Origin of the sequence: Actinoplanes sp. NPDC049316, from assembly GCF_040677315.1 — a bacterium.
Lineage (GTDB): Bacteria > Actinomycetota > Actinomycetes > Mycobacteriales > Micromonosporaceae > Actinoplanes.
The window spans coordinates 1-54,797 of record NZ_JBFAQM010000021.1 but is presented as its reverse complement, the minus strand read 5'-3'; the positions used below and the strand labels follow the sequence as shown (position 1 = coordinate 54,797).

Here is a 54,797-nt window from a genome sequence, read left to right as displayed (position 1 = left end):
GTCCCGAAGGTCGCGGCGTTCGATTTGCTGCCGAGCGCGCCGTTGCCCATGTCGGTACAGGGCGTCGTGCTGGCGGCGGTCACCTCGCCGTACCACTGGACCAGGGTGGACTTGGTGTAGGCGCCGTCCCACAGGCTGTCGGGGAAGTAACCCAGCCACTCCGAGTCGTACGCGACCCACCACACGCCGTCGAAGTGCTGGATGCCGAAGCGCTTCGTCGTGCCCGTCGGGAGCGTGTCACCCGGCTTGACGTTGTCGCTCTTCGAGACGAAACCGCACTTGTTGTAGCAGGTGCGGTTGTGGTCCTTCCAGTAGTAGACGAACAGGTGCGGGTCGTCGTCCTTGTTGGTCTTGCGGTCGACGGTCCAGCCGACCTCGACGGTGTTGCCGGCTTCGTAGTCCTGCACCGCGATCTCGGCGAGCGTGTGGGCGTCGTTGGTGCTCAGCCACGGCTTGCGGATGTCGAGGTTCGCCCACGAGCCGTCGGACGTGCCGAACTGCCGGGCGCCGGCGTAGAAGTAGGTCCATTCCGCGGCGGCCTTGGGGGTGGCGGTGCCGGCGGCCGTGACCGCCGCCGGCGCCGGGGCGGCCACCTTCGTGCCGAGGATGCGTTCCCGCTTGAGGGAACCGGAGGGGCCGGTGCGGCCCTTCGGCCCGTACCCGGCGACGGTGGTGTGCGATGCGTTCTCCGGCGCGGCGTCCGCGCCGGCCGCGGCGACCTCGGCGCTGTCGGCGCCGACGGGGGCCTGCTTGGCGGGGGAGGGCGCCTCGCCCCACGGCAGCAGCGGCGGTGCGCTCGGCTCGTCGGCCGGGGCCGGCGCCTCGTCGGCGGCCTGCACGGCCGGCGCGGTGTCGTCGGCCTCCGCGGCTGACGCGGCGGCGGGCGCGCTCGGGTCCGGGGTCTCGGCGGCATCCGCGCCGAGCGTCCAGACGACTCCCATCGAGCCGACCACTGCGGCGGCCAGGCCGGCCGCCAGCAGACCACGGTGTGCTTTCGACACGTGTCCGTCCTCGTTCGTCGGGCGCTCGGGAGGGGGAGCTCCCGGCACCGGCTGTCGCAGGCGTCGCCGACCATACAACGCGCTCGATGGCGTCGGCTGCGGCCGAGCGACCAGGGATTTCATCCGAACGGCCGAGGTCGATGAGTAAGGCTGCGGTTTGCTCTTCATATGTGTCGATTCGCGCGCGGTCCGCCGGCGGCCCGCATTCACCCGTACGGGGTCAGGCGGCGGCGGACAGGTCCGTGACCGTGGTGGCGGGGTCACCGTCCGTCGCGTTGCGCAGCTGCGGCACGAGCACGTCGAGCGCATAGAGCAACGCGTTCGGCCCGCTGTACGCCAGCGCCCCGCCCAGCGGTGTGGAGAAGGAGGTGTAGAGGACGCGATCCTCCTTGACGACCTTGAGGCGGCTGAACGCCGGGGAGGCCGCCATGTCCTTCTTGGTCGCTCCGTTGACGAACAGCACGTCCCGGTCGAGCAGGTCGAGGCGTTCCTCGCTGACGTCCTCCGACTCGGACTGCGCCGCGAAGCCGAGGGCGTCGAAGAGCGCCCGGCGCGGGTCCTTGGCCGGGATCAGCCAGTGCTGGCCCTTCTCCGGGCCGAAGTCGACCACGAGCGTCTTGCCGGCGAACTGCGGGTTGGCCCGCTTCGCCTCGTCGATCCGCGCGTTGACCTTGGCGACCAGCGCCTCCGCCTCGGCGTCCTTGCCCAGCGCCTTGCCGACCGTACGGGTCTGTACGTCCCACGGCGTCTGCTCGTCGGCGTACGCGGAGGACTGGATGACCGTCGGCGCGATCTGCGAGAGCTTCTCGTACGTCTCCTTGGTGATCGTCTCGTAGATCGCCAGGATCAGGTCCGGCTGCTGCTTGATGATCGCCTCGAAGTTCAGCTCGGCGGAGAACGTGCTGAGCTGCTTGCCGCCGAGCGCAGCCTGCACCCACGGGTACGCCGGGTACTCGGTGAACCACTCGCGGGTGCTGACCGGCACGACGCCGAGCGCGAGCACCGGGTCCTGGTCGTTCCAGCCGACGGTGACCACCCGCTCGGGCCGCTTCTCGATGGTGGTCGAGCCGAACTTGTGCTCGATGCTCACGGGGAAGGCGCCGGCCGCGGAGCCGGAGGCGGCCGGTGCGGGGCCGCTGTCCGTATCGGACCCGCACGCGGTCGCGGTGGCGGCTGTCAGCAGGCCGGCGGCGGCGACGGTGAGGACCCGTCGCCAGCCGTGGACGCGGGAAGTCATGGTCTCTCCAGGGGTCGGTGATCCGTTGGCTGAGCCGCCAGATTAGGTTAGGCTAACTTTGCTTCGCCGCCCGGGGGTCCCGCCCCGGCCCGACCCCTGAGGACCACAGACATGCAGCGCACCCTGCTCGGTGGCAAGATCCACCGCGCCACCGTGACCCAGGCGGACCTGCACTACGTCGGCTCCATCACCGTCGACCGGCTCCTGATGGACGCCGCGGACCTGGTCGAGGGCGAGCAGGTGCACGTGGTCGACATCGACAACGGGGCGCGGCTGGTCACGTACGTGATCGAGGGCCCCGCCGGCTCCGGCGTGATCGGCGTCAACGGCGCCGCCGCGCGGCTCGTCTCGGTCGGGGACCTGGTCATCATCATGTCGTTCAAGCAGGTCGACGAGGCGGAGCGGGCCGCGTACCGGCCGCGGGTCGCGCACGTCGACGAGCGCAACGAGCTCGTCGAGATCGGCTCCGATGCGTCCGAACCCGTTCCCGGCGCCGCCGATCAGATCTCCGGCAAGGTCCTGGTGCGCTGACGCCGTGGGCGCGGTGACGGTCTGCCGGGACTGCTGCTGCGGCAGCAGCGACAAACACCCCGGGTTCGATCACGACGCGCAGCTCGCCGCCCTCCGCGGCGCGGTGGGGGAGCGTCACCGGGTACGCGTGAGCGAATGCCTGCGCGTCTGCGAGCGGTCCAATGTGGTCGTGGTGCACCCGGCCCCCGCCGCTCGCCGGGGCGGCGCCCGCGTGGTCCACCTCGGCGACGTCCTCGACGAACGGCTGGTCGGCGCGGTGGCGGACTGGCTCGACGCCGGCGGCCCGGGGCTGGCCCGCGTGCCCGCCGTGCTGATGGATCGAATCTTCGACCCCGCGGATCACGCGGACTGACAGCGGTTCGGGTCTATGCTTTGCGCGCGACGATCGAGGACTTCGCAGCCGAAACGTTAGGACCGCGCACGTGCAGATGACCGCCTCGCTGCCGCATTCCGGGAGCGCCGTTGTCGCCCGTCACCCGTAACCAGTCGCCCGTCAGCCGTAATCAGAGGAGTCTGCCGGTGAGCGCCCCGGAGCAGAACGGCGGGCCGACGGTCCGCCGGCTCCAGCTGGGCGCACGCCTGCGCAGCCTGCGGCTCGCCGCGGGCATCAGCCGCGACAAGGCGGGCTACGAGATCCGCGGCTCCGAGTCGAAGATCAGCCGGATGGAGCTGGGCCGGGTCGCGTTCAAGGAGCGTGACGTCACCGACCTGCTCAAGCTGTACGGCGTCACCGATCCGCGGGAGCACGAGCGGCTGCTCGCGCTGGCCCGGGAGGCCAACTCGCCCGGCTGGTGGCACTCGTACGGCGACGTGCTGACGACGTGGTTCCAGAACTACCTCGACCTCGAGCAGGCCGCCGAGCTGATCCGCACGTACGAGATCCAGTTCGTGCCCGGGCTGCTGCAGACCGACGCGTACGCCCGGGCCGTCATCATGCTGGGCCACGGCACCGCGTCGGCCGACGAGATCGACCGCCGCGCCGACCTGCGGATGGCCCGCAAGCAGCTGCTGGCCCGCGAGGACCCGCCGCGGCTGTGGGCGGTGATCGACGAGGCGGTGCTGCGGCGCCCGATCGGCGGCAAGGCGGTGCTGCGCGAGCAGATCGAGCACCTGATCGAGGCGTGCCGGCACCGCTACATCCGGCTGCAGGTGATCCCGTTCCGCTCCGGCGGCCACGCGGCGGCCGGCGGCGCCTTCACGATCCTGCGCTTCCCGCACCAGAACCTGCCGGACGTCGTCTACATCGAACACCTCACCAGCGGGCTCTACCTCGACAAGCGCGAGGACGTCGACCACTACGCGGCGGCGATGGGCCGGCTGTTCATCGAGGCGGAGCCCCCGGACCGCACGCCGGACCTGCTCCGCGAGGCCCTGCGCGCGCTCGACGACTGATCCTCAGCGGGGGAAACTCGTCAGGTAGCCGCCCATCGTCGTGAAGTAGTCGTGGGCGGCCAGCTCGGTGCCGTCGTCCGTGCGTACCTTCTTGACGAGCAGGGCCTTGTTGCGTCCCCGCCGCGCTTCCGCCCCGGCGACCACCGCCACGCCGTCGCCCTCGCGGTAGAAGATGCGGCCGGGGGTGCCGCCGTACACGGCCTGGGACACGCCCGCCTGGACGATCTCGAGGCGGCGGCCCCGGTGGAAGCAGAACGCCTGCGGGTACGGCGCCGACTGGGCCCGGACGAGGCGGGAGAGTTCCTCGGCGGTCCACGTCCAGTCGATGCGGATGTCCTCCTCGGAGCGCTTGTGGAAGAAGCTGGCCCGGGAACGGTCCTGCGGCGTGAAGTCGCGGCGGCCGGTGGCGATCTCGGCGAGCCCGTCGACCGTGATCGGGCCGAACAGCGCGAGCGTCCGGTGGAACAGATCGGTCGCCGAGTCCTCGGGGCCGACCGGGACGGCGCGCTGCAGCACGATCGGGCCCGCGTCCAGAGTCTCGTCCATCAGGTGCGCGGTCACGCCGACCTCCTTCTCGTCGTTGAGCAGGGCCCAGATCAACGGCGAGAAGCCCGCGTACGCCGGCAGCAGCGCGTCGTGCACGTTGAGCGTTCCGAAGGCGGGCAGGCCGAAGACGCGCGGCGGGATCCAGGTGCGCCAGTTGGTGGCCACGATGACGTCGGGGGCGGCCTGCTTGAGGGCGTCGTACAGCTCGTCGTCGTCCGGCCGGTCGCGGATCAGCACCGGCACGCCCGCCGACACCGCGAGCTCCTCGACCGAGTCCGGCCAGACCTTCTCGTACGCCCCTTCGCCGCGCGGATGGGTGACCACCATGACGACGTCGTGCTCGGACTCCAGCAGAGCCTGCAGCGTGCGATGCCCCCACGTCTGGAACCCGAACATGACGACTCGCATGGATTTCTCTCCCTCACCAGGCTCTGCGAACGACGGCGTTGCTTAGGTTAGGCTAACCAACACCTCGGGGTCAGGTCGGCCCCGCCGCCGGAGGGGACGGTCATGTCTGAACCTGAGCTCGATGTCGTGGGGATCGGCTTCGGCCCGTCGAATCTCGCCCTGGCCGTCGCCGTGTCCGAGCACAACGACGGCGCCGGGCCGGGCGGAGCCGTCACCGCGCGCTTCCTCGAGCGGCAGGCCGCGTTCGGCTGGCACCGGGGCATGCTGCTGGACGACGCGACCATGCAGGTGTCGTTCCTCAAGGACCTGGTGACGCTGCGAAACCCCACGAGCGAGTTCAGCTTCCTGCGCTACCTGCACAGCCGGGGCCGGCTCGTCGACTTCATCAACCACAAGAGCCTGTTCCCGCTGCGGGTGGAGTTCCACGACTACTTCGCCTGGGCCGCCGAGCAGGTCGCCGACCAGGTCACGTACGACGCCGAGGTGCTGTCGGTGACCCCGGTCCAGGACGCGGCCGGCGACGTCACCGCGGTCGACGTGCTCTCCCGCCGGGACGGCCGGCTCGTCACCCACCGGGCCCGCAACCTCGTCGTCGGCACCGGCCTGCGGCCCCGGCTACCCGACGGGGTCACCGCGTCGCCGCGGATCTGGCACACCAGCGACCTGCTGCACCACCTGCCCGGCGTACGGGACGCGCGGCCGCGCCGCTTCGTCGTGGTCGGCGCCGGGCAGAGCGCGGCCGAGGCCGTCGCGACGCTGCACACGGAATTCCCCGACGCCGAGGTGTACGCCGTGTTCTCCCGCTACGGCTACTCACCGGCCGACGACAGCTCCTTCGCCAACCGCATCTTCGACCCGGACGCCGTCGACGAGTTCTACCGCGCGCCCGAGGACGTCAAGCAGCTGCTGATGGACTACCACGGCAACACGAACTACTCCGTGGTGGACATCGACCTCATCAACGACCTCTACCGGCGGGCTTACCAGGAGAAGGTTCTGGGCCGGGAACGCCTGCGGATCCTGAACGTCTCCCGGCTCACCCAGGTGACGGACGGGCCCGGCGGCGTGACCGCCACCGTCCAGTCGCTGCTCACCGGGGACGTCACGACGCTGGAGGCCGACGTGGTGGTGTGCGCGACCGGATACCACCAGGCCGACCCGTACGCGGTCCTCGGCGACCTCGGAGGTCTGTGCCTGCGCGACGCCCAGGGCCGGCCCCAGGTGGGACGCGACTACCGCGCTGCCACCGACCCGCGCGTACGGGTCGGCGTCTACCTCCAGGGCGGTACGGAGCACAGCCACGGCATCACGTCGGCGCTGCTGTCCAACACGGCCGTACGAGTGGGGGAGATCCTCGAGTCGGTTCTCGCCCGTCGTGCCGCCCCGGCCGCGCTGGTGCCCGCCTGACCGTCCGCGCCCGGAAAAATCTTGGGGGGTCGATTAGCACTGTTTACCAATGTCGACTCATCCGTTCGGCCAGTTCGTGGCTTGATCGTTGTCCTGGTTCGTTACGCGGAGGAAACTTCGTCCGCGCGTTGATCCCTCCCCCTCGACGCCTAGGACGTGTTCATGACGCAGCCCCGCCATCCCGCCACCGCACCGACCCGCAAGCGAAGTCCGCTGCCGTGGGTGCTTCTCGCCGTCTTCCTGGTCGCCCTCGGGGTCGTCCTGGTCCCGAAGCTCATCGGGGGCGACGACGAGAGCCCCGCCCCGGTCGCCGCCTCCGAGGCCGACCCGCTGCTGACGGCCGCCGACAAGTGCGACCCGGCCAAGGAGGGTCTCAGGCTCTCCGACAAGAACCGCAAGCTGACCGTCAACGGTGCCGGGGAGAAGTTCCCGGTCGGGCTCAGCGACGCGGCGATGACCTGCGTGTTCGACACGCTCGGCATCCCCGGCGCGCTGAGCTCCCGGATGACCTCCACGGTCGGCGCCGACGGCCAGCTCGAGGGCGAATGGCCCGGCTACACGGTGGTCTGGACCAACGACAACGCCAAGGGTCTCGACCTCGTCGTCACCCGCGACGAGAGCTGACGCGGGTCAGCCCTCGTCACCTGCGACGAGGGCTGACACCCTTCACAGCTCCAGCGAGGCGGTCAGACGCGGGTCGTCGAGCGCGTGCGCGGCGGTGACCGCGTACGCCCCCGGGATGGTCCGCCAGCCGCCGTCCCACACCTGCCAGGTGCGCTCCGGCAGCGGGATGCGTACCGTCACGGTCTCCCCGGGATGCGCCTCGACCGGCGCGAAGCCGGCCAGCCAGCGGGCCGGCCGCTCCGGGGACACCCCGGTCGCGCCGATGCCCTCCGGCGTGACGCCCGCGGGGCCCGCGTACATCTGCACCACCTCGCGCCCCACCCGGGCGCCGGTGTTCGTCAGGCTGACGACCGCCTCCGCAGGCGACACCTCGAGCGTCTCGTACCGCCAGGTGGTGTAGCCGAGACCGTGGCCGAAGGCGTACAGCGGCGGGGTGCCGGCGCGGTCCCACGCCCGGTATCCGATGAAGACGCCCTCGTCGTACTCCACGACGCCGTCGCGGGGCGTCACCTGCAGCACCGGGCAGTCCTGCTCGCGGCGCGGCCACGTGGTCGGCAGCCGCCCACCCGGTTCCGCGACGCCCAGCAGCACGTCGGCCAGCGCCGCCCCCGCCTCCTGGCCCGGGAACCACGTCAGCAGCACGGCCGCCACGTCCTCCACCCACGGCAGCAGCACCGGCGAGCCGGCGTTGACCACCACGATCGTGCGCGGGTTCGCGGCGGCGACCCGGACCACCAGCTCGTCCTGGTCGCCCGGCAGCTCCAGCGACGCCCGGTCGAAGCCCTCCGACTCCACCTGCTCGGTCGTGCCGACCACGACGATCGCGACGTCGGACTCGCGGGCCAGCTCCACCGCCTCGGCGAGCAGGCCCTCGGCCGAGACGCCCGGCGCCTGGTGGCCCAGCGTCGCGGAGACCGTGTGCGCCATCCCCGGCTGGATGCTCTGCCGCAGCGTCACCTCCACGGGTACGCCCGCAGCCAGCGTGACGCCGGCCCGCTGCTCCTTCGGCGAGAGCAGGAGGTCCGCGCGTCCCGTGCCCGGCGGGTGCAGCGTGCCGGAGTAGATCGTCTCCCCGCCGACGATCAGCTCGAACGTGCCGAAGCCGGAGACCGCGAAGACGTGCTCGCCGTCCTCCCCGGGCGTGAACGTGGTCCGCAGCTCCAGCCCCGTGACCGCCTCCGGCGCGATGCCGCCCGGCAGGTCACCGATCCAGCGCACCGCCGCGACCGGCACCGTGAACGCGTGGTCCGCCCCGAGCAGCGTCACCGACGTCTCCTGCGGGAGCGCCGGCAGGAACGGCCGCGGGTCCGCGCCCACCGCGTGGGCCACGTCGATGCCCGGCAGCGCGCGGGTGAGCCCCTCGAGGGGCGAGATCACATGCGGCGGGGTCACCTGGGCGCTGCCGCCGCCGAGCACCCGCGCGTCGGTTGCCAGCGCGCCGATCACCGCCACCCGGGTCAGGCCCGCCGGCTCCAGCGGAAGCGCGAAGTGCTCGTTGCGGGCCAGCACGAAGGACCGGGCCGCGACCTCGTGCGCCACGGCGTCCCCGTCCAGGTCCGCGGGGGGCGTCCGCACCGCCGGGGGTACGCCGTCCAGCACGCCGACGCGAGCCGCGAGCCGCAGCACCCGGCGTACCTTGTCGTCGATCAGCTCCTCCGCCACCTCGCCGGAGCGCACCGCCGCGACCAGCTTCGGCCCCCAGGGGTTCTCCATCGCCGGCATGGCGATGTCGAGGCCGCCCAGCGCCGCGCCGACGGTCTCCCGGGCGGCGCGCCAGTCGGAGACCACGACGCCGTCGAAGCCCCACTCGTCCTTGAGCACGTCCGACTGCAGCGGCCCGTTCGAGGCCATCGGCAGGCCGTTCACCCCGTTGTACGCGCTCATCAGGCCCCAGCCGCCCGCGGCGACGACGCGCTCGAACGGGGCCAGGTAGACCTCGCGCAGCGCGCGCTCGCCGATGCGGACGTCGACGGTCATCCGGTCGGTCTCGAAGTCGTTGCCCACCAGGTGCTTGACCGTCGTGCCGACGCCGTGCTCCTGCACGCCCTCGACGAAGCCGGCGCCGATCTCGCCGCTGAGCAGCGGATCCTCGGAGTAGCACTCGAAGTGCCGGCCGCCCAGCGGCGTGCGCTGCAGGTTCACGGTCGGGCCGAGCAGCACGTGCACACCCTTGCGGCGCGACTCCTGACCGAGCAGCCGCCCGGCGGTGCGGGCCAGCGCGGGATCCCAGGTCGCGGCCAGCGCGGTGGGGCTCGGCAGGGCGATCGACGGGTCCTCCGGGGCCCAGCCGGTGCCGCGGACGCCGATCGGGCCGTCCGACATGATCAATGAGCGCAGGCCGATGCGGGGGATCGCCGGCAGCGACCAGAAGTCCTGGCCGCCGAGCAGCGACACCTTCTCCTCCAGTGTCAGCTGCTTGATCAGATCGGTCAGGTCGTCCATGGAAGCGCTCCCATCGCATTGGCTGGGGATGATCTTACGTACGCAGGTACGAGGCCCCGTTCAGGTCGATGATCGATCCCGAGGCCCACTCCGCCTCCGGCGATGCCAGCCAGTGCACCGCGCTCGCGATCTCCTCGGGCCGCGCCACCCGGCCGAACGGGCTCTGCGCCCGGATCTCCGCGCCCCGCTCGGCCTTCAGGTGCTCGTTGGTCATGTCCGTCTCCACGAAGCCGGGCGCCACGTTCGCCACCGCGATCCCATACGGGGCCAGCGCCACCGCCAGCGACTGCGCCATCGAGTTCAGGGCCGCCTTGCTCGCGCCGTACGCGGGCTGCTGCGGCTCGCCCCGGAACGCCCCGCGGGACGAGACGTTCACGATCCGGCCGCCGCGCCCACGCATGTGCTGAGCCGCCGCCCACGCCGCGTTCGCCGCCCCGAACAGGTTCACGTCGAACGTCCGGCGCCACATCGCCTGCCACTCGTCGTACGCCGTACCGAACACCGGGTGCGGCGGATCCGCCCGGCCGAACGCGCCGGCGTTGTTCACCAGCACGTCCAGCCCACCCAGCCCGGCCGCGGCCGCGTCGACCATGCCCCGTACGGCTTCCGGATCGGCCAGATCGGCCCGGACCACGACGTGCCCGTCACCGGGCAGCGCGGCGACCAGCTGCTCCGCCAGCGCGGCGGAGTCGCGGTGATGCACCGCCACCCGATCGCCGCCGGCCGCGAACCGCTGGGCGATCGCCCGTCCGATACCGCGCGAGGAACCGGTCACCAGGATCGCCCGACGTGTCATACCGCCACTCTAGGATCACCGTCGTGGACTCCCCGACGAACGCCCTGCGGCGCCTCGAGCGCGCCGTCCGCAAGGTCCAGGCCGACGCCCGCGTGCCGGCCCTCTCGGTCGCGCTGCACCGGGCCGACCGCGAGCTGTGGACCTGCACCGTCGGCGACTCCGGCAACCCGGCGCACCCGCTCGACGCCGGCAGCCGCTTCCGCATCGGCTCCGTCACCAAGACCTTCACCGCCGTGCTCGTGCTCCAGGCCCGCGACGACGGCCTGCTCGACCTCGACGACCCGGTCTCCGCCCACCTCGACGTCCCCGCACACGGCAGCGCCACCATCCGCAGCCTGCTCTCGCACACCGCCGGCTACCAGCGCGAACCCCACGGCGACGTGTGGGACGTCCTCGTCGCCCCCGACGACCGGCAGCTCCTCGACGACCTCGCCCGGGCCGAACGCGTCCTGCCCGCCAACCGCCGCTACCACTACTCCAACCTCGGCGTCGCGGTCCTCGGCCAGCTCGTCGCCCGCCTCCGCGGCGGCACCTGGGCCTGCGTGCTGCAGGAGCGCATCCTCGACCCGCTGCGCCTGACCGCCACCACCGTCGAGCCCACCGCAGGCGCGGCCGTCGGCTACCTCGTCGACGCCTACTCCGACGCCGCCCGCCCCGAACCCCAGCTCGACATGGGCGGCGCCGCCCCCGCCGCGCAGCTCTGGAGCACCGCCACCGACATGGCCCGCTGGGCGGCCTTCCTGGCGAGCCCCGAGCTCATCGACCCGGGCGCCCGCGTCCTCGCCCCGGCCACCCTCGACGAGATGCGCTGGCCCCGCACCACCACCGACGAGACCCTCTGGTCCGGCGGCTTCGGCCTCGGCCTCATCCTCGTGCCCCAGGGCGGCCGCGTCGTGCACGTCGGCCACGACGGCGCCATGCCCGGCTTCCTCGCCGGCGTGTACGGCCGCCGCGGCGGCGACGGCAACCCCGGTGCCCTCGGCGCGGCGGTCCTCGCCTCCTCCGGCACCGCCACCGAGATCAACGACCTCGTCCACGACCTCCTCACGATCGCCACCGAGACCGACCCCGCCGACATCCGCCCCTGGTCACCGGGCCCGCCCGCCCCGCCGCGCTACCGCACGGTCCTCGGCACCTGGTGGAGCGAAGGCTTCCAGCACACCTTCAGCTGGCACGACGGCACCCTGCAATCCCGCGCCGCCGACGCCCCCGCCGACCGGCCGCCCTCGATCTTCCGCCCCCTGCCCGACCAGCCCGACGTGCTGCGTACGGTCTCCGGCCGCGAAACGGGCGAGCTGCTCCGCCTCACCCGCGACGCCGAGGGGGCCGTGGTGCGGATGCACTGGGCGACGTACCGGTTCACCCGGCAGCAGGAGACGTTCGACGGGGTGCCGGTGTCGCAGGGCTGAGCGTTCGTGCCGGTCGAGGCGGCGGGCTTTCCGCTTCCCTTGCCGGGGCCGGGCTGTTCGTCCCCGGGGGACGGCATTGCGCTCTTCGCGCGGCCGACTGTGCGCTTCCCTACGCGGTCGGCTTTCGGCTCTTCCGCGCGATCGGCTTCCGCTCTTCCGGCGTGGTCGGCTTTTCGATCTTCCCCGCGCGGCTGGCTTTCGGCTCTTTCCGCGCGGCCGGCCTTTCGTTCTCGACGCCGCCACCGACGGGCGCAGCGGCGGCCCCTTCTCGCGGCGCCGACCCGGGAGGCCGGCCGCCTTTTCGGTGGCGGCCTGCCGGTTCGCGGCCGTCGCTCGCCGCCGGTTCATCGCGTCGTCGCCGTCCGTCCACCGCCCCGTCCCCGGCGCGGGCGAACGGTCGGCCCGAGCGCTGCGGGACGCGCCGGAAGGGGCCGGAATCGCCTCGGCGGGGGCGGCCCCGAGCGGATACGATGGCACGATCCTTAGGCGCACCGTCGACCCACGGCGGGGATGAGAAAGAGAGCAGGTGGCGTAGGCCGTACGGCCGCCCCTATGACCGGCACCGACCACAGCAGCGCTGCCGCTCGGGTGCAGACCAGGATCGAGGTCTCCGACCCCAAGATCATGGTGAACCTGCTCGGCACCAAGGACGAGATCCTGCGGCTCGTCGAGCGCACCCTCACCAGCGACGTGCACGTCCGCGGGAACGAGATCACCGTCACCGGCGCCCCGGCCGACAACGCCACCGCGGAGCGGCTGTTCTCCGAGCTCATCGAGCTCATCGAGAAGGGCGAGACGCTCACCGTCGACGCCGTCCGGCGGACCGTCGCCATGCTGGAGCAGAACACCGCCGAGCGCCCCGCCGAGGTGCTCACCCTCAACATCCTGTCCCGCCGCGGGCGCACCATCCGCCCCAAGACGCTCGGCCAGAAGCGCTACGTCGACGCGATCGACGAGAACACCATCGTGTTCGGCATCGGCCCCGCCGGCACCGGCAAGACGTACCTCGCCATGGCCAAGGCCGTGCAGGCGCTGCAGGCCAAGCAGGTCAACCGGATCATCCTCACCCGCCCGGCCGTCGAGGCGGGCGAGCGGCTCGGCTTCCTGCCGGGCACGCTCAACGAGAAGATCGACCCGTACCTGCGGCCGCTCTACGACGCGCTGCACGACATGCTCGACCCCGAGACCATCCCGCGGCTCATGCAGGCGGGCACCATCGAGGTCGCCCCGCTGGCCTACATGCGTGGCCGGGCACAACCGCTGACGGCCAACGTGCTGACGCCGGACGGTTGGCGTCCGATCGGCGAGCTCACGGTCGGTGACCTCGTGGTCGGCTCCAACGGGCTCCCCACGCCCGTTCTGGGGGTGTATCCCCAAGGGCAGAAGGACGTCTACCGGGTCACGACCCAGGACGGCGCCTCCGCGCTGGCCTGCGGCGAGCATCTGTGGACGGTCCGGACGCCCGACGACAGGAGTCACGGGCGGCCGTCCCGGGTCCTGCAGACCCAGGACATGATCGGGCGGCTGCGGCGTGGGCATGTCCATCGCTACGAGCTGCCGCTGGTCGACGCGGTCGAGTTCGTGCCGCAGGATGTGCCGATCGCTCCGTACGCCCTCGGTCTCCTGCTCGGCGACGGCTGCTTGACGACCAAGACGACGCCGTCGTTCACCACCGCGGATCCCGAGCTGGCCGGAGCGCTCGAGGCTGAGCTTCCCGGCATCGAGCTCGAGCGCATGAACGACGTGGACTACGTGCTCCGGAACGTTGCCGGCGGACGCGGTGGGGTGATCGTCGCCAACCCGGTGACCGTTGCTCTTCGTGAACTCGGCCTGGCCGGAACGAGGTCGAACACGAAGTTCGTTCCGGCGGTGTACCAGCGCAACAGCGCGGCGGTCCGCCTGGCACTGCTTCAGGGCCTGCTGGACAGCGACGGCGGCCCGGTCACGCAGCGCGCCAGGACCTGCCGGATCCAGTACACAACGTGTTCGTCGCAGCTGCGCGACGACGTCGTCTTCCTGGTGCGTTCGCTGGGAGGAGTCGCGTACTGGCGCCGCCGCCCAGCCCTCGGCCGGAAGCCCGGCTTCGCGGGTGGGCGTCCGGTGGAGTATCGGAACGACGCGTTCGTGCTCGACATCCGCCTCCCCGCCGGGATTCAGCCGTTCCGTCTGAAGCGCAAGCAGGCTGCGTACGACGCGACCAGCGGCGGTCGCCCGATGCGGTTCATCGAGTCGATCGAGCCCGCGGGGCAGGCGGAGACCGTGTGCATCCAGGTGGGCGCGGCCGACTCGCTGTACGTGACGGACGACCTGATCGTCACGCACAACACCCTCAACGACGCGTTCATCATCCTGGACGAGGCGCAGAACACGACGCCCGAGCAGATGAAGATGTTCCTGACCCGGCTCGGGTTCGGCGCCAAGATCGTGGTGACCGGCGACGTGACTCAGGTCGACCTGCCCGGCGGCACCACGAGCGGCCTGCGGGTGGTGCGGGAGATCCTGCAGGGCGTCGAGGACGTGCACTTCGCCGAGCTGTCCAGCTCCGACGTGGTGCGCCACCGGCTCGTCGCGGAGATCGTCGACGCGTATGCGCGCTACGACGCCGAACAGGAGCAGGGACAGGTGCAGCAGCAGTCCGTCCGAGCTGTGCAGGGTCGCGCCGCCGGCAACGGCCGTCGGCGGCGCTGACCGCGACGAGACGAACGGCCCGGGGCGGCCACGCCGGCCGCGTGACTGCCCGGGCCGGGCGACCGCGCTGACGGGGCAGCCGCTCCCCGGCGGGCCGGCCGCCGCCTCGGACGGGAGCCCCTCTTGCGGGGTGACCGCCGCGTCGGACGGGGCGCTGCCCCGGGCGCGGTGGCCGCTCCAGGCGGGGTGGCCGCGCCGGCGGGTGGCCACCGGCCGCTCGCGACGACATGGCCGCGCCGGCCCTGCCGGCGGGGTGGATGTGCCGGATGAGGGTGGCCGCGCTGACGGGCGGGGACCCGGAGCGGGATACTGGGACGACCGGCCGGCGCCGTCAGGCGCGGCGGCAGGAGCAACGGCGACCGTCATGACCGGCGGGCGCTGACCGAGCACCACACCGAGACCAGGGGTAGCGCACCACAATGTCCATCGAGATCGCCAACGAGTCGGGAGTCGAGGTCGACACCGACGCGATTCTCGCGGTGGCCCGGCACGCGCTCGAGGAGATGGGGGTCAACCCTCTCGCCGAGCTGTCCATTCTGCTGGTCGACATCGACTACATGACCGAGCTCAACCATCGCTGGATGGGCAGTGACGGCCCGACGGACGTCCTCGCCTTCCCGATGGACGAGGGCAGCGTCGACCACGGCCCCGGCGAGGCGGGGACCGGGGAGCCGGCCCTGCTGGGCGACATCGTGCTCGCCCCCGAGGTGGCTGCCAAGCAGGCCGTCACCGCCGGGCACTCGGCCGCGGACGAGCTGCATCTGCTCACCGTGCACGGGGTGCTGCACCTGCTCGGGTACGACCATGCCGAGCCGGACGAGGAGCGGGAGATGTTCGCGTTGCAGGCGCGGCTGCTGCAGAGCTGGCGCTCCGGGCGGCGGACCGGCTGATCGCCATGGACCCGTCACTTCTGGCCGCAACGGCCGCAATGGCCGCGAAGGCCGCGACGGTCACGAAGGCCGCGGCGGTCGCGACGGCCGCGACGGTCGCGACCGCCGTCGGCAACCCCGGCGCCGCGTCGGCCGTCGGCAACGCCGGGGCCGCGTCGGCCGTAGGTGACCCCGGGGCAGCATCGGCCGTAGGCGACCCCGGGGCCGTGACCGGCCTGGCGGACCTCTCGCCGGCCGCGATGTCCTCGCTGGCCGCGACCGCCGCCGGCGCGGCCGATCTGCCGGACATTCAGCTGATCGTGTACGCGGTGATCCTGGTGTTCCTGGCCGGTCTGGCCTCCATGACCGACGCCGCGCTGGCGACGGTGTCCCCGGCGCGGGCCGCGGAGATGGAGCGGGAGGGACAGCGGGGCGCCGCCGCGCTGGCTGCGGTCGCCGGTGACGTCGTCCGGCATCTCAACCTGTTGCTGTTGCTGCGGCTGCTCTGCGAGCTGACCGCGACCACGCTGGTGGCGCTGGTCGCCGTGGACAGCTGGGGTGCGGGCTGGCGGGCGGCCCTGGTGACCGCTGCCGCGATGACGCTGGTCAGCTTCGTCGTGGTGGGGGTCGGGCCGCGGACGGTGGGGCGGCAGCACGCGTACGCGGTCGGCAAGGCCACCGCGCCGCTGGTGCGGTGGATCGGGCGGGTGCTGAACCCGCTGGCCTCGCTGCTGATCCTCATCGGCAACGCCGTCACGCCCGGGAAGGGGTTCCCGGAGGGGCCGTTCGGCAGCCAGGTCGAGCTGCGCGAGCTGGTGGACCTGGCGGAGCAGCGCGGCGTGGTGGAGCACGGCGAGCGGGAGATGATCCACTCGGTGTTCGCGCTGGGTGACACCATCGCGCGCGAGGTCATGGTGCCGCGTACCGAGATGGTGTGGATCGAGGGGCCGAAGACGCTGCAGCAGGCGTTGTTCCTGTTCCTGCGGTCGGGTTTCTCCCGGATCCCGGTGATCGGGGAGAGCGTCGACGACGTGCTCGGCGTGCTCTACCTGAAGGATGTGGTGCGGCGGACGCAGAGCGGCGACCCGGCGGCCTCGGCCGAGCCGGTCGCGGAGCTGATGCGCCCGGCCACGTTCGTGCCGGAGTCGAAGCCCGTCGACGACTTGTTGTCGGAGATGCAGGCGGCCCGCACTCACCTGGTCATCGTGGTGGACGAGTACGGCGGCACCGCCGGTCTGGTCACGATCGAGGACATCCTCGAGGAGATCGTCGGCGAGATCACCGACGAGTACGACGTGGAACGCCCGCCGGTCGAGCACCTGGAGGACGGGGCCGTCCGCGTCACCGCCCGCCTGCCGATCGAGGATCTGGGCGACATCTTCGGCGTGGAGCTGCCCGCCGACGAGGTCGAGACGGTCGGTGGCCTGCTCGCGCAGACGCTGGGCCGGGTGCCGATCCCCGGCGCCACCGTGGACGTCGGCGGTCTGCACCTGATCGCCGAGGGCACCACCGGCCGCCGCAACCGCATCGACTCGGTGCTGGTGCGCCGGGTCGAACCCCCGTCGGAGGAGTCCGGCGACGACGAGAACGCACCCGAGACCGAGGAAAGACAGCACGCCGATGCCTGATCAGAACAGCACCGCCGCCGAGCTCAGCGCCGAGGACGCGAAGCTGGTCACCCTGGCCCGCGGGGCCCGCGCCCGGGTGGGCGCGGCCGAAGGAGCGTCGGTACGCGACCAGGACGGCCGCACCTACGCGGCGGCGACGGTCGCGCTGCCCAGCCTGCAGCTGACGGCCCTGCAGCTCGCGGTGGCCTCGGCGGTGGCGGCGGGCGCGACGAAGCTGGAGGCGGCGGCGGTCGCCACGCAGGCGGAGACGCTGGACGAGGCGGGGCGCGCGGCGGTGCGGGACCTGGCGGCGGACGCGCCGATCCACGTGGTGGCCCCGGACGGCACCCTTGCGGGCACGGTGACGCGGTGACGGACGCCGGTGGGGCCGGTGAGCGCGGCGCGAAGCGCGAGCGGAGCGAGCGCGGTGAGCCGGGAGGCGAGCGGCGGTTGACGCCGGGGGAGCGGAACGCGCAGCGACGGCAGGAGCGGCAGGCAGCGAAGCGCCAGCAGGAGAGCGGCGCGAAGCAGAGCGGCGCGAAGCAGAGCGGCCCCACCCCGGAAAGAAAACCACGTCATCGTCGCGGCGGGGCCGGGAAGGACGCCGTGAGCCCGGGGCCACGGACTTCTGGCGGTGCGGGTGGCGCCCGTACCGAGAGAAAGGTGCACAAGCACAAGGCCGCCGGCCGGGCGATCGGCCCGGATGACGCCTACCGTGCCGGGTTCGCCTGTTTTGTCGGCAGGCCGAATGCCGGCAAGTCGACGCTGACCAACGCGATCATCGGGCAGAAGATCGCGATCACCTCGAACAAGCCGCAGACCACCCGGCATGTGATCCGCGGGGTCCTGCACCGCGACAATGCGCAGCTCGTGCTCGTCGACACGCCGGGGCTGCACCGGCCGCGCACGCTGCTCGGCGAGCGGCTCAACGACCTCGTGCGGGAGACGTGGAGCGAGGTCGACGTGATCGGCGTGTGCTTCCCCGCGGACGAGCCGGTGGGGGCGGGGGACCGGTTCATCTCCGCCGAGATCGCCGCTTTGAAGGCGACCGTGATCGCCGTGGTCACCAAGGTGGACCTGGTGGATCCGGCGACGCTGGCGGAGCGGCTGCTGGCCGTCGGCAAGCTCTACGACTTCGCCGACATCGTGCCGGTCAGCGCCGTCTCCGGGCACCAGGTGGACACGCTGGTCGACGTGATCACGAAGCATCTCCCGGAGTCGCCGCCGCTGTATCCGGACGACGTGTTGACCGAGGAGCCGGAGCAGGTGCTCATCGGGGAGCTGATCCGCGAGGCCGCGCTCGAGGGGGTACGCGACGAGCTGCCGCACTCGATCGCCGTGCTGGTCGAGGAGATGTTCGCCGAGGGTGGACTGACGAAGATCTATGCCAACGTGTACGTGGAGCGCGACAGCCAGAAGTCGATCGTGATCGGCACCCGGGGCGCGCGGCTGAAGGACGTGGGCATCCGGGCGCGCGCGGAGGTGGAGGCGCTGCTGGGCCGGAAGGTGTACCTCGACCTGCACGTTCGGGTCGCGAAGGAGTGGCAGCGGGACCCGAAGCAGCTGCGCCGGCTCGGATTCTGAAGGTAGTTCGATTTATCCATATTTGTGGGCATAGTCACGTAGGCCCGGTTTCACGTTGCCGCGCGGCGCCTTGTTTCGATAGGCGTTGGGGCCATGCGAAACCGGTACCTCGACCTGCTGCGCGCCGTCGCGACCGTTCGAGTGGTCGTGTACCACGCCACCGGCTGGGCCGCGCTGACCGTCGTGTTCCCGGCGATGTCGGTGATGTTCGCGCTGGCCGGGTCGCTGATGGCGGCGTCGCTCGACCGGTCCGGGCCACTCGCGGTGGAGCGCCGGCTGCGCCGCCTGCTGCCGTCGCTGTGGGTGGTCGCCGTGATCGCCGTGCCGGCCATGCTGCTCACCGGTCTCGCGTGGGACTGGAAGGTCCTCTACTGGGCGTTCCCGCTGCAGGACCCGCCGGCGAACGGCTGGGGTGCGATGGCGCTGAGCGCCACGTGGTACCTGCGCGACTTCCTCTGGTTCGTCCTGCTGTCGCCGATCCTGCTGCCCCTCTTCCGGCGTCTGCCGGCCCTCGTGGTCGCGGTGCCCTACGCAGCGCTGACGATCATCACGCTGAGCGGGCTGACCGTGCATCCGATCGTGCGCGACATGGCGCTCTACGGCGGCGCGTGGCTGCTGGGCTTCGCGCACCACGACGGCCTGCTGCGCCGGCTGAGCCGGCGGGCCCTCATCGCCGCTGCCGGGTCGCTCGCCGCGGCCGGCGCGGCCTGGATCGTCACCCACCCCGGACCCCGGGGGTACGACCTCAACGACATCCCGCTCGGCAACGCGCTGTGGTCTGCGGCGTTCATCCTGGTCGTCCTGGGGTACGCCCCCGTCGCGACCGCGGCGCGCCCGGGCCGGCTCCTGATAGTCCTCAACGCCCGCGCCCTGACGATCTACCTGTGGCACGTGCCGGTGATCGTCGCCGTGACGAAGCTGGGCGAGGCGCACGGGCTGCCCACGCGCGGCTGGGTCGGCATCAGCTGGCGGCTCACCGTGGTCGTCGCCCTGGTGGGCCTCGCGGTGCTGCTCGTCGGCTGGGTCGAGGACGTCGCCGCCGACCGCCGGCCGCGGCTGCTCCCGGGCCGGCGGCCGCGCAGCGCCCCGGTGTCACCGGCCGTACCGCGGATGGCCGTCGCAGCGAGTAACGTCCGATCGGTGGCCGAAACGTCGCGCACATGACCACCGCGCCCGCGCGGGTGCGGCGGACGTACTACGTCCTGGGCTTCGGCAACACCTTCGCGGCGTCGCTGATCTGGGGTGTCAACACGATCTTCCTGCTGGACGCCGGGCTGACGAACCTCGAGGCGTTCGCCGCGAACGCGTTCTTCACCGCCGGGATGGTGCTGTACGAGGGCGGCCTCGACACCGTCTTCGCGCGCGGGCAGGTGGTCTCCCGGGCCGGCATGCTGCTGGGCGCGGGCGGCGGTGGGTACGCGCTGGTGGCGGCGGCGATGCCGGTGCGGCAGGCGTACCTCAACGGCATGATCCCGTCCCGGCAGCGGGCCACCATCCTGTCCTTCGACTCGCTGATGTCCTCCGCGGGCGGCGTCGTGGCGCAGCCCGCGCTGGCCGCGCCGCCGACGCCTGGGGCTATCCGATGTCGTACGTGGCCTCCGCCGCGCTGAGCGCCTGCGCCGTGCCGCTCGTGTGGCTCTCCCGCCGCGAGAGGCCGGCGGCGGACACCGGGGTGGAGCCGGCCGCTACGCCGACGTGACCGAGATGTTCCCGCTGGTGGCCCGCAGGTCCAGCACGTTCGCCGCGGTGGGGCTCGACGTCACGTCGGACTCGAAGTCGCCGGAGCCGGTCCGGTGCAGGATGCGGTAGGCGCCGCCCGGCACGGCCACGTCGATGTTCCCGCTGGTCGCGCGGGCGGTCACCGACGCCGGCTGGGCCAGCCGCAGGTCGACGTTGCCGGAGCTGGCCTCGGCCTTGATCGCGCCGCCGCCGGTCAGGTCCGTCGCCTCGATGTCGCCGGACGAGACGTCGAAGGTCGCGGGGCCGGTCAGCGCGCTGGCGGTGATGCTGCCCGAGGTGGCCTTCGCGGTGGCCTGGCCGGTGACGCCCTGCAGGGTGATGTCGCCGGAGGTCACCGAGACGTCGGTCGACGCCACGCCGGTCAGGTTCAGGCTGCCGGAGTGCACGCCGCCGCGGACGGCGACGCCGGTGGGTGCCTCGATCTCGTACGAGACCCGGCATTCGCGGCCGCAGCTCGTGTCGATGGTCAGCGTGGTCCCGGTGAGCTTGTACGAGACGTCGGGGTCGGCGCCGTTGCTGCGGACGATCCGCCGGATGCGCGTCTCGTCGATGGCTGCCGCGGTCACCGCCACGTCGCCGCTGTTGCCGCTCACCACGATCTCGGTGACCTTCACCTTCTCGGTGTCGTCGTAGGTCAGCCGGGCGCCGATCCCGCCCCCGCAGCCGGTGAGGGCGGTCGCCGCCGCGGCGGTGACGACGGTGAGGGCTCCGGCGCGCAGGACCAGTCTCGTGCTCATGCCCCAGACGCTATGAGCCCGGGTACGCCGTACGCCATCGGTCCTCCCACCCACCCGTCCCCGAGATGACCCTGAGATCCGGGTCAGGGTCTGTCGTACCCAGGGGGCAGAATGTCGGGGTGCCCGCCGGATACCGACGCCAGCTCTACCGCGACGACGCGGTGGTGCTGCGCGTGCAGAAACTCGGCGAGAGCGACCGGATCATCACGCTGCTGACCCGCCGCCACGGCCGCCTGCGGGCCGTCGCGCGGGGGGTGCGACGCACCACCTCGCGCTTCGGGGCCCGGCTGGAGCCGTTCGGCCACATCGACCTGCAGCTGGCCGGCTCCCCCGAGGGGGTCGGCAGCAGCCTGCACTCGATCAGCCAGGTCGAGGGTCTCGCGCTGTACGGCAAACGCTTCCTCGAGGACTACCCCCGCTACACGGCCGCCAGCGCCATCGCCGAGACCGCCGAGCGCCTCACGCCGGTCGAGCGGGAGCCGTCGCTGCGGCTCTTCCAGCTGACCCTGGGGGCGCTCAAGGCGCTGGCCGCCGGCGAGCACGCGACGAGCCTGGTCCTGGATGCGTACCTGTTGCGGGGGATGGCCTTCGCCGGCTGGGCCCCGGCCCTGGCCGAGTGCGCGGTCTGCGGCACCCCGGGCGGTCACGGCGCGTTCTCCGTGCCGGCCGGCGGCTCGGTCTGCCCCGACTGCCGCCCGCCCGGCGCCGCGCATCCGGCCCCGGCGACGCTCGCCCTGATGCTCGCGCTGACCCACGGCGACTGGACCGTCGCCGACGCCGCCGAGCCGCCCGTACGCCGTGAGTGCAGTGGCCTCGTCGCCGCCCACCTGCAGTGGCACATGGAGCGCAACCTGCGCGCCCTTCCGCTAGTCGACCGACGGGAGCCCTCCCAGTGAACCTTTTTCAACCTGGCATCAAGCCCGACGGTGCCGAGCCGTCGGCCGGTGGCGGGCAGGGTCGGCCCCGCCACGTTGAAAAAAGTTCAGTGACGCGTCCGCCCACTCCGCACATCTCCGGCGCCCGCCCGCCCGACCTGCCCAAGGGGGCGATCCCGCGGCACGTGGCGCTGGTGATGGACGGCAACGGCCGCTGGGCCAAGGAACGCGGGCTGTCCCGCACCAAGGGGCACGAGCAGGGCGAGTTCTCGCTGTTCGACACCATCGAGGGCGCGATCGAGCTCGGGATCCCGTATCTGTCGGCGTACGCCTTCTCCACCGAGAACTGGAAACGGTCCCCGGAGGAGGTGCGCTTCCTCATGGGCTTCAACCGTGACGTCATCCGCCGCCGCCGCGACCAGCTCGTCGACCTCGGTGTCCGGGTGGTCTGGTCGGGCCGCGCCGGCCGGTTGTGGAAGAGCGTCATCTCCGAGCTGCAGACCGCCGAGGAGATGTCGCGCGGCAACTCGACGCTGACCCTGCAGTTCTGCGTGAACTACGGCGGCCAGGCGGAGATCGCCGACGCGGCGGCCGCCATCGCCCGGGACGTGGCCGCGGGCAAGCTGCGCGCGGACCGGGTCACCGAGAAGACCATCCAGAAGTACCTCTACCACCCCGAGGTGCCGGAGGTTGACCTGTTTCTGCGCCCGTCGGGGGAGCAGCGGACGTCCAACTTCCTGCTCTGGCAGTCGGCGTACGCGGAGCTGGTCTTCCTCGACACCCTCTGGCCCGACTTCGACCGCCGCCACCTCTGGTACGCGTGCGAGCTCTACGCCCAGCGCGACCGCCGGTTCGGCGGCGCGATCCCCAATCCGATCGCCCCGGCGTGACGGTCCGTCACCTCTACCTGGCCCGGCACGGCGACGCTGCGGAGGGCGGTGGGCTGACCGCGGCGGGACAGCAGCAGGCTGAGTGCCTCGCGCGGCGGCTGGCGGACGTGCCGCTCACCTCGATCACGCACAGCCCGGAGCGCCGGGCGGTGGAGACGGCGGCGCTGCTGTCCGGGCCCGCCGCCGTCGAGTCGGAGGCGGTCGGCGACTACGTGCCGTACGTGCCCGATCCGGTGCCGTCGGCCTTCGCGGCGCTGATCGCGGACTGGACCGCTGAGGAGCTGGCGTCGGGGCCGCGGCTCGCCGCGCAGGCGCTGGACCGGTTCGCCGGTCCGGCCCCGGACGGCGCGGAGCGCCACGACCTCGTCATCACCCACGCCTACCCGGCGGCCTGGTTCGTCCGCGACGCGCTGCAGGCGCCGCCGGAACGCTGGCTCGGCCTCAACCACGCCAACTGTGCCCTCACGGTGATCCGCTACAGCGACGACCGGCCACCCGGCCTGCTGGTGTTCAACGACATGTCGCACCTGCCGGCGGAGTTGCGCTGGACGGGCTTCCCGCCGCACCTGCGGCTCAGCCGGTGATGATGGCGACCGCCGCGTCCACGTGGGAGAGGTCGGGCAGCACCGCGTGCGCCCCGGCCAGCGCCAGCTCCGCCATGCTCGTCGCGCCGGTGGCCACGCCGATCGCCAGGGCGGCGTTGGCGAGCGCCGCCGAGACGTCGTTGGTGGTGTCGCCGATGACCACCGGGCGGAAGCTCTCGCCGTACTTGGCTTCGGCGCGTGCCCGGCAGCGGCGCACGAGCGTGGCGCGCACGCTGTCGTCGGTGCCGTAGCCGCCGATCTCCGCGTCGAAGACCGCGGTGAGGTCGAAGGCCGCGACCTTCGCGGCCGCGACCTGCGGCACGTTGCCGGTGACCAGCGTCTGCACGACGTCGCCGCGGGTGCTCAGCTCGTCGAGCACCGCCCGCACACCCGGCATGAGCTCGCCCTCCTGCGCGAACAGGTGCCGCGATCCGTGCACCCGCTCCACGTAGCGGGCGAAGAACCGTTCCGGCGTGCACCCGGTGACCCCGTGCGTGGCGAAGACCTCCGCGCAGATGTCCAGGTCGGTACGCCCCCCGAAGCTCGGCGTGGCCCGCCACGGCAGGCCGGTCACCTCGGTGAACGCCTCCCGCCACGCCTGCGCCGCGACACCGCCACCCCGTAGCAGGGTGTAGTCGATGTCCCACATGACGAGGCGTCTCACTGCCCGGCCAGTCTCCGCTCGACGTGCTCCACCTTGGCGTTGAGCGCGTCGGTCACGCCGGGGCGCACGTCCGCCTTGAGGGTCACGCTGACCCGGGGCGCCTGCGCGGCGACGACGTCGACGGCCTGCTTGACCACGGCCATCACCTCGTCCCACTCGCCTTCGATCGTGGTGAACATGGCGTCGGTTCGGTTCGGCAGCCCGGAGGCGCGGACCACCCGTACGGCCTCGGCGACCAGGTCGCCGACGGACTCGGAGGCGCCGAGGGGCGTGACGGAGAAGGCAACCAGCATGGGGCCATCGTGGCAGACCCGGCCGCCGGCGAGGCGTCGACCGTCATCGAATTGGGAGGGATTTTCGGGCAGAGATACTTTCGCGCGGTTTTGCGGCGCGGGCCGGGGAGTAAGAAGTGCGGGACACGCCCGCCGCACCGAGGGAGAGACCCGTGCCGATCCACCGAGGCCATCTCGCCGCCGTGACCGCCGCCGGATGCGCATTGACGCTGACGGCCTGCAGCACGGCGTCCTCTCCCGCGGGGCCGGCGAGCTCCCCACCGGCGAGCTCCCAGTCGGCTGGCTTGCCACCGCCGAGCTCCCCACCGGCAAGCCTGCCGCAGACCTCGGCCGTGCCCGGGAAGAACGGCACAGGCAGGATCCTCGAGGGCGAGCGGCAGGTCGTCATCACGCCCGTGGACTCGTTCGAGTCGGTGGTCGCCGTCGACGGCAAGGGCCGGCTGAGCCTCACCGACGGCCCCTCTGACAAGACCCTGTTCGTGCTGGTGCCGGTGGGGGAGGGCAAGCATTTCATCAGGACCGCGAAGGCCGGCGAGAGCGGCGAGCCGGCCTGCATGGGCCTGCGTGAGGGTGGCGGCGCCGCGAAGGTGGTGGCCGCGGCGTGTGACGCGAGCCGGTCGGGGCAGCGGTTCACGTTCGAGGCCGGGAAGCCGCGCGACGGCCGGCCCACGTACGCGATCGGCGCCCAGGGTGGCCTGCACCTGCGGGCCGACCGTTCCGGGCTGGTGGCCGTCCGCGGCGCGGGCAGCAGCTTCACGCTCGCCGACAACGGCGCCGCTCCGGCCGGCCCGGGCGACTAGCTCTGCCTCGACGTGTTCGTCCGGTGGTCATCCGGGTGACACCCGGCGTTGAGTGCGGGACGCGAGATTGACGCCGTCACCGCGTCGATCACGCAGGAGCTCCGGACATGGGTCACGGCCACCACCACGATCACGATCACTCGCACGCCGCCGCCGCCGGCGATGTCTCACCCGCCCTGGACCCGCACGTACCCGACAGCGAGCTGTCGCCCGCCGACGTCTCCCGCCGGGGCTTCCTGCGCGGCGCCGGGCTGCTCGGCGCCGGCGCGGCCGCGTCCGTGCTGGCCTCGCCGTCGGCCGCCGCGGCCGCCGGGCTGCCGCACGCGCACGGGCCGGCCGGGGGCGGTGCCGCGCAGGGCGGCTTCCGCTGGTTCGCCGGGGACCACCACATCCACACCCAGTACAGCTCGGACGCCCAGTACCGGGTGATCGACCAGGCCAAGCACGGCCGCGCGTACGGCCTGGACTGGCTGGTCATCACCGACCACGGCAGCAACGCGCACGCCAAGATCGGCGTGGAGAAGGTGAACCCGGACATCCGGGCGACCCGCGAGGAGCTACGGGACCTGCTCACGTTCCAGGGTCTGGAGTGGAACATCCCGGCCGCCGAGCACGCGACCGTCTTCGTGCACCCCGGCCGCAACGAGGTCGACGTGCTCAAGCGCTTCGAGCAGGCGTACGACGGCTCGCAACTGCCGGGCACCAACACCGAGGCGCAGAACGAGGCGACCGCGATCGCCGGCATCAAGTTCCTCGGCGAGCAGGTACGCCAGCGCAAGATCGAGGGCGCGCTGTTCCTCGCCAACCACCCGTCGCGCCGCGGCATCGACTCGCCGCACGAGATCCGCAACTGGCGTGACGCCGACCCGACCGTGGCGATCGGCATGGAGGGCGCGCCCGGCCACCAGGCGGCGGGCATCAAGGCGCCCAACGGCCGCGGCGGGGCTCGCGGGCTCTACGACAACAACCCGTCCGCCGCGTCGTTCCCCGGCTACCCGCTCGAGACGTACCGCACCTGGGGCGGCTTCGACTGGATGACCGCCACGGTCGGCGGCCTCTGGGACAGCCTGCTCGCCGAAGGGCGCGCCTGGTGGATCACGGTGAACTCGGACAGCCACGTGGTCCACCTCGACCAGTCCCAGCGCGGTCCGGGCAGCGACTTCGAGGCCAACGGCAAGTACGACGACCCCGTCTACAACCCGGCGGTCAACACCGCTGCGGGCGACTTCTGGCCCGGCTTCTACGGGCGTACGAACGTGGGCTCGACGTCGTTCTCGTACAAGGCGGTGATGGACGGCCTGCGCGCCGGGCGGGTCTGGGTCGACCACGGCCGGCTCGTCAAGAGCCTCGACGCCCGGGTCCGGGTCGCGGGTGACCGCCGGCCCGCCACGGGTACGCCGCTCGGCGGCGTCCTGCAGGTGCGCCGCGGCACGGCCACCGACCTGACCCTCGAGATCGACCTGCAGGACGTGCCGAACTGGGCGCAGTTCATCCCGGTCCTCAAGCGCGTCGACGTGATCGTCGGCTCGGTGACCGGCCCGGTCGCGGACAAGGACTCGTTCACGGCCCCGGACACCCGGGTCGCCAAGTCGTTCGAGGTGTCGCCCGGCGCGAAGAAGCTGACGGTCACGTACCCGCTGGGCCGCCTCGACAAGCCGTTCTACCTGCGCCTGCGGGGCACGGACGGCAACCGTACGCAGCCCGGCCTGCTGGGCGCCGCGGTCGACCCGTACGGCCCGCAGCTGGACGTCGCCGGCGACGCCGACCCGTGGGGCGACCTCTGGTTCTACACCAACCCGATCTGGGTCCTGCCCCGGTGACCTCGCTGTCGCCGACCGGCTTCGACGGCCTGCCGGTCGTCGAGGCCGGCGGCCACCCGGACACGGCCGCCGCCGAACACTGGCTGGCGTCGCTCGACCCGCAGCCGGTGCTCGCCTGCACCCACCTGGTCCGCGAACCTCGCCCGCAGGTGACGTGCACGCTGATTTTCGCCGGCGAGCCCCCCGCGGACCTGCCGCGCGCCGAGGGGTCTCGTGACGGCGGCCGCGCGGTCGTCTTCCCCGGGGTGCAGCGGCTGACCGGCGAGCTGACGGTCGCCGACGTCCTGGCCGTCAGCGCGATCGACCGCGTCGAGATCCTCGGCGGCGGATCGGCGGATTCGTCGGCGGTGGTCCGGACGAACGACTTCGTGCGTCCGCAGTGGCGCGACGGCGCGCTGGTGCTGGTGACGATGCCGGCGGTGGGCGGCGTGCTCGTCCCGTTCGAGACCCGCAACCCCACCCCCTGCTGCGCCGCGCACTGAGGCACGATGACCGCATGACCGATCATGAGGAGCACCGCGTCGTCAGCGCCGGCCGGGAGGTCGCGGCCGCGGCGGCGGGCATTTTCGAGCTCATCGCGGATCCCGCGCAGCAGCCGCGGTGGGACGGCAACGACAACCTGGCCGAGGCGCCGGCCGGCCAGCGCGTCCACGCCGTCGGCGACGTCTTCGTCATGACCACGACGAACGGCAACGTCCGCGAGAACCACGTCGTCGAGTTCGAGGAGGGCCGGCGCATCGCGTGGAAGCCCGCCGAGCCGGGCAAGCCGGTGGTGGGGCACCTGTGGCGGTGGGAGCTCGAGGAGCTCGGGCCGGAGTTGACCCGGGTCACGCACACGTACGACTGGACCCACCTGACCGACGAGAAGCGCCTGCCCCGAGCCCGCGCAACGACGGCCGACAAGCTGCGGGCCTCCGTCGACCGCCTCGCCGCCCTCGCCGAGCGCCCCTGACGGCCGGTCGGGCTGTCAATCGATGGTGCCGGGCTCGGCCACCCAATACATCCGTCGCAGCTCCCCCACATACGGAACTCAAGAAGGTATACAAACAGTCGGGGTGGTCAGCCGAGGATCGGGTTGAAGAAGCCGGTCAGGACGCTCGTTGTCAGGGCCGCTGCCCCCAGCACCCCGGCACCCACCACCAGCGCGACGTCCGCACCCGTGAAGTGCTGTCTGCGGGCGTACGTGCGCGGCGTCGTGGAGTCGAAGCCGCGGGCGTCCATCGCCGTCGCGAGGCGGCCGCCGCGGCGAAGGGCGCCCACGAGCAGCGCGAACGCCGTCGACGTGAAGAGGCGCAGCTTCGCCAGCGGGTTGCGGCCCGCGTCGATGCCGCGGGCGCGGCGGGCCAGCGACAGCATCTGCCATTCCTCGGTGAGCAAGGGGATCAGGCGGAAGGCGGCCAGGGCGCCGATGGCGAAGCGGGCCGGGGCCTTGGCGTTCTGGACGAGGGCGTCGGCGAGGTCGGTGGGGTCGGTGGTGGCGAAGACGATGATGCCCGGCAGGGCCACCGCGAAGACGCGCAGGACGAGGCCGAGCGCGCCCGCGACCACGCCGGTGGTGATGTCGAAGGGGCCGACGGCGACCAAGTGGGCTCCCGTACGGTCCGCGGCGAACAGCACCATCGTCACGAGGATGCCCGCGGCGGCGAGGGTGAGCGGCCACGCGCGGCGGGCCAGGACGCCGTAGCGGACGCCGAAGAACGGCAGGACACCCAGCTCGACGGCCAGGGCGAGGGCCGGGGTGAGCGGGTCGAGGGTGGCGATCAGGGGCGCCGAGAACAGCAGCGCCGCGCCGAGCTTCGCGACCGGGTTGCGCCGGGCCAGCGGCGCCGCCGGGTCCGCGATCGGCTCCAGGACCAGTGTCACGGCCGCAACCGGGGCAGCGGCGGTGGTGCGGGGACGCCGAGGGGGTGGACCCGGTCGGCGAGCGAGGTCACGAACGCCTCGTCGTGGGTGACGGCGACGATGCCGTGGCCCTCGTCGCGCAGGGCGGCGAGCAGGGCCACCAGCTCGATCCACGTACGCCGGTCCTGCCCGAAGGTCGGTTCGTCGAGCACCAGCAGCCGGGGCGCCGTGGCCAGAGCCGTCGCCACGCTGAGCCGCCGCGCCTCCCCGCCGGAGAGCGTGTGCGGATTGGCCCCGGCCAGCGCCGTCAGCCGCAGCCGGGCGAGCAGGTCGTCCACGGTGGCCGACACCTGGGCGGGGGAACGGCCGAGGCGGCGTGGCCCGAGCGCCAGCTCGTCGGCGACGCGGCTGGTGACGAACTGGTGTTCCGGGCTCTGGAACACCGAGCCGATGCGGCTGGTGAGGTGCGCGGCTCGCCACTTGTGCGGCGGTCTCGCCTCGCCGAAGGCCTCGATGCGGCCGGCCGTGGGGGCCAGGAGGCCGCCGAGCAGCAGGGCCAGGGTGGACTTGCCGGCGCCGTTGGGGCCGGTCACCGCCAGGACCTCGCCGCCCCGGGCCGTCATGCTGACCTCGGTCAGCCGGTGCCGGAAGGCCGCGGCGTGTGCCCGTACCAGATCATCGCCCGGCGCCGCGACGGCCGGGTGCCGGGGCAGCGGATAGCCCGGCACCCAGACCCCCTGCTCGGCCAGCGACGGGCCGTGACCGGCGAAGACGACCTCGGGCGCGCCGTCGGCGGCGACGCCGCCGCCCGGCGCGAGCACCACGACCCGGTCGATCAGCGGGAGCGCCTCGGCGACGCGGTGCTCGACGACGATCAGCGTGCTGTCCCGGTCGTGGGCCCGCGCGATCGCCTCGCGGATCAGCTCCCCGCCGGCCGGGTCGAGGTTGGCGGTGGGCTCGTCGAGCAGCACCAGGCCGGGCCGCAGGGCCAGCACGCCGGCGAGCGCGAGGCGTTGCTGCTCGCCGCCGGAGAGCGCGGAGGTGCCGCGGGTGATCGGGTACGGGAACCCGACCCGGTCCAGCGCGTCGCTGACCCGCGGCCAGATCTCGCCCGCGGGCACGCCCCTGTTCTCCAGGCCGAACGCCACGTCGTCGCCGCTGCGGGCCATGACGAGCTGGGTCTGCGGGTCCTGGAAGAGCAGGCCGACGCCGTCGCGGGCCTTGCGCGGATCCAGCCCGTCGATCTCCACGGTGCCCTCGGCCTCGCCGGAGTCCTCGGGCAGCAGCCCGGCGAGCGCGGCGAGCAGGGTGCTCTTGCCGGCCCCGGAAGGTCCCAGCAGCAGCACCCGCTCGCCGTGCCGGATGCGCAGGTCGACGCCGCGGACCGCCCAGGACCGGCGCCCCGCGTGGCGCCAGCCGAAGTCCCGCAGCAAGACCTCCGCCATGGTCAGACCAGTGCCCGGTCCCGGCCCGCGGCGAACCTGTCGAGCACGCCCGTCGGCGCCAGCGCGCGGGTCAGCGCCCAGCTGCCGGCACCCGCCACGACCGTGCTGCTGACGATCGTGAGCAGGGCGTACGGGATCCGGTAGTCCCAGAGCGCGTAGCTGCCGTTCCACACGAAGAAGTCGAACAGCGCGGCGCTCAGCCCGGTGAGCGCCCCGGCGAGCAGCGCGGCCGGCAGCTTCCACGACCGGTAGAGCAGCATCGCGAAGGCGAGCTCGGCGCCGAGGCCCTGCACGAGGCCCTGCGGAATGACGACCGCGCCCCACTGCGCGCCCAGCAGCGCGGAGATGATCGCCGCGACCGTCTCGGTGTAGAGCGAGGCGCCGGGCTTGCGGATGATCAGGCCGGCGAGCACGGCCGGGATCAGCCAGACGCCGTAGAGCAGCGTCTGCGCCGGCGGGAAGAACGCGAACGCGCCGCCGGTCGCTCCCCAGAGCAGGTTCCAGGCCCAGAAGATGACGCCGAACGCCACGGCGATGATCGAGGCGATCACGATGTCGATCGTGCGCCAGCGGTACGGGTTGGTGTAGCCCTTCATGTATGCCTCCCAGCGGTACCGGGAGGAGACGCACGCCACGGCCGGGCTGAACCCGGACGCGGCGCGGCTGGAGAAGACCGAGCTCCCTGCGCTGGCATTACCCAGATCAGGTTCGAGGGTCTGCGGGCGGTGACCCGCACTCTCAGCGCTGTGCGCTCCCCTGTCGGATGAATCCTTTTCGCGACCTACCTTGACCCCCGCATGGCGGGGGCTATGTGCTGTGTCTCCACCGTCGCGAAGAGGATTCACTGCGGTGTGTTTCGATGACGCTAACACCGTACGGCCGTACGGGACAGCGTAGGAGGCGTCACATGGAGATCAAGGCCAGAGGGCTCACCTTCGACGTGTACGAGGGCGGCCCGGCCGACGGCGCCCCGGTGCTCCTGCTGCACGGCTTCCCGCAGGACCACCGCGAGTTCGACCTGATCCTGCCCCGGCTGCACGCGGCGGGGCTGCGCACGTACGCCCTGGATCAGCGCGGCTACTCGGCGGGCGCCCGGCCGGACGCGGTCGCCGACTACCGGCTGACCGAGCCCACGGCCGACGCGGTGGCGGTGCTCGACGCGCTCGGCGTGGAACGGGCGCACGTGATCGGCCACGACTGGGGCGCCCAGGTGGGCTGGCTGCTCGCCGCGCACCACCCGGACCGGGTCCGTACGCTCACCGCGGTCTCCGTGCCGCACCCGCGCGGGCTTGCCGTCTCGCTGCGCAACCAGCCGTCGCAGCGGCTGCGGTTCGCGTACATGAAGGTGTTCCAGTCGCGGTTCGCCGAGCGGCTGCTGCTCGCGCGCGGCGGCGAGGTGCTCAAGCGGATGATGCGCCCGATCGGGGCCCGCGCCGACCGGTACGCGGCCGCCATGGCCGAACCGGGCCGGCTCACCGGGGCGCTCAACTGGTACCGGGCGCTGTCCGGGCGGCAGCTCGCCGGCGTCGGCAAGATCACCGTGCCCACCACGTACGTCTGGAGCGACGGCGACCCGGTCGTCGGCCGGTCCGCGGCGCTGGCCACCAGCACGTGGGTCGAGGGGGACTATCGCCTGGTCGTGCTGCGCGGCGTCGGGCACTGGGTGCCGGAGGAGGCGCCGAACGCGCTGGCCGACGTGGCCCTGGCACGGATCGGCGTTTGACGTTACGGCCGGCCGGGAATCCGTGGCGCCACATGACGGTGAGGAGACGACCAGATGGCCGCCGAGAAGCGCCGGATGAAGAATGAGACCGAGAAGCAGCGCTGGGACCGCAATTTCGCCGATCTGCTGCAGGAGCTGCGGGTCGCTCAGACCGGCGTGCAGATCCTGTTCGCCTTCCTGCTGACGCTGCCGTTCAGCAGCGGCTTCCCCAAGGCGACGGAGTTCCAGCGGGACACGTACATCGTCGCGCTGGTCTCGACCGCCTTCGCGACCGCGCTGATCATCTCGCCGGTGGCGTTCCACCGGGCGCTGTTCCGGCAGGGCCGTAAGCCCGAACTGGTCCGGCACGCGCACCGGATGGCGACCGGTGGTCTCGCCTTCATGCTCATCGCCATGGTCAGCAGCGTCCTGCTCATCACCGACTACCTGCTCGAGACCTGGGTCGCCGTGCTGTTCACGGTCGTGACCGCGGTGTTCTTCCTGACGTTCTGGGTGGCCATCCCGATCGCCCGGCATCACTGGCTGGACGAGGACGTCGACGAGGAGAACGAGGACTTCGCGGAGGACGCCGCGGAGCCGAACGCGGAACCTACCGTTTCGTCGCGGGCCTGAGCCCGAGGTCGCGCAGCTCCAGCGCGGCCAGGGCCTCGACCGCCGCGGCGTCGCCGTTGCGCCAGGACTGGGCGATGTCGGGGCCGAGCGCGGCGAGCTCGTTCAGCGGCCGGCCGGCCAGCGCCCGCAACGCCAGCAGGTCACGGCCGGCCGGCTGGTCGCGTACCACGGCGGCCACGCCGGCCCGGCGCATCCAGCGCAGCCGCCGCGGCAGCCACAGGAACAGCACGAGCGACAGGGGCACGGCGACGGTCAGAAGCGCCATCGCGACCGCCATGTTGTCCACGACCTCCTGCTGCTGCCGGCCCGCCTCGGCGAGCTGCGACGCCGCCCCGGCCGCGCTGGTGAACGGGGCCGTCAGCTCGTCGCCCACCAGCGGCACGCGGCCGACCTTGCCACCGATGTCGCCGAGGTTGCCGGCGATCCCGGTGCCGGCCTCCTGCAGCTTCTGCCCGGGCACGCCGAGCTTCTCGACCATGTCGTTCACCCAGAACCCGGCTCGGATCCACGCGTAGACCCACAGGACCACGGCCAGGTCGGTCAGCAATTGGCGTACGGCGGTGGGCAGCCGGTCGGCGTACATCTTCACGCGCGCCAGCCTCCCACGGGAGGGCTAGGACTGCTGGGCCGCGCACTCCGGGCAGGTTCCGAAGATCTCCATGGTGTGCGAGACGTCGACGAAACCGTGCTTGCCGGCGACCCGCTGCGCCCACGTCTCCACGGCCGGGCCCTCCACCTCGACGGTGCGCCCGCACGAGCGGCAGACCAGGTGGTGGTGGTGTCCCTGGCTGCACCGCCGGTACAGGTGCTCGCCGCCGGGCGGGCGCATCACGTCGATCTCGCCGGCGTCGGCCAGCCCTTGCAGCGTGCGGTAGACCGTGGTCAGACCGACCCGCTCGCCCCGCTCGCGCAGGATCGCGTGCAGGTCCTGGGCGCTGTGGAAGCCCTCGCAGTCGGCGAGGAGGTCCCGGACCGCGGTGCGTTGCCGGGTGTTGCGGACAACGGTTCCCTCGTCCGTCACGATCCCTCCCTTGCGTGGCTGACGGCGTCGGCGACGATGTGCGCGACGTGTTCGTCCACGAGCGAGTATGCGATCTCGCGTCCACGCCGTGCACCCCGCACCACGCCGGCGCCGCGCAGCACCCGCAGGTGCTGCGAGACCAGCGGCTGCGGCGCACCCAGCTTCTCGACCAGTTCGTGCACGCACCGTTCGCCGCCGCCGAGCTCCGCCACGATCGCGACGCGGATCGGCGCCGACAGCGCGCGCAGCAGCTCGCCGGCCGCCTCGTACGCCTCGTAGCCGGTGGCGACGCCGTGCACCGGATCCGCGCTCATCGGGCGCCCGCCTCCTGCAGCACGACGTCGGGTGGTTCGCCGTTCTCGGCGGGGCGTTCGGCCGGGATGTGCCGGCGCAGCACCCGCCACGTCGCGCCACCGACGGTGACGGCGAGGAAGGCCGCGATCGCCAGGATGACGATGGTGGCGCCGGGTGCGGTGTCGGCCTCGCCGGCCACCCAGACCCCGGTCGCCGCGGCGGTCAGGCCGATGCCCATCGCCACCGCCATCGTGCTGCGGAATCCGCGGGTGATCTGCTGCGCCGCCGCCACCGGCACCACCATGAGGGCGCTGACGAGCAACAGGCCGACGGTGCGCATGGCGATCGTGACGGTCACGGCCGTCGTGGCGGCGATCACGAGATTGAGCGTACGCACGGGAAGCCCGGAGACGCGCGCGTACTCCTCGTCGTGGCAGACGGCGAACAGCGCCGGCCGCAGCGCGAGCATCGCGACGAGCACGGCGGCGCCCAGGATCGCGATGACCGTCAGGTCCTGCCGGGTCGTGGTGATCAGCGAGCCGAAGAGGTACTGCGTCAGGTTGGCGTTGGCGCTGTCGTGGGACAGTCCCACCAGGACCACACCGCCCGCGATGCCGCCGTAGAACAGCAGGGCCAGCGCGAGGTCGCCGGACGTACGGCCGCGTTCGCGCACCAGCTCGACGCCGACGGCCCCCACCACGGCGACGATGACCGCGGTGAGCACCGGCGACTGCTGCAGCAACAGCCCGACGCCCACACCGGTCAGCGCCACGTGCCCGATGCCGTCGCCGATCAGCGACAGCCGGCGCTGCACGAGGTAGATGCCCAGCGCGGGGGCGGCCAGCCCGATGACGAGCGCGCCGGCCAGGGCCCGCAGCATGAAGTCGTACTGAAAAAGACTCATGCCTTCGGTCCTGTCGTGGGCGGCGGGTGGGGCGGTCGGATGGTCATGACTAGTTCGCCGGCATTCTGTCCGTGGGGGCCACGCAGATCCTGGGCTGTTCCGGCGTCGCGTGCGGGTGGACGTGGTCGTGGTGAGGGCCGGCGTGATGCCCGGCCGGCTGGGGGACCGCACCCTCGTACGCGATCAGCCCGTGGTGCACGACGACGGCCCGGTCGATCAGCGGCTCCAGCGGGCCCAGCTCGTGCGCGACGAGCAGCACGGTGCCGCCGCGCTCGACGAAGCCGGCCAGCGCCTTCGCGAAGGCCTCCTGGCTGGCCACGTCCACCCCGGCGGTCGGCTCGTCCAGGACCAGCAGGTCGGGGCGGCCGGCCAGGGCGCGGGCGATGAGCGTGCGCTGCTGCTGGCCGCCGGAGAGCGTGCTGACCGGGTCGTCGATGCGCTCCAGCAGACCCACGTCGTCCAGCGCGGCGCGGACGGCCGCGCGGTCGGCGGCGCCCGGGAACCGGAAGATGCCGCGGCGGGCGAGCCGGCCCGAGGACACGACCTCGCCGACCGTGGCGGGCACCCCGCTGCCGGCGCCCATGCGCTGCGGCACGTACCCGACGCGGGCCCACTCGCGGAAGCGGCGCTGCGGGGTGCCGAAGAGCTCGATCTCGCCGTCGGCGAGCGGGACCAGGCCCAGGATCGCACGGATCAACGTGGACTTGCCGGACCCGTTCGCGCCCAGCACGGCGACGACCTGACCGGCGCCGACCTTCAGCGAGACGTCACGCAGGACCGTGCGGCCGCCGTACGCGACGGCGGCGTGGCGTACCGAGACGACGCTCATGACGTGCACCCCAGGGCAGTGGTGAGCGCGGCGAGATTGGCGCGCATGACGGTGAAGTAGTCGGCGCCGGGCTCGGTCACGCCCTCGATCGGGTCCAGGACCGCCGTCCGCGCGCCGACCTCCCGCGCGATGGTCTCGGCGACCTTCGGGCTGACCAGGGTCTCGAAGAAGATCGTGGTGGTTCCCGTGGCTCTCGCCTCCTCGGCGACGTGGGCGAGGCGCCGCGGGGACGGCTCCGCCTCGGGGGAGATGCCGGTGATGCCCACCTCGGTGAGCCCGTACCGGTCGGCGAGGTAGCGGAAGGCGGCGTGGCTGGTCACGAGCTCGCGCCGGGCGCAGGTGGTGAGGGCCTTCGCGTACTCGCCGTCCAGCGCGGTCAGCTCGGTGCGCAACGTCCCGGCCCGGCTCGCGTACGCGTCCGCGTGCGCGGGATCGGCCTGCGCGAGCCGCTCGGCCAGCGCGCCGGCGATCGTGGCGTAGCGGGCCGGGTCGAGCCACACGTGCGGGTCGGCGCCCTCGCCCGCCTCGGCGTGCTCCTCCTGGCCGGGCTCGTGCTCGTGCTCCTCGGACGGGAGCAGCCGCACCACGGCCCCGGCGTCGAATGCGCGGTCCCGCGCCTCGAGATCGACCGCCTGGTCCACGGCCGGCTGGAAACCCTTCAGGTACACCACGAGCCCGGCGGTGCTGACCTTGCCCACCTGGCGCGGGCTGAGCTCCACGTCGTGCGGCTCCGCGCCGGGCTTGGTCAGCTGGATGACGCGGACGGCGTCGCCGCCGACCCGCTCGGCGAGGAACTGCAGGGGGTAGAAGGCCGTGACCACGTCGAGGCGGCCGTCGCTGAACCCGCTCGGGCGCTCGGCGCATCCCGCCGTCGCGCCGAGCAGCAGGGCTGCGGCGGTCGCGGCGAGAGCCCGGCGGGGGAGCATGACACCACAATGCGCCGAGTTGGTAATGATTGTCAAAAGCGCATACGTCAGAGCGCCTTGGCCAGCGCCGCCGCGAACAGCAGGGTCAGCAGGATCAGCCGTACGGTCCGCAGCGCCGGCGTCTGCACCGGCCACGTCGTGAAGGTCAGCGCCGTCAGGGCCGCACCGAGCAGGAACAACAACGCGGCGCCGACGATGCCGGGCAGGAACAGGCCCGCGACGAACACCACCAGCGCGGCGATGAAGGCCGTCGTCGGGTTCACGGCGGCCAGGCGGCGCAGCAGGTTGCCGGGCGGGGACGGGGTCACGTCGGGCTCCTCGGGGATGCGTACGCTCACGTCATGCTGGTGCTGAACCGCTTCGTCGTCCCGCCGGACACGCAGGACCCGTTCGTCGAACGGGCGCACGCCGCCCTGACCGCCCTGGCGGCGAGCGCCGGTTACCTCTCCGGCCGCCTGACCCGCGCGCTGGACGACCCCGCCTACTGGACCCTCGTCACCGAGTGGGAGTCCGTCGGAGCCTACCGCCGGGCGCTCGGCGGATTCGACGTCAAGGTCCACGCCACCCCGCTGCTGTCGGAGTCGCTCGACGAGCCGTCGGCCTTCGAGACCCTGGCGAGCGCCGCGCCCGGCGCCGGGGTCGAGGCCCGGGCCAGCGACCGGGCCGCCGAGCCCTGGCGCTGAGCCGTACGCTTGATCGCATGACCACCCTGGGTGCGCCCCCGCCGCCGGGCCCCGCCGGCCCGCCACCGCAGCAGGGGCCGTCTCCTGAGCCGGCGCCGCCGCAGGGTCCCGGCGTGTTCCCGCCGTTCCCCGCGCCGCCGGTCGAGGGCCGCGGCCGCCGCGTCGGGCTCGGGCTCGGCCTCGGCGCCGGGGTGCTCGTGCTCGTCCTCGGCGGCGGGCTGGCCGCGGTCATCGGGCTCACCACGGTCGCCACCCGGGCCCTCAACGAGCAGGCCGACGTGGTCGTCAGCGACTACCTCGACGCGGTGCGCGACAAGCGCTACACCGAGGCGTACGACATGTTGTGCCAGCAGACGAAGGACACCGAGACCGAGGCGGAGTTCACCAGCCAGGTCTCCGCCGAGAAGCCGATCGCGACGTTCGACGTGGGTGACGTCGAGCTCACGCAGATGTCGGCCCCGGTCGACGTCACGTACACCGACGGCTCCAGCGCCGAGCTCCGGGCGTACCTCGCGCAGAACCGCCGGACGGGCGGTTTCGAGGTGTGCCGCGTCGAGGAGTAATCTCCTGATTTTGTCCGCATCCCTTTAGTCCCCGCCGACAACCAGCCGGCGTAGGAGGAACATGCCCGTCGACCGTATCGACGCCGTCGTCAGCCTGGCCAAGCGCCGCGGCCTCGTCTTCCCCTCCAGCGAGATCTACGGAGGCACCCGCTCGGCGTGGGACTACGGCCCGCTCGGCGTGGAGCTCAAGGAGAACGTCCGCCGCCAGTGGTGGCGCACCATGGTGCAGCAGCGCGACGACATCGTCGGCCTCGACTCCGCCGTCATCCTGGCCCGCGACGTGTGGGCGGCCTCCGGGCACCTCGACGCGTTCGTCGACCCGCTGACCGAGTGCCAGTCCTGCCACAAGCGCTTCCGGGCCGACCACCTCGAGGAGGCGTACGAGGCCAAGCACGGCTCGGCCCCCGCCTCGCTGAGCGAGCTCAACTGCCCCAACTGCGGCAACAAGGGGACGTTCACCGAGCCCAAGATGTTCAACGGGCTGATGAAGACGTACCTCGGCCCCACCGAGAGCGCGGAGGGCCTGCACTACCTGCGGCCCGAGACCGCCCAGGGCATCTTCGTCAACTACAACAACGTGGCGACCGCCGCGCGCAAGAAGCCGCCGTTCGGCATCGCGCAGGTCGGCAAGTCGTTCCGCAACGAGATCACCCCGGGCAACTTCATCTTCCGTACGCGCGAGTTCGAGCAGATGGAGATGGAGTTCTTCGTCGAGCCCGGCACCGACGAGACGTGGCACGAGTACTGGCTCGAGCAGCGCTGGAACTGGTACCGCGACCTCGGCCTCGCGGAGAACAACCTGCGCTTCTTCGAGCACCCCAAGGAGAAGCTCTCGCACTACTCGAAGCGCACGGTCGACATCGAGTACAGGTTCCGCTTCGGCGGCACCGAGTTCGCCGAGCTCGAGGGCATCGCCAACCGCACCGACTTCGACCTGAGCACGCACTCCAAGCACTCCGGCGTCGACCTGTCCTTCTTCGACCAGGAGAAGCAGGAGCGCTGGGTGCCGTACGTCATCGAGCCGGCGGCCGGCCTGACCCGCGCGGTGCTGGCGTTCCTGCTCGAGGCGTACGACGAGGACGAGGCCCCCAACACCAAGGGCGGCGTCGACAAGCGGACGGTCATGCGCTTCGACCCCCGCCTGGCCCCGATCAAGGTCGCGGTCCTGCCGCTCTCGCGCAACCCGGAGCTCTCGCCGAAGGCGCGCGGCCTCGCCGACACGCTCCGCAAGCGCTGGATGGTCGAGTTCGACGACTCGCAGGCGATCGGCCGCCGCTACCGCCGCCAGGACGAGATCGGCACGCCGTTCTGCGTGACGGTCGACTTCGACACGCTCACCGACGACGCGGTGACCGTCCGGGACCGCGACACGATGAAGCAGGAGCGGGTCGGCCTCGACGCGATTGAGGACTACCTAATCAAGCGCCTGCCGGGTTGCTAGAACGCTTGTAGCCAGTGGCGGGTGGTCGTCCAGCCTTCGAGGCGGCGGCCGCCCGCCGCTGTCGTTCCGTCGGCGGCGAAGCGGCCACCCCCGGCGACGTGGCGCAGGCCGGCGAGCGCCGGGGTGAGCCGGTCGCGCACGGCGGGCCGGGCGGCGGTGAGGATCGCCTCGAAGTCGTCCAGGACCGGTCCGGGGTCGGTCGCCCCGGGCACGGCCAGGTAGAAGATCACGTTGCGCCACGCGTACGCGATGTCCTTGATCATCGGCAGCGGGCGCGGGTCGCCGGGCAGCCGGGCGGTGAGCCGGCACCCGGCCTCGAAGGCCCGGCGGGCGAGCGTCGCCCAGTCGCCGGCGGGGGTGACACCCGCGCGCACCAGCGTGGCCAGGTTGTGCGTGGTGAGGATCTGGCCCTGCTCGATGAGCATGCCGCCCGCCGCGACGGTGAACGTGTGCCGCCAGGCCCCCGTCCGCGAACGGCACAGCCACTCGAAATCGGCGTCGGGCGCGGCGACCGCGGCGTAGTCGATGTCGTAGTAGCGGGCGTACAGACTTCCCTCGAGCAGCTCGCCCGCCAGCCGGGCCGCACGCAGGAACTTGGGCGAGAAGGTGCCCATGAAGATGTCCGCGGCGAGCTCCTCCACCCACGGCAGCCCCGCACCGGCCTCCCGGCTCAGCGCGGCGAGCTCGCGGACCAGCGGGTTGGGCAGCAGCGTGCCGGGGAAGCCGTCGATCGCCAGCTCACCCAGCCGGCGCAGGGTGGCGTGGGCGTCGCGACGGGTGTCGTCGCCGGCCTCCCGGTACGGGCGCACGGCCGCCACCCACGGCAGCTCGGTGAGCCGCACCTGGCTTTCCAGGTTCCGCAGCAACAGGGACCGGCGGTTGCGGAACGCGCGGTACGTCGCCGCCATCAACGCCCGCAAAGCCGGATCCCGGTACGCGGCAGCGCTCGTCTCGGCGGCGATCTGCGGCACCAGCTCGGCGAGCACCTCGGCGGATGGGACCACGCCGGCCTCGATCAGCTCGGGGATCCGCCCGGCCCGCGCCCGCCGGATCACGCCGCGGATCGACGGGGGGATCGGCGTACCGGCCGGTACCGCGTACACCTCGGCCTCCGCCTCCCGCACCGGGACGCAGAGCGCCTCCACGTCCCGTACGCCCCGGCCGGGGTCGAGCGTCGCGAGGCGGCCCACCACCACCCGCGCGAGCAGGTGGTGGGCGGGTATGCGAGCCTCCCGCGCCTGCCGCTCCCGCAGTGCCGCGTGCTCCGGCGAACCGGGCACGCCCCGCCGGGCCAGCATCGAGCCGGCGACGTGACGCAGCAGCCCGAGCGCCTTCGGGGGCAGCTTCCTGTCCGCGACGGCCTGCTCGGCCGCCGCTCGCAGGACGGCCAGGTTCTCCTTCGGCCGACGGTGCTTGCCGCAGCGGGTGTGCGCGGCCGCGAGCTGCTCGTAGCGCCCCAGCAGACCCCGGGCCCGGTCCCGCCAGCCGGGCGGGAACACCGCGGCCACGGTCCCGTCGGCGTCGCGGGTCTCCAGCCACAGCGTCAGGAACTCGTCGGCGAGCGGATTCCACACGGTCAGCGCCTCGCGCATCGCCGCCACCCGGGGGTTCTCCCGGCGGCCGGCCAGCGCGGCGCTGACCTGCCCGGCGTCGGCGCGCCAGACGAGCTGCGGGTCCGGCCCGCCCGCCGGGTCCGGCACCGGGGTGAAGCACAGGCGGTCGGCGTACGGGCCCATCTCGTCGACCAGGGCGAGGGCCGCCGCCCGGTCACCAGCCCGCAGCAGCCACGCCACCGTCAGCAGCGCGGCCTGTTCCGGCAGCTCGAGCCGGTAGCCGCCGCTGTCGAGCAGCGCGCCCAGCTCGGCCTGCCCGGCCTCCGTCAGGTGGTACGCGAACAGCGCGGCCCGGTCGGTGGCGATCCCCGGGCGGGTCTCGTGGGGGCGCAACGGTCCGGCCGCTGCGGGCGTACCCGTGGCGAAGCCGCCCCTGACGACCTCGGGGGTCACCCAGGCCGGCAGCCCGGCGACCGGCGTGCGTGACCCCGGGTTCACGGCTCCGGACGCCATCGCCCGCATGACCTGCACCCAGCGCCGCACCCGCCCGTCGGCGCGCTCACGGGTAGCGGCGTCCTCGTGGGTCAGCGCGGTGACGAGGGCCGTCGCCAGCTGGGCGTGCGGGTAGCCGCTCTCCTGCATGTCCATCGCCAGCGTGGCGGGTGCTGCCCCCGCGCCCTCCGGGGTAAGAGCCCGGTGCTCTGCTGCTGAGCTACACGCTGCGTTCCGTCGCCGTACGGTACGACATCCCGCGCGGCGTGCCGATCAGAATTCGAAGCCGCCCGGTCGCTCGTTGCGGTCGGCGATGAGCCCCGCGAGCGTCGCCACGGCGATCTCCGCGGCGGTCCGGCTGCCGATGTTCAGCCCGATGGGCCGGTGCACCCGGGCGATCTCCTCGTCCGGCACGCCGAGCTCCTTCAGCGCCGCGATGTGCGGGCCCTGCTTGTGCGGGTTGCCGATGATGCCGATCCATCGGGCGTCGCCGGCCAGCGCCTCCTTGAGCACCGCGCCGAGCTCCGGCCGGTGATGGTCGGTCAGCACGATGTCGGTGTGCCCGGTCACCCCCGCGGCGGACAAGTCACCCACGAAGGAGTCGCCGTGCGGCCTCGGCGAACCCTGCAGGCGTACCGGGTCCGGCTCCACCAGCGTGCACCGGAAACCCACCTCCAGGCCTATGCGCAGCAGCGCCTCGGCGACCGGGGATTCGAAGACGGCGACCAGGTGGCGGGGGCTCTGCTCGGTCTGCACAGGCTGACTGTGCCAGACACCGGTGTGTAATGCTCGACTGCGTGACTCTCGCACTCTCCGCCAAGCCGTTGACGCTGGGCGGCCACCAGGTGTGGCCGCCGGTCGTGCTCGCGCCGATGGCCGGCATCACCAACGTGGCCTTCCGCAAGCTCTGCCGCGAACAGGGCGGCGGCGTGTACGTCTGCGAGATGATCACCACCCGGGCCCTGGTGGAGCGCATCCCCAAGACCCTCAAGATGATCCAGTTCGGGCCGGACGAGGACTTCCGCAGCCTCCAGCTCTACGGCGTCGACCCGGACGTGACCGCCGCGGCCGTCCGGATGGTCGCCGAGGAGAACCTCGCCGACCACGTCGACCTCAACTTCGGCTGCCCGGTCCCCAAGGTCACCCGCCGCGGCGGCGGCAGCGCGCTGCCCTGGCGGCGCAAGCTTTTCGGCCGCATCGTCAAGCAGGCGGTCGAGGCGGCCGCGCCGGCCGGCATCCCGCTCACCGTCAAGATGCGCAAGGGCATCGACGACGACCACCTGACCTACGTCGAGGCCGGCCTGATCGCGCAGGAAGCGGGCGTCGCGGCGGTCGCACTGCACGCGCGTACGGCGGAACAGCGCTACTCGGGAACGGCCGACTGGGATGCGATCGCGACCCTGAAGCAGGCCCTCGACGTCCCGGTGCTCGGCAACGGCGACATCTGGGAGGCCTCCGACGCGATGCGCATGGTCGCGCACACCGGCGTCGACGGCGTGGTCGTGGGCCGCGGCTGCCTCGGCCGCCCCTGGCTGTTCAAGGACCTGCAGGCCGCGTTCAACGGCGTCGAGTCCCAGGAGCTGCCCACCCTCGGCGAGGTGGCGGCCATCATGTCCCGGCACGCTCACCTGCTGGTCGAGGCGCTGGAGGACGAGAAGCACGGCTGCGCGGACTTCCGCAAGCACGTCGCCTGGTACCTCAAGGGCTTCCCGGTCGGCGGCGACCTGCGCCGCAGCCTGGCCATGGTCTCCTCGCTCGCGGAACTCGACGACCTGCTCGGCAGGCTCGACGCCGACCAGCCGTTCCCGGCCGAGTCGCTGGGCCAGCCCCGCGGCCGCATCAACGCGCCGGGCAAGGTGTCGCTGCCGTACGGCTGGCTCGACAGCCGCGACGACGACACCGTCCCCGAGGGCGCCGAGATGGAGAACAGCGGCGGATGACGAGGAGGCGGGGAGGGCGCCATGTGCCCTCCCCGCCTCTGCCGCGGGTGTACGCCCGGCTTAGACGTCGAGGTCGTTCTCGATGCGCTTGAGCTGGTGCCGGGCCATCGCCAGGTTGGCGCGGTCGCGGCGCAGGGCCACGTACAGGAACAGGCCCTTGCCGGACCGGCTCGTCAGCGGCCTGATCATGTGGTACTGGGTGTCCAGGGTGATGAGGATGTCCTCGATCTTCTCGCTGAGGTTGAGCATCTCCATCGCCCGCAGCTTGGCCCGGACCACGTCGGTGTTGCCGGCCGCGGCGACCGTCAGGTCGAGGTCCTTGCCGCCGCCGGCGGTGCCGAGGGCCATGCCGCTGGTGTGGTCGACCAGCGCGACGCCGACGGCGCCGTCGATGTCCATGATCTCTTTGAGTGCGGTGTCCATGTCGGGCATGGTGTTCCTCCGTCTGTGCTGATGTGCAGGGGTTTTCGTAAGACCTCAGCGGCCTCGGATGGAGCTGGGCAGGGTGGCCATCGGCGTGCGCCGCGCGAGCGGGATGGCCGGGCCGTTCTGCGTGGGAATCTCCGGCCGCAGGGCCGGCGGAGCATCGAGGACCAGGACCTTCACGAGCCGGCGTACGGCACGGCGGGCCTCGAGGTGCACCATCGCCAGGTTGGCGTTCCCGGATGTCACGAGGGTCAGCAGGGCGCTGGGCCCCGCGGTGTACGAGGTGATGTATCCGCCGTCGCACTCCACCACCGATTCGCGCAGCTCGCCGTGGTTGACGGCGTGCGCGAAGCGCCGGGCGAGGGCGAGGTGGGCGGCGGCGAGGGCGGCGATGCTGTCGGGTTCGATGCCGTGGGCGTCGTGCGCGACGACCATGCCGTCGGTGGTGGCGAGGACACTGCCGGCGAGTTCGGGCAGCCGGTGGCGGAGGTTGCCGAGTTCCGTCAGTACCGCCGGATCCACCGTCATCCTCGGTGTCTCCTTCCTCATGTGGCCGTCAGCGGGGGCGCCCGCGTCACCGCAGGGCCCGCAGCGCGGTGCGGATGCGTTTGAGCAGGACTTCGTCGGTGCCCGGGTGCGGCGGCGCCGGCTGGGCGACGAGCTCCTTGGGAAGCTTCGCGCCCGGTTTGCGCCGGGCGAGCCGCGGCGCCCGGTTGGCCGGGCCGGGCTCCGCCTCGCGGGGTGGGTCGCCCGAGGCCAGCCCGGGCCGGGCCCGCGTGACGATGGGTACGGTGGGCCCGTCCGGCACCGTCGCCGGGGACGCCGCGGCGCTCTGCGCGGCCGAGCCCCGGGCCCGGGGCAGCCGGAACGCCGGACCGGTACCGCCGACCCGCTCCCCGGGCGACTCGATCAGGCCGAGCGCCGCCAGCCGCCGCAGCTCCTGGACGGTGGCGTAGCCGGCGCGCCCCAGCAGCAACGCCAGATCGGCCGGCGTGCGCTGACCGTCGGCGTGCACCAGCAGCTCCCACTGCGCCGCCGTGACGGTGATCCGCTCGCGGGGCGGCCGGGGCACCGGGGTGACCGCCGCGGTGTCGATCCGGACGTTGGGGAAGATGTCGTCGAGCAGCCGCGCCCGCCGCCGGGACTCGCGCACCACCGCGGCCGCGTCGATGCGGACGACGTCGCCGAGCCAGTGCGCGGCCCCGTCGAGGAAGTTCACCGGCGCCGCAGCCGGGGCCAGCGCGAAGTACGCGGCGTCGTAGGTGGCGCCCAGCACGCACAGCTCCAGTTCCCCCTGGGTGATGTGACCCTGTTCGAGCAGCAGCCGCCCCACCCGGGCCTGCGAGGTGGCGGTGTCCAACGCCGCCTGCCAGGTACGCGGCGCCAGCCGGCCGGAGGCGGTCAGCAGCTCACCGACGCCCGGGGCCGCGGCCGACTCGGCGTACGTCACCCGGCCCTCGACCAGGTAGAGCGTGCCGCCCGGCGGACCGCCGACAACCAGGGCGCCGGTCCGCCCTTCACCGGCCGCCTGCGTGAGCAGGCTGCCGGGCGCCGCGGACGTCGGGGGCTTCACGGTGGCTCCTTCCTGCTGTCACGTCGAGATCAGCTCGTCGGCGAGCCGCTCCATGCGCCGGCGGGCCACGGCGAGGTTGCCGCGGACCCGGTCCAGCCACACGTAGAGCACCAGCCGGCTGTCGAAATCGGTCCGGACGAGCCGCAGCAGGTGATAACCCCCCGCGGTCGTGATGATCAGGTCCTCGAGGAGGTCGTGCGGCACGGCCGAGACGAACAGCGACCGGCTCTGCGCGGCCTGTACGACGTCGGCCGTGCCGGCGGCCGCGGCCTCGTGGTCCTCGTTGGGTGCGGCCCCGGTCGTGGCGACCGGGAAACCGCTGGTGTAGTCGACGATGCTGGCCCCGATCGCGCCGGGAATCGCCATGGCCTCCTGCAGACAGTGCTCGACCCCGGGCACATCTCTCCTCGCCGAGTGATGCTCCCGCCGGCGGCCCCGCAAGCTGCCGGCGGTTCGGGTGGTTCCCCTTCTGCTCGGGCGGGATCTCGGGTTCCCGCCGTCACAAGGGGCCATCCTGCGGGTGAGGCGCGCTCACAAGTCGCACCCGATGTGCGTCAGTGCGTCGATTTGCTCAGCCGGCGGTGTGCGTACGCGCGCGCGGTCTTCGGCGCGGAGCCGGGCGGGTCAGCAGCCGCTTCGCCGTCTCGGAACCCAGCGTTCCCAGGTCACAGTGCGGGAACGTGCCGAACCAGTGCCGCTCGCCCGGTACGAACCGCAGCGGCGCATCGTCCGCCTCCAGGAGCACCTGGGTCGCCGCAGTGATCGTCGCCACTACCCGGCACGCCAGCTCGTGATGACCGAGGTGCCCGTCGCGCAGCAGCAGCCGGCCGACCCGTCCCTCGCCGTGCCCGGCCGCGTACGCCGCCCGCCACTGTTCCGCGGACAGCCGGCCGCAGCCCACCAGCCGCGCCCCGATACCCGGGCAGGCCGGCGACTCGGCGTGGGTGATGCGCCCGGCGACCAGATACACGACCCCGCCCGGGGTGCCGCCGACATGCAGGGCGCCGGTGCAGCCGGCCTCGGCCAGCGTGGTGAGCCGGCGACGCAGCGAATTCATCGATCGATCTCCTCCTTGCGGCCAGTGTCGGCGGCCCCGGGCGGGAGGATGTCGCACGACGCGTGCGTTGTTCCCCGGTGGTGGGGACGCCGTCTGCGCGTAACATGATCGTCACTTTCGATGGCGTCTCGTGGAGGTTTGCCGTATGCCCAGCCGGTGGGAGCAGATCGTCGTCGACGCCGACGACCCGGCGCGGCTCGCGCGGTGGTGGGCGGAGGCGCTCGGCTACCGGATCGTGCACGAGGCGCCCGACGAGGTCGAGATCCGGCGCGGCCCGGACGAGCTGCCCGGCCTGCTGTTCACCCCCGTTCCGGACGCCAAGACCACGAAGAACCGCCTGCACATCGATCTGCGCCCGGACGACCAGGAGGCCGAGGTCGAACGGCTCGTCGACATGGGCGCCCGGCCGGTCGACATCGGCCAGCACGACGTCGGCTGGGTGGTCCTCGCCGACCCCGAGGGCAACGAGTTCTGCGTCCTCGCCTCCCGCAGAACCGAGTAGCCCGGCCACCCGTGCGCTTAGGGTTGATCGCATGACGGGCGACGCGGAACGCCGGGTCACCGAGCCCGCGAAGGACAGCGGATACGGCCGCACCCCGTACGAACGCGACCGCGCCCGCGTGTTGCACTCCGCGGGCTTCCGGCGGCTCGCGGCCAAGACCCAGGTGCACACCGCCGGCTCCGACGACTTCCTGCGTACCCGCCTCACCCACTCGCTCGAGGTCGCGCAGATCTCCCGCGAGATGGGCGCCCGCCTCGGCTGCGACCCCGACGTCGTCGACGTCGCCGGCCTCGCCCACGACATCGGGCACCCGCCCTTCGGTCACAACGGCGAGGCCGCCCTCGACGCGATCGCCCGGCCCTGCGGCGGCTTCGAGGGCAACGCGCAGACCCTGCGCGTGCTCACCCGCCTCGAGGCCAAGGTCGAGGGCGCCGGCCTCAACCTCACCCGTGCCTCCCTCGACGCGACCTGCAAATACCCCTGGCCGCGGCGCCCCGGCACCCGCAAGTTCGGCGTCTACCCCGACGACCTGCAAACCTTCCGATGGGTACGCGCGGCAGCCCCCGAGGACGACCGCCGCTGCCTCGAGGCGCAGGTCATGGACTGGGCGGACGACGTCGCGTATTCGGTGCACGACGTCGAGGACGGCATCCACGGCGGCTACCTGTCCCTGCGGCCCCTGCTCGACGACCCGGACGAACGCGCCGAACTGTGCACCGACGTGGCCGCCACGTACTCCGACGAGACCCCCGAGGCGCTCGGCGAGGCGCTCGACCTCCTCCTCGCCGACGACGTCGTGACCGCCGCCGCCGACTACGACGGCACGTACCGGGCGCAGGTCGCGCTCAAGCGGATGACCAGCGTGCTCACCGGCCGCTTCGTCTCCTCGGCGGTCGGCGCCACCAACAGCCGCCACGGCTACGAACCGGTCCGCCGCTACGCCGCGGACCTCGTCGTACCCCGCACGGTCCGCAACCAGTGCGCGCTCCTGAAGGGGATGGCGTTGCGCTACGTGATGCGAGCCCGGGCCGCAGAAGACTGGTACGAACAACAGCGCGCGATCCTGACGTCCCTGGTCGAGACGCTCTGCGACCGAGCACCCGACCACCTGGACCCGATGTTCGCGGCCCTCTGGAAGGAAGCCGGCGACGACGCGGCCCGCCTGCGCGTGGTCGTCGACCAGGTCGCCTCGCTGACCGACCCGGCAGCCGTCGCCTGGCACCGGACCCTCGTGGCAGGCCGCCGATGACGCGAGGCAGTATGTAGCCGTGGCGGGCAGGGTCAAGGACGAGGACATCGCGCTGGTCCGCGACCGCACCTCGATCGCGGACGTGATCAGCGAGACCGTGACGCTGAGATCGGCGGGCGGCGGCAACCTCAAGGGCCTCTGCCCCTTCCACGACGAGAAGACCCCCTCCTTCACCGTCTCCCCTGCCCGAAATGTCTACTTCTGCCTCGCCGGTGAGACTCGCGTCATCACCGACCAGGGCGTACGCGAGATCCGTGACCTGGCGGGTGGCCGGCACCGGGTCATCACGACGCACGGCCGCTTCGTGGAGGCGCCGTTCCACTCCTTCGGCGAGCAACCCCTCGTCCACCTCCGGCTGACGCGTAACGGCCAGAAGAAGACCATCCGGGCGACGATGAACCACCGATGGTTCATCCGCAGCCGCGGCAGGGGCGTGGAGAAGCGCCTCGAACGGACCACCGCCCAGCTGAAGCCCGGCGATCGGCTCGCCCATGTGTTCCCGCGGGCGCTCGCGAACCGCGACGGCGGCCACACGCTGACGCCGTCGCCGTTCGGCATCGCGCGCGGCGTCGTCTTCGGCGACGGGACAGTACTCAACAAGGGCAGCGTCGCCTTCCTGTACGGGGACAAGGACCGTGACCTGCTCAAGTGGTTCCCGCTCAACGACACCTACGTCAGCGAGAATCGGATCACCGTCACCGACCTTCCGGCGTACTTCAAAACGGACCTTCCGCCGCTGACCGAGTCGCTGTCGTACCTCTACGGCTGGCTCTCGGGGTACTTCGCGGCGGATGGCGACGTGGCCGCGGACGGCTGCATCTCACTCAACTCCGCCAAGCGCGAGCACCTCGAGTACGTGCGCGACCTCTGCACCAGGATCGGGGTCGGCACATACGGGATTCGCGAATATGTCCGGACCGGCTTCCCCGAGCAAGTGCGCGCCGACGGTTCCGCCGGTTACACCGCGCCCATGTACCGGCTCACCCTCATGGGTGGCGACCTGCCAGAGGAGTTCTTCCTCATCGCGGCTCACCGCGGGCGATTTCTCACCGCGCGCAAGAAGTACGAGCGCCGCGGCTGGGTCGTCGAGGCGATCGAGGACCACGGCGAGGTCGAGGAAGTGTTCTGCCCCGTCGTCGACGGCACGCACGCATTCGTGCTCGAGGACAACATCCTCACCGGCAACTGCCATGGCTGCGGCGCGGGTGGGGACGCGATCAAGTTCCTCATGGACGCCGAGCATCTGAGCTTCGTCGAGTCGCTCGAGCGCCTCGCCGGCAAGGCCGGCATCCAGCTGCGCTATGAGGCGTACGCGGATGATCGGGCCGGCAGCGCGCCCCGCCCGCAGACCGGTCAGCGGCAGCGGCTGATCGCGGCGCACGCCGCCGCCGCCGAGTTCTACCGTGACCAGCTCGGCAAGGCCGGCGCGCGCAAGGCCCGGGAATTCCTCGCGCAGCGTGGGTTCGGACGCGACGCCGCGGAGAAGTACGGCTGCGGCTTCGCCCCCGAGGGATGGGACCTGCTCACCAAGCACCTGCGGCAGAAGGGTTTCACCGCCGAGGAGCTGACCACCGGGGGCCTGGCCAAGCCGGCGCGTTCCGGCTCGCTGATCGACCGCTTCCGCCGCCGGCTGCTGTGGCCGATCCGCGACCTGAGCGGCGACGTCATCGGGTTCGGCGCGCGCAAGCTGTTCGACGACGACGACGGCCCGAAGTATCTGAACACCCCGGAGACGCCGCTCTACAAGAAATCCCACGTCCTGTACGGCATCGACTTCGCCAAGCGGGAGATCGCCAAGCGCGGCCGGGCGGTCATCGTCGAGGGGTACACCGACGTCATGGCGTGCCACGAGGCGGGGGAGCCGACGGCGGTGGCGACGTGCGGCACGGCGTTCGGCGTCGATCACATCGGGGTGCTGCGGCGGCTGCTGATGGACAGCGACAGCTTCACCGGCGAGATCATCTACACGTTCGACGGCGACGCGGCCGGGCAGAAGGCGGCGCTGCGGGCGTTCGAGGAGGACCAGCGGTTCGTCGGGCGTACCTTCATCGCCGTCAGCCCGGACAACATGGACCCGTGCGAGCTGCGTCTCGCCCGCGGTGATCTCGCCGTACGCGACATGATCGCCGGCCGTGAGCCGCTGGTGGACTTCGCGTTGCGCCAGACGCTGGCGCGGTTCGATCTGGACACCGTCGAGGGCCGGGTCGAGGCCATGCGCAAGGCCGCGCCGCTGGTCGCGAAGATCAAGGACCGGGAGAAGCGTCCCGAGTACGCGCGCAAGCTCGCCGGCGACCTCGGTATGGACCTGGAGCCGGTGCAGCGCGCGGTGGCCGCCGCGATGACGCCCGACGCGCCGGTGGTGGCCCAGCGCCGCGCCGCGGAGAGCCCGCAGCGCCAGGTCGAGCGGGAGACGCTGAAGCTGGCCCTGCAGCTGCCGGTCCTGGCCGGCCCGATGTTCGACGCCATCGAGGCCGACTCGTACGGCGACCCGGTGCTGCGCGCGGTCCGGGAGGCCGTCGCGGCGGCCGGCGGCACGGCCTCGGCGACCGGCGGCGCGGTGTGGATCGAGGCGGTCCGCGACGCCTGCCAGGACCTCGGCGCGAAGGCGCTGATCGGCGAGTTGTCGGTCGAGCCGCTGCTGGTCGACGGCGAGGCGGACCTGCGGTACGTGCAGATCACGCTGGCCCGGCTCCAGGTCGGCTCGGTGACCACCCGGATCAAGGACCTGAAGTCGAAGGTCCAGCGGCTCAACCCCGTGGCCCACAAGGACGAGTACCTCGCGCTGGCCGGCGAGCTCTTCTCCCTCGAACAGCACGCTCGCGCGCTCCGCGAGCAGGCAGCAGGTGCATTGTGAGTTTGTTCCGCCGCCGTCCCAAGCTTCCGCCGGCGCTGCGCCCGCCGCTGGAGGCCGACGAGCGCGTGCTCGCCTGGGCCTTCGTGGGTGAGCCCGGCGAGCAGGTGGTCGTGGCCACCAACCGCGGCCTGTGGCAGCCCGGCGGCCGGCGCCTCGGCTGGCACGAGATCCACAAGGCGGAGTGGTCGGGCCGCGAGCTGCGGATCACCCCGGCCGAGGTCGCGCAGGAACGCCCGGGGTACACGGTGATGGTCGACGCCCCGATCATCGGGTTCCTGCTGCTGGAGCCCGGGGAGCTGCCGGACCAGGTGCGCACGCGGGTGACCCGCTCGGTCGCGTACACGTCGCACCATCCGCTGCCGCCCAACGGCGGGGTCCGCGTGGTCGGGCGTCGCATCAGCGGCGCCGACGGTCTGAGCTGGTCGGTGCGCTACGACGCCCGTACGGCGGTCGACGCGGATCCGGTCGTGGACGTCACCGACCAGCTGGTGGAGGCGGCCCGGGAGGCCACCGCGCCGCCCGCCTGACCGGGATTTTGTCGGACCCCTTCACTAGGGTCGGCCGGGTGACACTCATTCACGCTCGCGGGCTGGTCAAGCGGTTCGAGGGCTTCACGGCCGTCGACGGGATCGACGTCGACGTGGAGCGCGGCGAGGCGTTCGGTTTCCTCGGCCCCAACGGGGCGGGCAAGAGCTCGACCATGCGGATGGTCGGCTGTGTGTCCCCGCCGACCGGGGGAGTGCTGCGCATCCTCGACATGGATCCGCTGCACGACGGCCCGAAGATCCGGGCCCGGCTCGGCGTGTGCCCGCAGCTCGACAACCTCGACCTCGAGCTGACCGTCCGGGAGAACCTGACGACGTACGCCCGGTTCTTCGGCATCCCGCGGCGGGTGGCCCGGCGCCGGGCCGACGAGCTGCTGGAGTTCGTGCAGCTCAGCGAGCGCGCCGACAGCAAGGTCGAGCCGCTGTCCGGCGGCATGAAGCGCCGGCTCACCATCGCCCGCGCGCTGGTCAACGAGCCCGAGATCGTGCTGCTCGACGAGCCCACGACCGGGCTCGACCCGCAGGCGCGGCACCTGGTCTGGGAGCGGCTGTTCCGGCTCAAGCAGCAGGGCGTGACGCTGGTGCTGACCACTCACTACATGGACGAGGCCGAGCAGCTCTGCGACCGGCTCGTGGTGATGGACGGCGGCCGGATCGTGGCGGAGGGCTCGCCGCGCGCCCTCATCGACCGGTATTCGACGCGCGAGGTGGTCGAGCTGCGCTTCAACGCCGAGTCCCAGGAGGCCTTCGCCGAGAAGCTGGCCGGCGTGGGGGAGCGCCTGGAGATCCTGCCCGACCGCATCCTGCTGTACGTGCCCGACGGCGACGACGCGGTGGCCGAGGTGCAGGGCCGCGCGTTGAGCCCGGCCAGCGTGCTGGTGCGCCGCAGCAGCCTCGAGGACGTCTTCCTGCACCTCACCGGCCGGACGCTGGTGGACTGACATGACCTGGTACGTGCTCGAATATCACCTGGTCAGCTATCGCCGCATCTGGCGTTCCAGCGTCCTGTCGTCCTTCGTGCTGCCGCTGCTGACGATGCTCGGCTTCGGCGTGGGCGTCGGGGCGTATGTGACCGGCGGCGTCCAGGGGGTGCCCTACCTCGACTGGATGGTCCCGGGTCTCATCGCCTCCACGGCCATGCAGGTGGCCATCGGCGACTCCAGCTGGCCGGTCTTCGGCGGCTTCGAGTGGCAGAAGATCTACTTCGGCCAGGCGGCGGCGCCGCTGCGCGTGGCCGACATCCTCGACGGCCACCTGCTGTTCGTGGTCTTCCGCACGCTCACCAGCTGCGCGGCGTTCCTGCTGATCGCCACGGCCTTCGGCACGATGCACTCGCCCTGGGCCCTGGCGACTCTCCCGATCGCGGCGCTGGTGGGGCTCTCGGTCGCGACCCCCACCTTCGCGTACGCGGCGTCCATCACCAGCGACAGCTATCTCGCGATCCTGTTCCGCCTGGGGGTGATCCCGATGTCCCTCTTCTCCGGCGTGTTCTTCCCGGTCGAGTCGCTGCCGGCGATCCTGCGCTGGATCGCGTACGCCCTCCCGCTCTGGCACGGCGTCGACCTGAGCCGCGCCGCCACCCTCGGCACGGCTCCGGCCTGGTCGGCGGCCGGCCACGTGCTGTACCTGGCCCTGTGGGCGACGGCGGGCTGGCTGCTCGCGCTGCGCCGGTTCCGGAAGCGGCTGGTGGTCTGACATGACTCTCCACCCGTCGGCTGCGCACGCCCCCGCTTCAGGTGCGCCCGCCCGGACTTCGGCCGCCCCTGCTCCCCCTTCGGCCTCGGCCGCGCTCGCGCCCGCTTCGGCCTTTTCCGTTTGGCCTTGGAGGTCGCTGTGGTGACCCTCGTGCTGCCGCGGCTGGTGTCCTTCGAGGGCGCGGGCCGCCGGTCGGCGTCGGTCGTCGAGCGCAACGCGGCGACCCTGCGCAGCGCGTACTGGCTGGTGATGGTCTCGGGGTTCCTCGAGCCGGTCCTCTACCTCTTCTCGATCGGCGTGGGCGTCGGCGCCCTCGTGGGTGACCTGACGCTGCCCGACGGCCGGGTCATCGAGTACGCCGCGTTCGTGGCTCCCGCCATGCTGGCCTCGTCCGCCATGACCGGCGCGCTGTCGGAGACCACCTTCAACTTCTTCGGCAAGATGAAGTTCATGAAGCTGTACGACGGGATGCTCGCCACCCCGGTACGGCCGATCGAGATAGCCCTCGGCGAACTGGCCTGGGCCATGATCCGCGGCAACATTTACGCGGCCGCCTTCCTCGTCGTCATGGTCGTCATGGACCTCACCACCGCACCCCGGGCCCTGGCGGCCTTCGCAGCGGCGATCCTCGTCGGCTTCGCCTTCGGCGGCGCGGGCATGGCGCTGTCCACGTACATGCGCAGCTGGCAGGACTTCGACCTGATCGCCTCGGCCCAGTTCGCGCTGTTCCTCTTCTCCGGCACCTTCGTCCCGGCCCAGGCGTACCCCTCGATCCTCCGCTGGCTGGTGGAAGCCACCCCGCTGTACCGCTCGGTCGACCTGATCCGCGCGATCAGCACCGGGGCGACGGGCTGGCTCCAGGCCGTCGACGTGGTGTACCTGCTGGCGGTGTTCGGCGTCGGCCTGGCGATCGCGGGGAGGCGCATGGAGAAGCTCCTCTGCAAGTGACCCCGCGCGGCGCCCGGGTCCTGTCGCAGGCGCCCAGGCCGGAGATGCCAGGCGGCCGTCCTCGCGGCGATGCCGCCGGTTGGGCTCGCCGCCGGCTGGTTGGGCTCCCCGCCGGCCGGGTGGGCTCGCCGCCGGCTGTTTGAACTCGTCGCCAGCTGGTTGGGCTCGCCGTCGGCCGGTTCGGCTCACCTCCGCCGGTACCAGCTCGCCTCCGCTCGTCGTCGCCCCGCGCCTCTGTCCGGCCGGCCATGTGCCGCGCGGTGTCGCCTCGTGGGGATTCCCGCCGCGCTTTCTCGCCCCGGCCCGCGCCGTCCGGCCCCCAGGCCGCGCCGTCGCACCCCGCCCACCGCATGCCGTCTCGCGCCAGCCGGGCTCCTCTCGCCGCCACGCCACGCCGCTCCGTGCCACGTGGTCTCGTGCCGCGCCGTCGCACCCCGGGGCGACCGCACCCGCGCTGGGCCGGACCGCACCACGCCGGGCCGGGCTGGGCGGCGCTCACCGGTGCCGGCCGCGCCGGTTCCGCGCTGTGCCGCGCTCACCCGCGCCGTGCCGCACTCAGCCGTGCCGTGCCGTGCCGCGCCGCCGTGCCGCGCCTTGCCGTGCCGGGCCGCGCCGCGCCTTGTCGCGCCGTGCCGCGCCGTGGGATCGACCGCTGATCGCCGACGGAGATCTTCCGGTCGCCCGGCTTCTTGAACTGGACCTTGGGTTTGCCCTTCATGTAGTCGCGCATCGTGTC

At 72.5% G+C, this 54,797-nt stretch carries 58 protein-coding genes, 1 tRNA gene, 5 pseudogenes and 1 riboswitch (1 of these 65 running past the window's edge); of the genes and pseudogenes, 37 read left to right on the top strand and 27 right to left on the bottom strand.

The window, feature by feature from the left end:
* Both AB0K03_RS27550 and AB0K03_RS27545 read right to left on the bottom strand, forming a co-directional pair.
* Nucleotides 1–1,001 carry the 5' portion of a neprosin family prolyl endopeptidase gene (locus AB0K03_RS27550; RefSeq protein WP_364690175.1) on the bottom strand. Its footprint begins 136 nt before the window's first position, so only the first 1,001 of its 1,137 coding nucleotides appear in the window; it begins with the start codon at nt 999–1,001; its stop codon lies beyond the left edge, outside the window.
* A 220-nt stretch (nt 1,002–1,221) separates the two neighbouring features.
* Nucleotides 1,222–2,238, bottom strand: coding sequence for an ABC transporter substrate-binding protein (locus AB0K03_RS27545; protein ID WP_364690172.1), 1,017 nt, complete (start codon nt 2,236–2,238; stop codon nt 1,222–1,224).
* 111 nt (nt 2,239–2,349) lie between these two features.
* On the opposite strand from AB0K03_RS27545, the gene panD reads away from it, so the two are divergent.
* From panD to AB0K03_RS27530, 3 genes are all read left to right on the top strand, one after another.
* On the top strand, nt 2,350–2,769 hold the full coding sequence (gene panD, locus AB0K03_RS27540; RefSeq protein ID WP_364690169.1) for an aspartate 1-decarboxylase: 420 nt from the start codon (nt 2,350–2,352) through the stop codon (nt 2,767–2,769).
* Between the two features lie 13 nt (nt 2,770–2,782).
* On the top strand, nt 2,783–3,121 hold the full coding sequence (locus AB0K03_RS27535) for a hypothetical protein (protein WP_364690348.1): 339 nt from the start codon (nt 2,783–2,785) through the stop codon (nt 3,119–3,121).
* A gap of 167 nt (nt 3,122–3,288) precedes the next feature.
* Nucleotides 3,289–4,161, top strand: coding sequence for a helix-turn-helix transcriptional regulator (locus AB0K03_RS27530; protein WP_364690166.1), 873 nt, complete (start codon nt 3,289–3,291; stop codon nt 4,159–4,161).
* A 3-nt stretch (nt 4,162–4,164) separates the two neighbouring features.
* On the opposite strand, the gene AB0K03_RS27525 is transcribed toward AB0K03_RS27530, so the two are convergent.
* The gene (locus AB0K03_RS27525) at nt 4,165–5,115 is read right to left on the bottom strand and encodes a methionyl-tRNA formyltransferase (RefSeq protein WP_364690163.1); all 951 of its coding nucleotides are present in this window, start codon (nt 5,113–5,115) and stop codon (nt 4,165–4,167) included.
* 102 nt (nt 5,116–5,217) lie between these two features.
* Between AB0K03_RS27525 and AB0K03_RS27520 the strand changes: the two genes are divergently transcribed.
* Together AB0K03_RS27520 and AB0K03_RS27515 are read left to right on the top strand one after the other, a co-directional pair.
* Nucleotides 5,218–6,522, top strand: coding sequence for a lysine N(6)-hydroxylase/L-ornithine N(5)-oxygenase family protein (locus AB0K03_RS27520; RefSeq protein ID WP_364690160.1), 1,305 nt, complete (start codon nt 5,218–5,220; stop codon nt 6,520–6,522).
* Between the two features lie 162 nt (nt 6,523–6,684).
* Nucleotides 6,685–7,146, top strand: a complete 462-nt coding sequence (locus AB0K03_RS27515) for a hypothetical protein (protein WP_364690158.1) — start codon at nt 6,685–6,687, stop codon at nt 7,144–7,146.
* Between the two features lie 42 nt (nt 7,147–7,188).
* On the opposite strand, the gene AB0K03_RS27510 is transcribed toward AB0K03_RS27515, so the two are convergent.
* Both AB0K03_RS27510 and AB0K03_RS27505 read right to left on the bottom strand, forming a co-directional pair.
* A complete protein-coding gene (locus AB0K03_RS27510) occupies nt 7,189–9,588 on the bottom strand; it encodes a glycoside hydrolase family 3 C-terminal domain-containing protein (protein WP_364690156.1) in 2,400 nt (799 codons plus the stop codon).
* 34 nt (nt 9,589–9,622) lie between these two features.
* A complete protein-coding gene (locus AB0K03_RS27505; RefSeq protein WP_364690153.1) occupies nt 9,623–10,384 on the bottom strand; it encodes an SDR family oxidoreductase in 762 nt (253 codons plus the stop codon).
* 23 nt (nt 10,385–10,407) lie between these two features.
* Here AB0K03_RS27505 and AB0K03_RS27500 point away from each other — a divergent pair, with 23 nt between their 5' ends.
* The 10 genes and pseudogenes from AB0K03_RS27500 to AB0K03_RS27455 all read left to right on the top strand — a co-directional run bounded on the left by AB0K03_RS27500 (nt 10,408) and on the right by AB0K03_RS27455 (nt 20,151).
* A complete protein-coding gene (locus AB0K03_RS27500; protein ID WP_364690150.1) occupies nt 10,408–11,793 on the top strand; it encodes a serine hydrolase domain-containing protein in 1,386 nt (461 codons plus the stop codon).
* Nucleotides 11,794–12,345: 552 nt separating this feature from the next.
* A pseudogene (locus tag AB0K03_RS27495) lies at nt 12,346–13,044 on the top strand (PhoH family protein); the annotation flags it as partial.
* Nucleotides 13,033–13,845, top strand: a pseudogene (locus tag AB0K03_RS27490) (LAGLIDADG family homing endonuclease); the annotation flags it as partial. The pseudogenes AB0K03_RS27495 and AB0K03_RS27490, both read left to right, overlap by 12 nt.
* Nucleotides 13,846–14,118: 273 nt before the next feature.
* Nucleotides 14,119–14,481: pseudogene (locus tag AB0K03_RS27485) on the top strand (PhoH family protein); the annotation flags it as partial.
* A gap of 419 nt (nt 14,482–14,900) precedes the next feature.
* Nucleotides 14,901–15,371: an rRNA maturation RNase YbeY gene (ybeY, locus tag AB0K03_RS27480; RefSeq protein ID WP_364690147.1), complete on the top strand. Its 471-nt coding sequence runs from the start codon at nt 14,901–14,903 to the stop codon at nt 15,369–15,371.
* Nucleotides 15,372–15,610: 239 nt separating this feature from the next.
* Nucleotides 15,611–16,978 (top strand): hemolysin family protein, encoded by a 1,368-nt coding sequence (locus AB0K03_RS27475; protein ID WP_364690345.1) that lies wholly within the window; start codon nt 15,611–15,613, stop codon nt 16,976–16,978.
* Complete coding sequence (locus tag AB0K03_RS27470) at nt 16,971–17,330, top strand: cytidine deaminase (RefSeq protein WP_364690144.1); 360 nt, start codon at nt 16,971–16,973, stop codon at nt 17,328–17,330. Before AB0K03_RS27475 ends, AB0K03_RS27470 begins: the two co-directional genes overlap by 8 nt.
* 320 nt (nt 17,331–17,650) lie before the next feature.
* Nucleotides 17,651–18,541, top strand: coding sequence for a GTPase Era (gene era / locus AB0K03_RS27465; protein WP_364690342.1), 891 nt, complete (start codon nt 17,651–17,653; stop codon nt 18,539–18,541).
* Nucleotides 18,542–18,634: 93 nt separating this feature from the next.
* Nucleotides 18,635–19,705 carry an acyltransferase gene (locus tag AB0K03_RS27460; protein ID WP_364690141.1) on the top strand — a complete coding sequence of 357 codons (1,071 nt, stop codon included), beginning with the start codon at nt 18,635–18,637 and terminating at the stop codon, nt 19,703–19,705.
* Nucleotides 19,702–20,151, top strand: a complete 450-nt coding sequence (locus AB0K03_RS27455; RefSeq protein ID WP_364690138.1) for a hypothetical protein — start codon at nt 19,702–19,704, stop codon at nt 20,149–20,151. The genes AB0K03_RS27460 and AB0K03_RS27455 overlap by 4 nt, the downstream gene beginning before the upstream one ends.
* Nucleotides 20,152–20,226: 75 nt before the next feature.
* Here the strand turns inward: AB0K03_RS27455 and AB0K03_RS27450 are convergent, their stop codons facing one another.
* A complete protein-coding gene (locus AB0K03_RS27450) occupies nt 20,227–21,018 on the bottom strand; it encodes a DUF4097 family beta strand repeat-containing protein (RefSeq protein WP_364690135.1) in 792 nt (263 codons plus the stop codon).
* Between the two features lie 119 nt (nt 21,019–21,137).
* Between AB0K03_RS27450 and recO the strand changes: the two genes are divergently transcribed.
* From recO to AB0K03_RS27435, 3 genes are all read left to right on the top strand, one after another.
* A complete protein-coding gene (gene recO, locus AB0K03_RS27445) occupies nt 21,138–21,914 on the top strand; it encodes a DNA repair protein RecO (RefSeq protein WP_364690132.1) in 777 nt (258 codons plus the stop codon).
* Between the two features lie 89 nt (nt 21,915–22,003).
* Complete coding sequence (locus AB0K03_RS27440; protein ID WP_364690131.1) at nt 22,004–22,783, top strand: isoprenyl transferase; 780 nt, start codon at nt 22,004–22,006, stop codon at nt 22,781–22,783.
* Nucleotides 22,780–23,367 carry a histidine phosphatase family protein gene (locus AB0K03_RS27435; RefSeq protein ID WP_364690128.1) on the top strand — a complete coding sequence of 196 codons (588 nt, stop codon included), beginning with the start codon at nt 22,780–22,782 and terminating at the stop codon, nt 23,365–23,367. The genes AB0K03_RS27440 and AB0K03_RS27435 overlap by 4 nt, the downstream gene beginning before the upstream one ends.
* Here AB0K03_RS27435 and AB0K03_RS27430 read toward each other — a convergent pair.
* Together AB0K03_RS27430 and AB0K03_RS27425 are read right to left on the bottom strand one after the other, a co-directional pair.
* A complete protein-coding gene (locus tag AB0K03_RS27430; protein WP_364690125.1) occupies nt 23,357–24,031 on the bottom strand; it encodes a haloacid dehalogenase-like hydrolase in 675 nt (224 codons plus the stop codon). The genes AB0K03_RS27435 and AB0K03_RS27430 overlap by 11 nt on opposite strands.
* Nucleotides 24,028–24,324 (bottom strand): MTH1187 family thiamine-binding protein, encoded by a 297-nt coding sequence (locus AB0K03_RS27425; protein ID WP_364690123.1) that lies wholly within the window; start codon nt 24,322–24,324, stop codon nt 24,028–24,030. Before AB0K03_RS27425 ends, AB0K03_RS27430 begins: the two co-directional genes overlap by 4 nt.
* A 332-nt stretch (nt 24,325–24,656) precedes the next feature.
* On the opposite strand from AB0K03_RS27425, the gene AB0K03_RS27420 reads away from it, so the two are divergent.
* The 4 genes from AB0K03_RS27420 to AB0K03_RS27405 all read left to right on the top strand — a co-directional run bounded on the left by AB0K03_RS27420 (nt 24,657) and on the right by AB0K03_RS27405 (nt 27,896).
* Complete coding sequence (locus AB0K03_RS27420) at nt 24,657–25,124, top strand: hypothetical protein (RefSeq protein WP_364690121.1); 468 nt, start codon at nt 24,657–24,659, stop codon at nt 25,122–25,124.
* Between the two features lie 107 nt (nt 25,125–25,231).
* Nucleotides 25,232–26,944 (top strand): histidinol-phosphatase, encoded by a 1,713-nt coding sequence (locus AB0K03_RS27415; protein WP_364690118.1) that lies wholly within the window; start codon nt 25,232–25,234, stop codon nt 26,942–26,944.
* Nucleotides 26,941–27,426: a hypothetical protein gene (locus AB0K03_RS27410; protein ID WP_364690115.1), complete on the top strand. Its 486-nt coding sequence runs from the start codon at nt 26,941–26,943 to the stop codon at nt 27,424–27,426. The genes AB0K03_RS27415 and AB0K03_RS27410 overlap by 4 nt, the downstream gene beginning before the upstream one ends.
* 14 nt (nt 27,427–27,440) lie before the next feature.
* Nucleotides 27,441–27,896, top strand: a complete 456-nt coding sequence (locus AB0K03_RS27405) for an SRPBCC family protein (protein ID WP_364690112.1) — start codon at nt 27,441–27,443, stop codon at nt 27,894–27,896.
* Between the two features lie 107 nt (nt 27,897–28,003).
* Here the strand turns inward: AB0K03_RS27405 and AB0K03_RS27400 are convergent, their stop codons facing one another.
* Genes AB0K03_RS27400 through AB0K03_RS27390 form a run of 3 tightly spaced genes read right to left on the bottom strand, consistent with a single transcriptional unit; the run spans nt 28,004 to nt 30,827 of the window.
* Complete coding sequence (locus tag AB0K03_RS27400; protein ID WP_364690109.1) at nt 28,004–28,807, bottom strand: energy-coupling factor transporter transmembrane component T; 804 nt, start codon at nt 28,805–28,807, stop codon at nt 28,004–28,006.
* Nucleotides 28,804–30,231, bottom strand: coding sequence for an ABC transporter ATP-binding protein (locus tag AB0K03_RS27395; RefSeq protein WP_364690106.1), 1,428 nt, complete (start codon nt 30,229–30,231; stop codon nt 28,804–28,806). Before AB0K03_RS27395 ends, AB0K03_RS27400 begins: the two co-directional genes overlap by 4 nt.
* A gap of 2 nt (nt 30,232–30,233) precedes the next feature.
* On the bottom strand, nt 30,234–30,827 hold the full coding sequence (locus tag AB0K03_RS27390) for an ECF transporter S component (RefSeq protein ID WP_364690103.1): 594 nt from the start codon (nt 30,825–30,827) through the stop codon (nt 30,234–30,236).
* A gap of 65 nt (nt 30,828–30,892) precedes the next feature.
* Nucleotides 30,893–30,999: riboswitch (TPP riboswitch) on the bottom strand.
* 139 nt (nt 31,000–31,138) lie between these two features.
* Here AB0K03_RS27390 and AB0K03_RS27385 point away from each other — a divergent pair.
* Entirely contained in the window at nt 31,139–31,954 is an 816-nt protein-coding gene (locus AB0K03_RS27385; protein WP_364690100.1) for an alpha/beta hydrolase, read from the top strand.
* Between the two features lie 75 nt (nt 31,955–32,029).
* Nucleotides 32,030–32,566 carry a DUF6328 family protein gene (locus AB0K03_RS27380; protein ID WP_364690097.1) on the top strand — a complete coding sequence of 179 codons (537 nt, stop codon included), beginning with the start codon at nt 32,030–32,032 and terminating at the stop codon, nt 32,564–32,566.
* Here AB0K03_RS27380 and AB0K03_RS27375 read toward each other — a convergent pair.
* The 7 genes from AB0K03_RS27375 to AB0K03_RS27345 are packed head-to-tail and all read right to left on the bottom strand — an operon-like array spanning nt 32,544 to nt 36,848.
* Entirely contained in the window at nt 32,544–33,149 is a 606-nt protein-coding gene (locus AB0K03_RS27375; RefSeq protein ID WP_364690339.1) for a hypothetical protein, read from the bottom strand. The two genes, AB0K03_RS27380 and AB0K03_RS27375, sit on opposite strands and share 23 nt — an antisense overlap.
* 30 nt (nt 33,150–33,179) lie before the next feature.
* Nucleotides 33,180–33,587 (bottom strand): Fur family transcriptional regulator, encoded by a 408-nt coding sequence (locus AB0K03_RS27370; protein ID WP_364690094.1) that lies wholly within the window; start codon nt 33,585–33,587, stop codon nt 33,180–33,182.
* Nucleotides 33,584–33,901 (bottom strand): metalloregulator ArsR/SmtB family transcription factor, encoded by a 318-nt coding sequence (locus AB0K03_RS27365; protein ID WP_364690092.1) that lies wholly within the window; start codon nt 33,899–33,901, stop codon nt 33,584–33,586. The genes AB0K03_RS27370 and AB0K03_RS27365 overlap by 4 nt, the downstream gene beginning before the upstream one ends.
* On the bottom strand, nt 33,898–34,785 hold the full coding sequence (locus AB0K03_RS27360; protein WP_364690089.1) for a metal ABC transporter permease: 888 nt from the start codon (nt 34,783–34,785) through the stop codon (nt 33,898–33,900). Before AB0K03_RS27360 ends, AB0K03_RS27365 begins: the two co-directional genes overlap by 4 nt.
* Before the next feature lie 49 nt (nt 34,786–34,834).
* Nucleotides 34,835–35,614 (bottom strand): metal ABC transporter ATP-binding protein, encoded by a 780-nt coding sequence (locus tag AB0K03_RS27355; RefSeq protein ID WP_364690086.1) that lies wholly within the window; start codon nt 35,612–35,614, stop codon nt 34,835–34,837.
* Nucleotides 35,611–36,540, bottom strand: a complete 930-nt coding sequence (locus tag AB0K03_RS27350) for a metal ABC transporter substrate-binding protein (protein ID WP_364690083.1) — start codon at nt 36,538–36,540, stop codon at nt 35,611–35,613. Before AB0K03_RS27350 ends, AB0K03_RS27355 begins: the two co-directional genes overlap by 4 nt.
* A 47-nt stretch (nt 36,541–36,587) precedes the next feature.
* Complete coding sequence (locus AB0K03_RS27345) at nt 36,588–36,848, bottom strand: DUF6703 family protein (RefSeq protein WP_364690336.1); 261 nt, start codon at nt 36,846–36,848, stop codon at nt 36,588–36,590.
* 33 nt (nt 36,849–36,881) lie between these two features.
* On the opposite strand from AB0K03_RS27345, the gene AB0K03_RS27340 reads away from it, so the two are divergent.
* The 3 genes from AB0K03_RS27340 to AB0K03_RS27330 all read left to right on the top strand — a co-directional run bounded on the left by AB0K03_RS27340 (nt 36,882) and on the right by AB0K03_RS27330 (nt 39,227).
* Nucleotides 36,882–37,223: an antibiotic biosynthesis monooxygenase gene (locus tag AB0K03_RS27340; protein ID WP_364690080.1), complete on the top strand. Its 342-nt coding sequence runs from the start codon at nt 36,882–36,884 to the stop codon at nt 37,221–37,223.
* 17 nt (nt 37,224–37,240) lie between these two features.
* Nucleotides 37,241–37,786, top strand: coding sequence for a hypothetical protein (locus AB0K03_RS27335; protein WP_364690078.1), 546 nt, complete (start codon nt 37,241–37,243; stop codon nt 37,784–37,786).
* Nucleotides 37,787–37,847: 61 nt separating this feature from the next.
* Nucleotides 37,848–39,227: a glycine--tRNA ligase gene (locus AB0K03_RS27330; protein WP_364690075.1), complete on the top strand. Its 1,380-nt coding sequence runs from the start codon at nt 37,848–37,850 to the stop codon at nt 39,225–39,227.
* On the opposite strand, the gene AB0K03_RS27325 is transcribed toward AB0K03_RS27330, so the two are convergent.
* The 3 genes from AB0K03_RS27325 to AB0K03_RS27315 form a co-directional block, all read right to left on the bottom strand.
* The gene (locus AB0K03_RS27325) at nt 39,224–41,428 is read right to left on the bottom strand and encodes a hypothetical protein (RefSeq protein WP_364690072.1); all 2,205 of its coding nucleotides are present in this window, start codon (nt 41,426–41,428) and stop codon (nt 39,224–39,226) included. The two genes, AB0K03_RS27330 and AB0K03_RS27325, sit on opposite strands and share 4 nt — an antisense overlap.
* 2 nt (nt 41,429–41,430) lie before the next feature.
* Nucleotides 41,431–41,502 (bottom strand) — tRNA-Lys (locus tag AB0K03_RS27320).
* A gap of 43 nt (nt 41,503–41,545) precedes the next feature.
* Nucleotides 41,546–42,028: an XdhC family protein gene (locus AB0K03_RS27315; RefSeq protein WP_364690070.1), complete on the bottom strand. Its 483-nt coding sequence runs from the start codon at nt 42,026–42,028 to the stop codon at nt 41,546–41,548.
* 41 nt (nt 42,029–42,069) lie between these two features.
* On the opposite strand from AB0K03_RS27315, the gene dusB reads away from it, so the two are divergent.
* Nucleotides 42,070–43,212 carry a tRNA dihydrouridine synthase DusB gene (dusB, locus tag AB0K03_RS27310; protein WP_364690067.1) on the top strand — a complete coding sequence of 381 codons (1,143 nt, stop codon included), beginning with the start codon at nt 42,070–42,072 and terminating at the stop codon, nt 43,210–43,212.
* A 60-nt stretch (nt 43,213–43,272) separates the two neighbouring features.
* Here dusB and AB0K03_RS27305 read toward each other — a convergent pair whose 3' ends face one another.
* The 5 genes from AB0K03_RS27305 to AB0K03_RS27285 form a co-directional block, all read right to left on the bottom strand.
* Nucleotides 43,273–43,644, bottom strand: coding sequence for a hypothetical protein (locus AB0K03_RS27305; protein ID WP_199513948.1), 372 nt, complete (start codon nt 43,642–43,644; stop codon nt 43,273–43,275).
* A gap of 45 nt (nt 43,645–43,689) precedes the next feature.
* Complete coding sequence (locus AB0K03_RS27300; protein WP_364690064.1) at nt 43,690–44,166, bottom strand: roadblock/LC7 domain-containing protein; 477 nt, start codon at nt 44,164–44,166, stop codon at nt 43,690–43,692.
* Nucleotides 44,167–44,212: 46 nt separating this feature from the next.
* Entirely contained in the window at nt 44,213–45,211 is a 999-nt protein-coding gene (locus AB0K03_RS27295; protein ID WP_364690061.1) for a DUF4388 domain-containing protein, read from the bottom strand.
* 18 nt (nt 45,212–45,229) lie between these two features.
* Nucleotides 45,230–45,610, bottom strand: a complete 381-nt coding sequence (locus AB0K03_RS27290; RefSeq protein WP_364690058.1) for a hypothetical protein — start codon at nt 45,608–45,610, stop codon at nt 45,230–45,232.
* 172 nt (nt 45,611–45,782) lie between these two features.
* Nucleotides 45,783–46,268, bottom strand: coding sequence for a DUF4388 domain-containing protein (locus tag AB0K03_RS27285; protein ID WP_364690055.1), 486 nt, complete (start codon nt 46,266–46,268; stop codon nt 45,783–45,785).
* A 145-nt stretch (nt 46,269–46,413) separates the two neighbouring features.
* Between AB0K03_RS27285 and AB0K03_RS27280 the strand changes: the two genes are divergently transcribed.
* The 9 genes and pseudogenes from AB0K03_RS27280 (at nt 46,414) to AB0K03_RS27240 (ending at nt 54,061) form a co-directional block, all read left to right on the top strand.
* Nucleotides 46,414–46,770 carry a VOC family protein gene (locus AB0K03_RS27280; protein ID WP_364690053.1) on the top strand — a complete coding sequence of 119 codons (357 nt, stop codon included), beginning with the start codon at nt 46,414–46,416 and terminating at the stop codon, nt 46,768–46,770.
* 31 nt (nt 46,771–46,801) lie between these two features.
* A complete protein-coding gene (locus AB0K03_RS27275) occupies nt 46,802–48,019 on the top strand; it encodes a deoxyguanosinetriphosphate triphosphohydrolase (protein WP_364690051.1) in 1,218 nt (405 codons plus the stop codon).
* A gap of 19 nt (nt 48,020–48,038) precedes the next feature.
* Nucleotides 48,039–48,224, top strand: a pseudogene (locus tag AB0K03_RS27270) (CHC2 zinc finger domain-containing protein); the annotation flags it as partial.
* 189 nt (nt 48,225–48,413) lie between these two features.
* Nucleotides 48,414–48,902, top strand: a pseudogene (locus tag AB0K03_RS27265) (LAGLIDADG family homing endonuclease); the annotation flags it as partial.
* Nucleotides 48,903–48,989: 87 nt separating this feature from the next.
* Nucleotides 48,990–50,873, top strand: a complete 1,884-nt coding sequence (dnaG, locus tag AB0K03_RS27260; protein ID WP_364690334.1) for a DNA primase — start codon at nt 48,990–48,992, stop codon at nt 50,871–50,873.
* On the top strand, nt 50,870–51,400 hold the full coding sequence (locus AB0K03_RS27255; protein WP_364690049.1) for a hypothetical protein: 531 nt from the start codon (nt 50,870–50,872) through the stop codon (nt 51,398–51,400). Before dnaG ends, AB0K03_RS27255 begins: the two co-directional genes overlap by 4 nt.
* Nucleotides 51,401–51,438: 38 nt before the next feature.
* A complete protein-coding gene (locus AB0K03_RS27250) occupies nt 51,439–52,359 on the top strand; it encodes an ABC transporter ATP-binding protein (protein WP_364690047.1) in 921 nt (306 codons plus the stop codon).
* A gap of 1 nt (nt 52,360) precedes the next feature.
* Complete coding sequence (locus AB0K03_RS27245; RefSeq protein WP_364690044.1) at nt 52,361–53,113, top strand: ABC transporter permease; 753 nt, start codon at nt 52,361–52,363, stop codon at nt 53,111–53,113.
* 138 nt (nt 53,114–53,251) lie between these two features.
* Nucleotides 53,252–54,061 carry an ABC transporter permease gene (locus AB0K03_RS27240; protein ID WP_364690331.1) on the top strand — a complete coding sequence of 270 codons (810 nt, stop codon included), beginning with the start codon at nt 53,252–53,254 and terminating at the stop codon, nt 54,059–54,061.
* A 535-nt stretch (nt 54,062–54,596) separates the two neighbouring features.
* Here AB0K03_RS27240 and AB0K03_RS27235 read toward each other — a convergent pair.
* A partial coding sequence (locus tag AB0K03_RS27235; protein WP_364690041.1) for a hypothetical protein occupies nt 54,597–54,797 on the bottom strand: 201 nt, incomplete at its 5' end.

Bases quoted from the DNA above. Each gene is read 5' to 3' on its own strand.
- AB0K03_RS27545 (WP_364690172.1), bottom strand. From the start codon at position 2,238: ATGACTTCCCGCGTCCACGGCTGGCGACGGGTCCTCACCGTCGCCGCC.
- panD (WP_364690169.1), top strand. From the start codon at position 2,350: ATGCAGCGCACCCTGCTCGGTGGCAAGATCCACCGCGCCACCGTGACC.
- AB0K03_RS27525 (WP_364690163.1), bottom strand. From the start codon at position 5,115: ATGCGAGTCGTCATGTTCGGGTTCCAGACGTGGGGGCATCGCACGCTG.
- AB0K03_RS27520 (WP_364690160.1), top strand. From the start codon at position 5,218: ATGTCTGAACCTGAGCTCGATGTCGTGGGGATCGGCTTCGGCCCGTCG.
- AB0K03_RS27515 (WP_364690158.1), top strand. From the start codon at position 6,685: ATGACGCAGCCCCGCCATCCCGCCACCGCACCGACCCGCAAGCGAAGT.
- AB0K03_RS27510 (WP_364690156.1), bottom strand. From the start codon at position 9,588: ATGGACGACCTGACCGATCTGATCAAGCAGCTGACACTGGAGGAGAAG.
- AB0K03_RS27505 (WP_364690153.1), bottom strand. From the start codon at position 10,384: ATGACACGTCGGGCGATCCTGGTGACCGGTTCCTCGCGCGGTATCGGA.
- ybeY (WP_364690147.1), top strand. From the start codon at position 14,901: ATGTCCATCGAGATCGCCAACGAGTCGGGAGTCGAGGTCGACACCGAC.
- AB0K03_RS27475 (WP_364690345.1), top strand. From the start codon at position 15,611: ATGTCCTCGCTGGCCGCGACCGCCGCCGGCGCGGCCGATCTGCCGGAC.
- AB0K03_RS27470 (WP_364690144.1), top strand. From the start codon at position 16,971: ATGCCTGATCAGAACAGCACCGCCGCCGAGCTCAGCGCCGAGGACGCG.
- AB0K03_RS27460 (WP_364690141.1), top strand. From the start codon at position 18,635: ATGCGAAACCGGTACCTCGACCTGCTGCGCGCCGTCGCGACCGTTCGA.
- AB0K03_RS27455 (WP_364690138.1), top strand. From the start codon at position 19,702: ATGACCACCGCGCCCGCGCGGGTGCGGCGGACGTACTACGTCCTGGGC.
- AB0K03_RS27450 (WP_364690135.1), bottom strand. From the start codon at position 21,018: ATGAGCACGAGACTGGTCCTGCGCGCCGGAGCCCTCACCGTCGTCACC.
- AB0K03_RS27425 (WP_364690123.1), bottom strand. From the start codon at position 24,324: ATGCTGGTTGCCTTCTCCGTCACGCCCCTCGGCGCCTCCGAGTCCGTC.
- AB0K03_RS27415 (WP_364690118.1), top strand. From the start codon at position 25,232: ATGGGTCACGGCCACCACCACGATCACGATCACTCGCACGCCGCCGCC.
- AB0K03_RS27405 (WP_364690112.1), top strand. From the start codon at position 27,441: ATGACCGATCATGAGGAGCACCGCGTCGTCAGCGCCGGCCGGGAGGTC.
- AB0K03_RS27395 (WP_364690106.1), bottom strand. From the start codon at position 30,231: ATGGCGGAGGTCTTGCTGCGGGACTTCGGCTGGCGCCACGCGGGGCGC.
- AB0K03_RS27390 (WP_364690103.1), bottom strand. From the start codon at position 30,827: ATGAAGGGCTACACCAACCCGTACCGCTGGCGCACGATCGACATCGTG.
- AB0K03_RS27385 (WP_364690100.1), top strand. From the start codon at position 31,139: ATGGAGATCAAGGCCAGAGGGCTCACCTTCGACGTGTACGAGGGCGGC.
- AB0K03_RS27380 (WP_364690097.1), top strand. From the start codon at position 32,030: ATGAAGAATGAGACCGAGAAGCAGCGCTGGGACCGCAATTTCGCCGAT.
- AB0K03_RS27375 (WP_364690339.1), bottom strand. From the start codon at position 33,149: ATGTACGCCGACCGGCTGCCCACCGCCGTACGCCAATTGCTGACCGAC.
- AB0K03_RS27365 (WP_364690092.1), bottom strand. From the start codon at position 33,901: ATGAGCGCGGATCCGGTGCACGGCGTCGCCACCGGCTACGAGGCGTAC.
- AB0K03_RS27360 (WP_364690089.1), bottom strand. From the start codon at position 34,785: ATGAGTCTTTTTCAGTACGACTTCATGCTGCGGGCCCTGGCCGGCGCG.
- AB0K03_RS27355 (WP_364690086.1), bottom strand. From the start codon at position 35,614: ATGAGCGTCGTCTCGGTACGCCACGCCGCCGTCGCGTACGGCGGCCGC.
- AB0K03_RS27350 (WP_364690083.1), bottom strand. From the start codon at position 36,540: ATGCTCCCCCGCCGGGCTCTCGCCGCGACCGCCGCAGCCCTGCTGCTC.
- AB0K03_RS27340 (WP_364690080.1), top strand. From the start codon at position 36,882: ATGCTGGTGCTGAACCGCTTCGTCGTCCCGCCGGACACGCAGGACCCG.
- AB0K03_RS27335 (WP_364690078.1), top strand. From the start codon at position 37,241: ATGACCACCCTGGGTGCGCCCCCGCCGCCGGGCCCCGCCGGCCCGCCA.
- AB0K03_RS27330 (WP_364690075.1), top strand. From the start codon at position 37,848: ATGCCCGTCGACCGTATCGACGCCGTCGTCAGCCTGGCCAAGCGCCGC.
- AB0K03_RS27325 (WP_364690072.1), bottom strand. From the start codon at position 41,428: ATGGACATGCAGGAGAGCGGCTACCCGCACGCCCAGCTGGCGACGGCC.
- AB0K03_RS27305 (WP_199513948.1), bottom strand. From the start codon at position 43,644: ATGCCCGACATGGACACCGCACTCAAAGAGATCATGGACATCGACGGC.
- AB0K03_RS27300 (WP_364690064.1), bottom strand. From the start codon at position 44,166: ATGACGGTGGATCCGGCGGTACTGACGGAACTCGGCAACCTCCGCCAC.
- AB0K03_RS27285 (WP_364690055.1), bottom strand. From the start codon at position 46,268: ATGAATTCGCTGCGTCGCCGGCTCACCACGCTGGCCGAGGCCGGCTGC.
- AB0K03_RS27280 (WP_364690053.1), top strand. From the start codon at position 46,414: ATGCCCAGCCGGTGGGAGCAGATCGTCGTCGACGCCGACGACCCGGCG.
- AB0K03_RS27275 (WP_364690051.1), top strand. From the start codon at position 46,802: ATGACGGGCGACGCGGAACGCCGGGTCACCGAGCCCGCGAAGGACAGC.
- dnaG (WP_364690334.1), top strand. From the start codon at position 48,990: ATGTACCGGCTCACCCTCATGGGTGGCGACCTGCCAGAGGAGTTCTTC.
- AB0K03_RS27245 (WP_364690044.1), top strand. From the start codon at position 52,361: ATGACCTGGTACGTGCTCGAATATCACCTGGTCAGCTATCGCCGCATC.